Genomic DNA, 57,671 nt, shown 5'->3' on the forward strand with positions numbered 1-57,671 from the left:
GGATTTCCGCGCCGTTGTAGGCGCGGGTGCGGATGCCGGAGCAGCCGCCGTTGAGCCATACGCGCGAGGACATGACCACGCTGCCGCCGCCGGCGTAGACCTCGATGGTGGCGCCGTCGACGATGACGGTGATGTTGTCTTCGTCATCGTCGTGGAGCTCGGCGCTGGCGGGGGAGCCGTCCTTGCGGTCGAGGACGATCTGGTCGCCGGAGTGGGTGATCTCTACGCCCGGTTCACCGTCGCCGTCGAGCACCTCCACGACGACGGAGGCTCCTGGCGCGACCTCGCAGAGCCCGGCCCACATGCGGGCGCGGTCGGTGCTGTCCACCGCGTCCGGAAGCCCCGGGGCGGGCACCTGGTAGAGGCGGCCGCCCTGCAGGGTGATGCGGCGCGGCAAGGTCAGGGCGTTGGCCCAGCCTTCGGCGTCCCAGTTGGGTTCTTGGGTGGGGTCGCCGGCGCGGTCGGTGTTGGTCATGAACCCGTACAAGTAGGCGCGTTCGTACAGCTTCGCCGTTTCTGCCAGGCTGTAGGTGGTGTTGCGGGGGCGGGTGAAGTCGTGGCCGTGGTCGACGATGGTGAACGGCGTGTCCACGCGGAAGGTGTGGCCGCGCAGCTCGCCGACGGCGTAGACGGCGGTGTCTTTGCCGTCGCGTTCGAGCGTGACAAACAAAACGTCGCGGATCTGGCCGTCCACTTCGTCGCGCAGGCGCACGATGCGAGGGGCGACCAAGGATGTGTCGAGGTCGAAGCCGGTGTCGCCTTCGAATTCGAGGACGCCTTCGAGCTTCCAGTCGCGGCCGTCGTCCGAGGTGAGCACGACTGGCTTCGGCGCGGTTTCGGGGCCGGAGACGGCGAGCATGAGCCAGCCGTCGTGGTCGTCGTCGCGGTCGGTGTCGGCGTCCCAATCGGGCACGACGCAGGGGGAGCGGAAGTTGCTCACGCCTGCGACGTCTTCGACCACGGCGCCGAGGCGGGCTGCGGCGCCGGAGACGTCGAGGTCGGCGTCGTCGTCGAGGTCGGAGCACAGCTCGTTGACGTGGGGGACGTGCGCGACCTGGATGGTGCTGCCGGCGGCGGTGGCGGAGGTGAAAAACAGGTCCACGCCGTCGCCTGCGGGGGAGATGCTGCCGGCGCGAACGGCGATTTCGCCGCCGACGGGCACGATGACGTCGTTGCAGTCCACCCAGCTAAACGCGTCTTCTTCGCTTTGCTGGTGGCCCCAGCGGCTCGGTGAGTCGGGGGTGGGGCGGTACTGGTAGAACATGTTCCACATGCGCTCGGCTGCCTTGCCGGTGCGGTAGATGCCGGCGGGGCCTTCGAGGATGCCGCGCTCGGCGGTGACGTGCAGTTCCGGACGGTAAACGGTCATCTGTTCAGCCCCTTGTAAATCTCTACGGTTTCTTGCGCAATGGTCGCCCAGGAAAAGTCGGTTTTGGCCCGCGTGAGCCCGGCCGCGCCCAGGGCGGCGGCGCGGCCGGCATCGCCTGCGACGGCGTTGACGGCTTCGGCCAAGGCGGCTTCGAAGCCCGCGGTGTCGTCGGCATCGTAGTCCACCAGCACGCCGGTTTCGCCGTCGACGACGACCTCCGGGATGCCGCCGACGCGCGAGGCTACCACGGCGGTTTCGCACGCCATCGCCTCGAGGTTCACGATGCCCAGCGGCTCGTAGATGGACGGGCAGACGAACACGTCTGCCAGCGAGTACACCTCGCGCACCTTCTCGGGCGGCATCATTTCCTGGATCCAGAACACGCCGTCGCGCGACGCCTTCAGCTTTTCGACGAGCCCTTCGGTCTCCGCCGCAATCTCCTTGGTGTCCGGGGCCCCGGCGCACAGGATGAGCTGGATGTCCTCGTCGAAGGATTGGGCGGCCTTGAGCAGGTGGGCCACGCCCTTTTGGCGTGTGATGCGCCCGACAAAGGCCACAACGGGCTTGTCCGGGTTCACGCCCAGCTCATCGGCGATGGTGCCAGAGTCGGGGTACCACTTCTCCGGGTCGATGCCGTTGAGGACGGTGTGGACTTTAGTGTCGTCGATACGCGGGTATGCGCGCAGTACCGCTTCCTTCATTCCGGCGGAGACCGCGATGACCGCATCGGCGTATTCGAAGGCGTTCTTCTCCGACCAGGAGGAGACGTTGTAGCCGCCGCCGAGTTGCTCGCGTTTCCACGGGCGGTCCGGCTCCAGGGAGTGGGCGGTGACCACGTGGGGGATTTCGTGCAGCTGGCCGGCCAGGTGCCCGCCGAGCCCCGCGTACCAGGTGTGGGAGTGCACCACGTCCAGGCCGGCGGCGGCGTCGGCCATGCGCAGGCCGGTGGACAGCGTTTTCATCGCCCCGTTGGCCTCCGCCAACGCGGGGTCGACGCCGTGCACGTAGACGCCTGCTGCGTCGCGCGGTGCGCCCATGCAGTGCACGTCCACCTCGACGATGTCGCGCATGAAGCGCGTCAGCTCGGTGACGTGGACGCCGGCGCCGCCGTAGACCTCCGGTGGGTATTCGCGGGTGAACATTCCGACTTTCATGACCGCCGAGCCTACTTACCCGCGCGATTCCCTGCAGGGGCCTGAATTTCTCATTAGCCTGGTTAGTATGAAAAGCCAGCCTCGGGTTCTCGCCATCGTCCTCGCCGGCGGTGAGGGCAAGCGTCTGTTTCCGTTGACCGCCGACCGTGCCAAGCCCGCCGTGCCGTTCGGCGGCAACTACCGTCTCATCGATTTCGTCCTGTCCAACCTGGTCAACGCGGGCTACATGCGAATCGCGGTGCTGACGCAGTACAAGTCGCACTCGCTGGACCGCCACGTCGCTACTGCGTGGAACGTCTCCGGCCCGACGCAGCAGTACATCGCCTCGGTGCCGGCGCAGCAGCGCCGCGGCAAGCGCTGGTACTCGGGTTCGGCGGACGCGATCGTGCAGTCGCTGAACTTGATCTACGACGACGCGCCGGACTACGTGCTGGTCTTCGGCGCGGACCACGTTTACCGCATGGATCCTTCGCAGATGGTGGAGGACCACATCGCCTCGGGCAAGGCCGCGACTGTGGCGGGCATCCGCGTGCCGCGCTCGGAGGCGCACGCGTTCGGCTGCATCCAGGCGGCAGACGACGGCACCATCACCGAGTTTCTGGAAAAGCCCGCCGACCCGCCGGGCACCCCCGACGACCCGGAGACCACGTTCGCGTCGATGGGCAACTACTGCTTCTCCACCGAGGCGCTGATCCAGGCGCTGCTGGAGGACGAGCAGAATGAGGATTCCGCCCACGACATGGGCGGCGACATCATCCCGTACTTCGTGGCCCAGGGCGAGGCGAACGTGTACGACTTCTCCCGCAACGAGGTCCCGGGCGCGACGGAGCGCGACCGCGGCTACTGGCGCGACGTGGGCACCGTCGACTCGTTCTACGAAGCCCACATGGACCTCATTTCCTCGCACCCGGTGTTTAACCTCTACAACAAGGCGTGGCCCATTCACGCCACGGAGGAGGACAACCTGCCGCCGGCGAAGTTCGTCATGGGCGGCATCGCGCAGGAGTCCATCGTGGCGTCCGGCTCCATCATCTCGGGCGCGACAGTGCGCAACTCGGTGCTGTCTACCGACGTCCGCGTTGAGGAAGGCGGCACCGTGGAAGGCTCAGTGCTGATGCCGGGCGTGCGCGTGGGCAAGGGCGCGGTGGTGCGCCACTGCATCCTGGACAAAAACGTCTACGTCTCCGACGGGGAGATCATCGGGGTGGATCCCGAGCGCGACCGCGAGCGCTTTAACGTCTCCGACAGCGGCGTGGTGTGTGTGGGCAAAAACGAGGTGATTTAGCGCCGCTTGGTCAGAAGGGTCAGCCCGTTGTCGAGAGGCAGGCGCGCAATGGCGGCCTCTTCGAGCGCCAGCGTATCGACGAAAGCGTCCGCCTCCCTCGCCGCCTCAGTTTCGCGGTCGCGGCGGGTGGGGTCGGCCACGGTGCCGTCGAGAAGCGAGCCTGCGATGACGAGTGTGCCGCCGGGGGCGAGCAGGGGCCACGCGGCGTCGATGAGCGGGCGCAGCTCCACGGCCGAGACGTCGGCGTAGATGAGCTGGTACGCGCCCGTTGCCAGGCGGCCCATCACATCGAGCGGGCGGGAGGTGAGGAAACGCACGCGCGACGGCGCGAAGCCCGCGGCGCGGAATGCCTCCTTGGCGCCTGCCTGCAGCGCCGCCTCCGGTTCGATGCAGGTCAGGGTGGCCTTCTTGGGGAGGCCGGCGAGGATGTGCAGGCCCGCAACACCCGCGGCCGGGGTCACCGCGACCGCGCCCTGGGCGGCCTCGTTGCCCGCCGCCAGCACGGACAGCAAATCGCCCACGATCTGGCTGGGAACCGGCACGCCGTTTTCCCCGGCGTCCTCGCGGGCGCGGGCGAGTGCTTCGCCCACCGCCTCCGGCAGGTGGTCCCGGCGGGAGTCGATGTAGGTGCTCAGTTGGGTAAACGCTGTCTCACTCACACCGGCAATCATAGCGGGGCGCATGCGCCCAGGGAGCTCACAGCTGGCGTGCTGGCATCTGGGAGGTTGATCTGCCAGACTACTTGCTATGACCTCTGAGGAGAACCAGCTGTCCGGCACTGCCGCGTTCGACGCGGGCGAGGGGGCCATGCCCACCTGGTCGGAGCTGGTGCAGGAACACGCCGACAGCGTGTACCGCCTTGCCTACCGCCTGTCCGGCAACCAACACGACGCGGAAGACCTGACGCAGGAGACGTTCATGCGCGTGTTCCGGAGCTTGAAGAACTACCAGCCGGGCACCTTCGAAGGGTGGCTGCACCGCATCACTACCAACCTGTTTTTGGACATGGTGCGCCGCCGCGCGAAGATCCGCATGGAGGCGCTGCCGGAGGACTACGAGCGCGTCCCGGGCACCGACATGACGCCGGAGGAGGCATACAACGTGGCCAACCTGGACCCGGCGCTGCAGCGCGCACTGGATGATTTGGCGCCGGACTTCCGCGTCGCCGTCGTGCTTTGCGACGTCATGGGCATGACCTACGAGGAAATCGGCGACACCCTCGGCGTGAAGATGGGCACTGTGCGCTCCCGCATCCACCGCGGGCGCGCGCAGCTGCGCGAGTCGCTGGAGGCGCAGGCGCTTGACGACGCGCACGCGAAGGAGCTCATCCGCACCCGCTAACCAAGCGACGTGATGATGTCCATGGCCAAACGCGAATTCAACTCCACCGACCACCTGAACCCGGAAGCGGTTGCCGCCTTCGTCGACGGTGAGCTGTCTGATTCAGCGTTTCGCCGCGCCGCCCGCCACCTGACCGACTGCGACGAGTGCAGCGCCGAGGTCGACGCCCAGCGCCGCGCCGCGAACCGGCTGCGCGTGGTGGATAACTCGGGCGTGCATGCCCCGGCGTCGCTGGTGGAGCGCTTAGCTGGCATGAGCGCCGGGGATCTCGACAGGGTGGGCGAGGTGGGTGAGGCGCCAGGCCCTCGCGACCGGGTCAGGGATCTAGGCGCCAACCTCAGCTCGGCGCTGCAATCGGCTTTGGGCGCGCTGAAGCGCCGCGGGGAGTAGGGTGTTGTAGGTGTTTTCCAACATCGGCTGGGGCGAGATTTTCTTCATCCTGATCATCGGGCTCATCGTGATCGGGCCCGAACGCCTGCCTGCCGTCGTGGAGGATGTGCGCGCGGCCATCTACGCCGCGAAGAAAGCCATCAACAACGCCAAGGCTGAGCTCAACGGGGAGCTAGAGGGCTTTGATGAGTTTAAAAAGCCGATCAACACCGTGTCCCAGTACGCGTCGATGGGCCCGCGCCGCGCGATGGCGAAGGTGTTGTTCGAGGACGAGGCCGTCGATCCGCGCCAGGCCACGCCCGAGCCCACCCGCTCGGGCCCGCGCCCCGCGGCGCAGGAGCAGCCGCGCCCGGAGCAGCCTGCGCAGCCGGATCAGGCGGAGCGGCCGTCGAAAGGCAGGAGCTTCTCCTGGGAGGACGTTATTTAACCTGCGGGTTGAGGCTCTTGCCGGCGAGGGATTCGCGGCGCACCTTCAACTGATCCGCGACCGCCTGGATGGCCTTGGCGGCGGGGGAGTCCGGCTCGGAGATGACGACGGGGGTGCCGGTGTCGCCGTGCTCGCGAAGCTGCGGGTCCAGGGGGATGGAGCCGAGCAGCTTCACATCGGAGTCCGTCAGCTGCGTCAGGCGCTCGGCGACCTGCTCGCCGCCGCCCTCGCCGAAGATGTTCATCACGGTCCCGTCGGGCATGGTCATACCGGACATGTTCTCGATGACGCCGGCGATCTTCTGGTCCGTCTGCTGCGCGATCGTGCCGGCGCGCTCCGCCACCTCCGCGGCGGCGGCCTGCGGAGTGGTCACGATGAGCAGCTCTGCGTTCGGCACCAGCTGCGCCACCGTGATGGCCACGTCGCCGGTTCCAGGCGGCAGGTCCATGAACAACACGTCCAAATCGCCCCAGTACACGTCGGCCAGGAACTGCTGGATCGCGCGGGTGAGCATGGGTCCGCGCCACACGATCGGCGCGTTACCTTCCACGAACTGGCCCACCGAGATGTGGCGCACGCCGTGGGCGATCGGCGGCATGATCATCTCGTCGACCACAGTCGGACCCTTGTCGTTCGAGCCCATCAGCCCGGGCACGGAGTGGCCGTAGATGTCCGCGTCCACCACGCCGACGCTCAAGCCCTGCGCAGCGAGGGCGGTGGCCAGGTTCACGGTCATGGAGGACTTGCCCACGCCGCCCTTGCCGGAGGCGACGGCGAAGATACGGGTGCGCGTGTCCGGGTCCGCGAACGGGATCGCAGGCCCGGTCTGCTCGCCGCGCAGCTTCAGTGCGAGCGCTCGGCGCTGCTCGTCGCTCATGGTGTGCAGCGTGACGGAGACGTCGCCGACGCCGTCGAGTTCCTCTAGTACCGCGCGCGTGTTGGACTCAATGGTGTCGCGCATGGGGCAGCCGGCGATGGTTAGGTAGATGCCCACGGCCACGTCCGTGCCGCTAATGCGCACGGATTCCACCATGTCCAGTTCGGTGATGGGCTTGCCAATCTCGGGGTCTTCCACGCGCTCGAGTGCCGCGAGGACGTCCTGTTCTGTGATTTTTTGTTTTGTAGCCATGTTGCCCTGCAGTATAACGGTGCCCCGGAGGCGAGCGGATACACTGGTGGGCATGACAATTCCCATGAGCAACTCTTCCCGTGTGCCTGCGCGCGAGGTTCCCACGGGCTGGCCTGTCGGCAGCTTCAAAACCTACGCGGAGGCGCAGGCGGCGGTGGATTCGCTATCTGACAAGGAGTTCCCGGTGGAGAAGCTGTCCATCGTGGGCGTGGATCTGATGCAGGTGGAGAAGATCACGGGCCGTCTGACTTGGGGCAAGGTGCTGGGCACCGGCGCGCTTTCCGGCCTGTGGATGGGCCTGTTCATCGGCCTGATCCTGTCGGTGTTCACCGAGCCGGGCTCGGGTTGGGTGACGTTTACCACCACGCTGGTCATCGGCGCGATCTTCGGCGTGATTTTCGCGGCAGTGGCCTACGCGTTCACCGGCGGCAAGCGGGACTTCTCCTCGGCGACGACGATCGTGGCGGGCCGCTACGACGTGCTCTGCGAGCCGGATTCCGCACCGCAGGCGCGCGACCTCATCGCGGGCCAGCTGCCTATCGACGACACGTCGCACCCCAACCCCGATGCATAAGCGCTACCGCGCCGCGGCGGCGCTTTCCGTGTGCGCACTGACGGTCTCCGGGGCGTTGTCCGGGTGCGCTGCGCTAGGCCAGAAGAGCACGAGCAAGGAACCGATCGCGATCGGCATCGACGCCGAGGACCCGGAGCAGCGTGTCCTGGGCGAGATTTACAGCCGCGTGCTGCAGCAGCTGGGTAGGCCCACCAGCGTGACCGCTGCCGACTTCTCCGCCGGCGACACGCTGCGGGTGCTCAAGGAAACCCCGGTGGACTTTGTGGTGACATGCACCGGCCGCCTCGTCGAAGAAACCGACGTGGATGCCGCCAAGCGCTTAAAGAAGGAGGCGAAGGATGCTCCGGCCGGGTTCTCGGACGTGGTCTACGACCAAGCCATCGCCGGCCTGCCCAGCACCCTGCGAACCGTGGATCCCTCGCCGGCGCAGAGCTGCGGCCGCGCGGGCGAGTTGCCGCAGAACATCATCCCGCTGTTCGACAAGTCCGGCTTCGACCGCGGCGAGATCAACCGCCTGAACTTCATCACCCGCGTCATTTCCACCAAGTCGCTGGAGGAGATGGTCGAAGACATCGAGGGCGGCGCCGACGTCCAGGACACGCTGGCGGCGTGGATGGTGGAAAACGCCCACATCAACATCTACGACGACGAGCTGCCGGAGGCGGACGAGGACGGGGCAGCGGCGGGCGATTCCGCAGACAGCGCCGGCGTGCGCTAGGTAGGCCCCAGACACAAGGAAGGGCCCCGGGGTATCCCGGGGCCCTGACGCTTGTGGGGGAGCACCGGGGGCGCTCCCGTCGTCAAGCTACTTTGCAAATGCCTCCTCGAGCAGCTGCTTCTCCTCCTGCTGGTGCACCTTGGCCACACCGGTTGCGGTGGTGGACTGGGCGCGGCGGGACACGCGGACCATCTCCGGCATGTCCGGGATCAGGGTGCGCAGGTGCTCGTTGTAGAACGGCCATGCGCCCTGGTTTGCCGGCTCGTCCTGGACCCAGCGGATCTCCTTGGCGTTCGGGTAGTTCTTGAACGCGTCGGCGAGGCGGTTGAACGGGATCGGGTGGAGCATCTCCACGCGGATGATCGCGACGTCGTCGCGGCCTTCCTTCTCCTTCTTCTTGGCCAGCTCCCAGTAGATCTTGCCGGAGCACAGCATGATCGTGGTGACCTTGTCGGTGTCGCCGACAACCTTGTTGCCGCGCTCGACGAAGTTCGGGTCGTCGATGACGGACTGGAAGCGGTCCACCTCGATGAAGTCAGCCGGCTGCGAGACAGCCGCCTTGTTGCGCAGCATCGACTTCGGGGTGAAGACGACCAGCGGGCGCTTCATCTCGCCGAGAGCCTGGCGGCGCAGCAGGTGGAAGTGGTTTGCCGGGGTGGACGGCTGGGCAATCGTCATCGAGCCCTCTGCCACGAGCTGCAGGTAGCGCTCGATGCGGGCCGAGGAGTGGTCCGGGCCCTGGCCCTCGTAGCCGTGCGGCAGCAGCGCGATCAGCGAGGACAGCTCGCCCCACTTGGTCTCGGAGGAGGACAGGTACTCGTCGATGATGGTCTGCGCGCCGTTGGCGAAGTCGCCGAACTGCGCCTCCCAGGCCACCACGGCGTCCTTGTTGCCCAGGGTGTAGCCGTACTCGAAGCCCATGCCGGCGAACTCGGTCAGGGCGGAGTTGAACACCTGGAAGTGGCCGCCGTTGTCGGCCTCTTGCGCGTTGTGGTCCAGCGGGTTGTACGCCTCGGCGTTATCCGGGTTGTACAGCACCGCGTGGCGCTGGGTGAAGGTGCCGCGCTGGGAGTCCTCGCCGGCGAGGCGGACAAACTTGCCCTGCTCCGCCAGGGAACCGAAGGCGAGCAGCTCGCCCCAGCCCCAGTCGATGTCGCCGTCGGTGAACGAGCCGCCGCGCTTCTTCAGCACGGACTTCAGGCGCTTGTTCGGCGTGAAGTCCTCCGGCAGGTTCGCGAACGCGTCGGCGAGGCGCTTGAACTGGTCCTCGGAGATGTTCGTGTCTAGGCCGCGGGTGAGCTCCTGCGACTCGGTGATGCCGGTCTGCTCGCTCGGCTGGCCCTTCTCTGCCTTGACGTCGGAGAAGACGGAATCCAGCTGGTCGTGGAAGTCCTGTGCTGCCTTCTGTGCGTCTTCCTCGGTGATGTCGCCGCGGCCGATGAGGTCCTGGGTGTAGCGGGTGCGCACCGACGGGTGGGACTGGATGCGGTCGTACATGACCGGCTGGGTCACCGTCGGGTCGTCGGCCTCGTTGTGGCCGCGCAGGCGGTAGCAGATCAGGTCGATGAAGACGTCCTTGCCAAACTCGCGGCGGTACTCGGTGGCCAGTTGGGCAACCCAGGCGGCTGCCTCCGGATCGTCGCCGTTGACGTGGAACACCGGGCAGTCGAAGCCCTTGGCTAGGTCGGTGGCGTAGTAGGAGGAACGGCCGGAGTCCGGGGTGGTGGTGAAGCCGATTTGGTTGTTCACCACGATGTGGATGGTGCCGCCGACGGTGTAGCCCGGCAGGCGGGACAGGTTCAGCGTCTCCTGGACCACACCCAGGCCGGTGAAGGAGGCGTCGCCGTGCAGCATCAGTGGCACGACCGGGTGGTCCTCGCGGCCCTTGGCAAACTTGATCTGGTCTTCCTTGGCGCGTGCCATGCCCACCAGGACCGGATCCACGGCCTCGAGGTGGGACGGGTTGGCGGCCAGGGAGACCTTGATCTCGCCGTCGCCGAACATCTGGATGTGCTCGCCCTCGAAGCCGAGGTGGTACTTCACGTCGCCGGAGCCGCCCTGCTGGGCGGCGCGCATATTGCCCTCAAACTCGTTGAAGATGGTGGCGACCGGCTTGCCCACGATGTTGAACAGCACATTCAGGCGGCCGCGGTGCGGCATGCCGACGACGACCTCTTCCAGGCCCTGGCCAGCTGCGGTGTCGATGATGGCGTCCATCAGCGGGATCAGGGTCTCGGCGCCCTCCAGGGAGAAGCGCTTCTGGCCGAGGTACTTGGTCTGCAGGAAGTTCTCGAACGCCTCGGCGGCGTTGAGCTTCTGCAGGATGTACTTCTGCTCCGGGCCGGTCGGCTTCGGCATGCCGGCCTCGACGCGGTCGCGCAGCCACTCGCGCTCGTCGCGGTCCATGATGTGGGAGTACTCGGTGCCCACCTTCAGGGTGTACGCGGCGCGCAGGCGGGTCATGACCTCACGCAGGGTCATCTGCTCCTTGCCGCCGAAGCCGCCGACGTGGAAGACGCGGTCCAGGTCCCACAGGGTCAGGCCGTGGGTTTCCATCAGCAGGTCGCGGGAGTCCGGCTTGGGCAGGCCCGGCTGGTGCCAGTGCAGCGGGTTGGTGTCGGCGATGAGGTGGCCGCGGGAGCGGTACGCCTCGATCAGCTGCATGACACGGGTGTCCTTGTTGATGCCGGTGTTCGGCTCGTCCTGTGCCCAGCGCAGCGGCGCGAACGGGATGCGCAGGGAGCGGAAGATCTCGTCCCAGAACTTGTCGTCGATGAGCAGCTGGGAGATGTCGCGCAGGAACTCGCCGGACTCAGCGCCCTGGATGACGCGGTGGTCGTAGGTGGAGGTCAGGGTGACCAGCTTGCCCACGCCGAGCTCGGCGAGGCGGTCCTCGGAAGCGCCGGCGAACTCTGCCGGGTAGTCCATTGCGCCGACGCCGACGATGGTGCCCTGGCCCTTGGTCAGGCGCGGGATGGAGTGGCGGGTGCCGATGCCGCCCGGGTTGGTCAGCTGGATGGTCACGCCGGAGAAGTCGTCCATGGTGAGCTTGCCGTCACGGGCGCGGGCGACGATGTCCTCGTATGCCTCGACGAACTCGTTGAAGGACTTGGTCTCGCACTCCTTGATGGCGGCGACGACCAGGGAGCGGGAGCCGTTCTTGCCCGGCAGGTCGATGGCCAGGCCGAGGTTGATGTGCTCCGGCTGCACCGCGAAGGTCTTGTTGCCGTCCTCCTTGTAGTTCTTGTTCATGTCCGGGTGCAGCTTGGTGGCCAGGACAATGGCGTAGCCCAGGATGTGGGTGAAGGAGACCTTGCCACCGCGGGTGCGCTTGAGGTGGTCGTTGATCAGCGCGCGGTTTTCAAACATGAGCTTGACCGGCATGTCGCGCACGGTGGTCGCGGTCGGCACCTCGAGCGACTCGTTCATGTTCTTGGCAATGGCCTTGAAAGCGCCCTTGAGCTGGAACTCGCCGGGCTCGGCTTCGATCTGGTTGACCTTGTCCAGCGGGGAAGCCTTCGCTGCGGCGGCGGGGCGCTTCGGCTGGGTTGCCACCTTGGCGGCTGCCTCGTCCACCTTGGTCTCGCGGCCGTCCTGGCTCGGGGCACCGGTGGAGCGTGCGACCTTCGGGTCGGTCTTTGGCGCGCTCGCGCTCGCGGCGGAAGGGGTGACGTTGGGGGTGCCCTTCGCGGTCTTCGGAGCGCCCTTGTCCTCGAAGAGTTCGCGCCATTCGGCGTCCACCGAGTTCGGGTCGTCCTTGTACTGCTGGAACATCTCGTCAACCAGCCAGCTGTTCTGGCCGAACGTGTTTTCGCTGCTCACGGCAGGTTCTCGCCTTCCTTCTGGGTTGTGTTCGCGGAACGTTTCTTTGACTGTAATCGTCGGCGCTGGTAGAGCGCTAACTTGGGTTGTTCCTCTCCACGGGGGCCTTGTGTTTCACCCCCGTTATCGGTTAACAGCCCACATATGGGCATATCTTCCGCCTGCGGAGATGAGGTCCTCGTGGCAGCCGTCTTCAATGATACGTCCTTCATCAATCACGAGTATTCGGTCGGCGCGCGCGGCGGTGGCGAGCCGGTGCGCGACGACGACGGAGGTGCGGCCGGCCATCGCGCGATCGGAGGCGTCGAGGACGGCGCGTTCGGTGGCGGGGTCGAGGGTGGCGGTGGCTTCGTCTAAAAGCAGCACCGCGGGTGTGAGCATCTCGGCGCGGGCGAGCGCGATGATTTGGCGCTGCCCGGAACTTAGGCCCCGGCCGCGTTCGCCGACCCGCGCGTTGAAGCCGCCGGGGATGGTGCCGATCACGCCGAGCGCGCCGATGCGCTCTACCGCGGCCTGCACTTCAGCGTCCGTGGCGTCGGCGGTGCCGTAGGCGATGTTGTCCGCGACGGTGCCGGGGAAGAGGTAGGACTCCTGCGGCACCTGTGCGAGCGCGCGCCGCCACTCCGCGAGCGGAAACTCGGCAATGTTCGTCCCCGACGCGCGCACGGTGCCATCGGTCGGGTCGTAGAAGCGGGCCAGCAGCTTGACGACGGTTGACTTGCCCGCGCCCGTCGGCCCCACCAACGCCACCGTGGAGCCGGGCGAAAGGGCAAGCTCCATCCCGTCGATGACTGGCTCTGAGTCCGGTGAGTAGCCGAAGGTGACGTCGTCAAGCACAAGCTTCCCGGACGCCGCGGTGTGCGCACCGAGGCGCGAGCCGGTGTCTGGGACGGTGGTGCGCTCGGCGAGCAGTTCGCGGATGCGGTCGAAGCTGACGGTGGCTTGCTGCCAGGAGTCGAAGATTTGTCCCAGCTGCTGGATGGGGCCGTAGAGCTGGCTTAAGTACATGGTGAAGGCGACAAGCACGCCGACCGACAGCGTGCCGTTAGCGATGCGGGTGGCGCCGACGCCGATGATCACCGCGGTCATAATTTGGGAGACGAACTGCATGCCGGGGAAGTACAGGCCCACCAGGCGCACCGAGCGCATGCGGATGCGGCGGTAGGTGTCGCTCATTTCCGCGAAACGCGACTCGAAGTGGTCTTGGGCGAGGTGGGTCTGGGTGACTCGGATGCCGCCGATCAGCTCGGCGAACTCGCCGTTGACCGCGGAGATCTGCGCGCGCGAGGCGGCGTAGAAGCGCTTGGAGAAGTGCCTGAACCCCCAGGTGGCCAGCGCGATGACGGGCATTGCGGCAAACGCGACCAGGGCGAGCTGGCCGTCGGTGGCCACCAGCATCACCGTCACACCGGCAAGCGAGCCGACCGCGACGATGGCTTGGGCCAGCCCGGTTTGCAGGAAGCTGGACAGGGTGTCGATGTCCGTGGTCATGCGCGTCATGATCTTGCCGGACAGGCGCGACTCGAAAAAGCTTAAGCCCAGCTGCTGCAGGTGCGCATACGAGCGCAGGCGCAGGCCGTAGAGGAGACGCTCGCCGGAGCGCGACGACAGCACCGTCATCACGGTCATGGACGCCCACGCCACCGTCACTACGGCCAGCGCGATCAGTCCGGTGCGGATCAGGCTGGCCTGGTCGGCACCCGCGATGCCGCGGTCCACAGCCGCGCGCACGAGGGTGGGAAACGCCAGGTCTGCCAGCACGCCGACCACCAGCAGGGCGACGGTGCCGGCGATGAGCCAGCGCACCGCGCGGAACAGCTCGCGCACGTGGAAGTCGCTGGACGGGGTGCGCAGCTGCTCCAGGCGCTTCTCGCTTAAGTCCGGCTGCTCGGTGGCCTCTGGGAGTTTCTCCACCCGCGCGAGCAGCTCCGGGGTGGCGTTGACCGTGGACGCGCGCCCAGTGGTGGGCACGATCACACGCTCGCGCTCCGGCTCGGCCGCCTCGGGCCACAGCTCGTCGTGCGTCGGGGCGGCGGGCAGCTGCGTCGGCGTGTCGGCGGACATGGTGGCCAGGTACTCCGGGCTCTGCACAACCTCGTCGCGGCGGCCTTGCTTGACGACGACTCCGCGGTCGACCACCGCCACCATATCCGCATGATCCACCGTGGACTGCCGGTGCGCGACGGTGAGCACCGCGACGTTTCTGAGCTCGTCGCGCAGGTTGGCCAAAATCTGCGCCTCGGTGACCGCGTCGATGGCGCTGGTGGCGTCATCGAGCACGAGCACCTCGGGTTTCGCCATAAGCGCACGCGCCAGGGCGATGCGTTGGCGCTGCCCGCCGGATAAGGTCAGGCCGCGCTCGCCGACTTCGGTGTCGTAGCCGTCGGGTAGACGCTCGATGAATTCGTCGGCGCAGGCCAGCCGCGCCGCTTCGCGCACGGCGGCGTCGAGCTGATCGGGCGGAAGATCTGTACCCATGGCGATGTTCTCGCGCACGGACGAGGAGAACAAAAACGCCTCGTCGAACACGCACAGGACTTTGCGGCGTAAGGCGGCGGGGGAGGCGGAGCCGTCGAGAAGCTCGACGCTTCCGGAATCCGGCTGGTAGAAGCCGCCGGCGAGCTGGACGGCCATGGTTTTGCCCGCGCCGGGCGGGCCGACGAGCGCGACCGTCTCACCCGGGCGCACGGTGAGCGAAAAGCCGTTGAGCACCGGGTTGCCGCCGGTGGTAGAGCGCACGTTGTCGAAGCGCAGGCCCGCGCCCTCCGCGGGGCCGCCGGTGGCTTCGCGGGCGGGGGCGAGCTTGAGCACGTCGTCGAGGCGGTCGAATGAGCTCATGCCCATCTGCAGCCGCACGTACTGGTTGGTCAGCATGGACAGCATCGACGTCATGGAGGTCAGATATGCCGTGAACGCGACGAACTGGCCGATGGTGATCTGCCCGCGGATAGCCAGCATGCCGCCGGCGATGATGGTGACCACCAACGCGACCTTGGGCAGCTGGGACAGGATCGGCTGGAACCGCGCCGTGAGCTTCGCCGCACGCATCTTCACCGCGTACAGGTGGCGGCCCAGCTGATCCAGCTGGTCGATCTCGCGCTGCTCCTGGCCGAACGCTTTGACCACGCGCACGCCGGAGACGGTCTGCTCGACGTGCTCCGCCAGCTCCGCGGTGGCGTGCTGGTTGACCCACGTGGCGGCGTAGAGCGTTTTGCGTGAGCGGTTGGCCTCCCACAGGATCAGCGGCAACAACGCCAGGGACATCAGCGTCAGCGGGACGTCCATGTACAGCATCACCGCAAGCGTGAGCACAAGTTGCACGGTGCGGGTGAGCATCATGGCCAGGGTGTCTAACACCATCTGGTACATGTTCAGATCCGAGATGGAGCGCGAGACGATCTGCCCGGTGACAATCTTGTCGTGGCCAGGTCCGTCGAGGCGGTGCAGGGTGCGCAGGATCTCGGTGCGCAGCCAGTGCTGTGAGCTGGATGCCAGCCGGCCCGCCGTCACGCGGCGGGTGAAACTTAAGCCGTAGGTGGCTGCGGCGACGGCGACCATCAACCACGCCGTGCGCGTCACCGATCCCTCCGCGTTACCGGTGGCGATGTCCACCGCGCGGCCTGTCAGCGCCGGCACCGCCGTTTGGAACACTGCGGCGAGCGCGGCCGCGATGAACGCGGCTGTCGCAGGCGCGCGGTTGGCGCGGAGGGATCTGGTGAGCAGGGGGTTAATTGTCGCCGCCGTCCTTCGTGTCTTCCTTGTCGTCCTTCTTATCGTCCTTGAACTGGCGCAGGATCCAGGCCGCGAACTCCTTCGGGTTCAGGCTCAGGCCCTTGCCGTCCTCGTCGGTGTCCTTCTCCGGCAGCGGGGAGGCAAACGCGGCCGGCATCGCTGACAGGCCGGACTGCACGTTGTCGATCACGCCGTCTGCAAGCTTGCGGTTGGCGGTGGTGCCGGCGATCGCGCCGATGCCCAGCGGCATGAGCTTGCCCAGCCACGCACGCCGCAGCGTCTTGCGTATGGAGCGCGTGGCGATGCGCTCCAGCACGCTGTTCGTGTTCGCCAGCGTCGGCCCGGAGAACTTTGCCAGCGTGGACTTGCCGGGGATTTTGCCGGCGTCGTCGCCGAGCATGGCGTCCACAATCGCCAGCCCCTTCGTGCCCATCAGCAGCGACAGCACGAGCGTGCGGCGCCGCTCCGGGTCGGCGATGTCTTCACCGCGCAGGTAGGCGGACGCGACGGCGTAGAACGCCGCGAGGTCTAAAAACAGCACGGATTCACCCGCGACCGCGGCCGCGCCAGCGAACAGGCCGATGCCGGGCACGGCAGCTGCGGCGCCCACACCCGCGCCGGTGCCGGTGACGGTGTTTTTCAGATGCTTGTCCATCAGCTTTTGAATCTCGGCCGGCGTGGCGTCCGGGTTCTGGCGGCGCAGCCAGTCCACGTAGGTGCGGATGGTGGAGGTCTGCAGCTGCACCGCCTTATCCACCGCGCCGATAAACGCCCGCCCCAGCGGGCCAGCGTCCTTTTCCAGCTGCGTCGGGTCCTCGCGCAGCGCCTCATCGATCTCCTGGCGCACGGCCAGATCCTTGGACTTCTTCTTGGTGCCAAACATCGTGTGCTCTTTCGCTAATGGTCTGATTTACGTCGATCCAGCATAGTTGGACTTCGCGCACATCCGTCTACGCTTGAGACCATGACTGCCGCCGAGCACCCTGTCGCAGACACCACCGCGGGCAAGGTCCGCGGAGTGGTGGACGAGCGCTCCGGCATGCGCACCTGGCGCGGCGTGCCGTTCGGCGCATCCACCGCGAGCACCGGCCGCTTCCGCGCGCCCCAACCCGCCGAGAAGTGGCAGGGGCTTTACGACGCCTCCCGGTTCGCCCCGCCGGCCATGCAAGGCACGTTCGGCTGGCGCGACATGGTCATCGGCAGCGAGGACTGCCTCACCCTCGACATCGTGCGCCCGGACACGGACGAAGAATTGCCGGTGGTGGTCTACTTCCACGGCGGCACCTTCGTCACCGGCGCAAGCAACGAGAAGGTGCTGCAGGGGCATTTGCTCGCAGACGCTACCAAGGTGGTGTACGTTTCCGTGAATTTCCGCCTCGGTGTGCTTGGCTACCTGGACTTCCGCTCGCTCGGCCACGACTGCGTGGCCACGCCCGCGCTTTTGGACCAGATCCTGGCGCTGGAGTGGGTGCGCGCGAACATCGCCAACTTCGGCGGGGATGCGAACCGGGTGACCATCATGGGCGAATCCGCCGGAGGAGCGGCCGTGGTGCACCTCATGTGCGCCCCAGCCGCCCGCGGGTTGTTCCACGGGGCGGTGGCGCAGTCGCCGCCGCCGGCCAGCGTGCACTCGCGCCTCCAAGCCGCCATGTGGGTGCGCGAACTGGCTACCCGGATGGGCCTGCCGCGCACCACCACACTGGAGGATATGCGCGCCACCAGCGCAGAAGAGCTCGTGCGCGCCGGGCAGTCGATGCTGCTGAACTCCAAGGAACTGGTGCAGCTCAACACCAGCTTCATGCCCACCGTGGACGGCGACACGCTTACCGCCCACCCCATCGACACCTTCGAGGCCGGCGAGCAGGCCACCGTGCCGCTGATCGTGGGCACGAACTCGGATGAAGCCAGCTTTGCCAAGGCCATCTACCAGACCACGAAGGCCCGCCAGCGCGCTGCGCGCCGGGCGCTGGAGGCGTTCGACCCAGACAATTCTCAGGCGGTGCTGCGCGCCTACGGCTACGCGGGCGGGCGGGGCGACTACGCCGATCTCATCGCGGATGCGGTGTTCTGGGCGCCGACGGTGATCCTGGCGACGGCGCACCGTCGAAAGGCAAAGACTTGGATGTACCGCTTCGATTACGCCTCCGCGGCGATGCGCATGCTGGGGTTGGGTGCGATGCACACCTCGGACTTGGGTGCGGTGTTCGGCGAGCCGAACGCAACGAAGGCCTCGCGGTGGGACGTTTTCGGCGGATCCGAGGGGTTTGCGGAGGTCAGCCGCGTCATGCAGCACCACTGGGGCAAGTTTTTCCACACTGGCGCGCCGGGGGAGGAGTGGCCCGTGTACGGCTTCCGCTCCGACGATAAGCCGGGCCGCGCCACCGCCGTGTTCGACGCGGGGATGCACGTGGAGTGGGACCCGAAGGCGGTGCAGCGCAGGGCCTGGGAGAGCTTTGACATGCGCGAGTGGGGCACCCACCGCCAGGATCTGATGAATTCCGCGGCGTCCCTGTTGGGGGCTGCGCATCCGGCGTGGGGCGACGACTAGCGGCGCGTCGGCGAAGTCCCACGCATTTGCGGGCATTCGTGGCTAGGCTTGTCCGCGTTGCGGCAAGCCAGCCCGACGGCGCGACGTGGAAGGAACCACAGACATGAGCTTTTTCGAGGACATTGCAGCGGCGCTCGACCGCGAAGGCATCGAGTCCCGCGTGGGCGGGGACACCATGTTCGTGCCCATGACCGCAGCACTGGAGATCCAGTTCGTAGAAATTGACCCGCACTTGCCGGCCGCCAACGTCTACATCGCGGCCGCGGACGTGGACGAGGACGACGAGGATTTCGAGGCCGTGTTGGTGGCCGTGGTCTTCTCCGTGGAGGACGCCGTGGCCGCGGTTGCGGAGCATATAGCGACCGACCAGGTGATCACCGTGCTGCGCGACCTGCTGGAGGGCACCGACGAGCGCATCGGCGACCTAGAGTTTTTCCAGGACCACGTGAACCCGCAGCAGGTGCGCGCCGAGGTGGGTGACAACGCTGAGCTGCTGGTCACCATCGACACCGTCGACGGCACCCCGCACGCCAAGGTCACCTTCATCGCGCTGCCCGAGGATTACGACGACGTGCTCGACGACGCCGAAGGTGAGCTCTGGGAGTCCGACGGCGACGCGGAGCTGACCGAGGAGGACCGCGCCCGTCTCTTCGACGCTATCCACGACGAGGCGCTCGTCGACGCCGAGCGCCTCGAGCTGGGCAGCTTCACGGACTTTGACCGGCTTTTCGACGTGCTTTCGCTCGCCGCCGACCAGGCCGAGGACTGGGAGTCGCAGCTTTTGCCCGTGGACGACGAGTACGACGAGCCCGAGGTCTACGACCTGTTCGGCCAGGACGACGAAGACGACGATGACGATGACGTTGACGATGTCGACTACGACGAAGACGACACGGACGACGCAGACGCCGACGACGAGGACCCCAGCCCTCGCCGTTAGGCCGCGCGAAGCCCCTCGAACATCGACGACGGTGACGCGATCGGCGTGAAGGTCCCGTCGACGAGCCAGACGTAGTTCGCCGTGCGTGTCCCAGCCAGCTCATGGACCGCGTGGGCGCTGTCGTCGGGGAGCAGTGCGCGCACCCACGCTTCGGTGAGCACGGTGTCAACCACGCTGCCGGTCGTGTCCGCAATACGGACCTCAATCAGGTACGCCGGCACCTGGCTGCCTCCGTAGCCCTGTATCCGGGCCCGCGCCCGTGGGCCGACCCTGCGCCGGGTCACGGCCAATGTCAGCTGTGGCCCGTTGGCCACCCGCGGCAGTGTGAGCACCGGTGGGCGCCACGCGGCGGTGGGCCGGGACAGCGACCGCGGGTGGTGCATGACGGCCTGTGCGGACTCGATGATTTCCGGGTGGCGCTCGCGGATGACCTCGGCGAGGGATTCCGGGGTGGAGACGGGGGAGTGGGACATGTCGTTTCGGCTGACGCTTCGCAGCGGATTCTTCGTGGTGAACTTCATGGCGCACACACTATGAAGCCCGTCGACATCACCGACCCGGCAATCGAACACACGGTCGAATTCTGGTTGGCTGCCAGGGGTGATATGCCATTGCGGAAAATATTTGCCACATTGCCAAATCAGACCACCCCACCTGGCGATGTACCCTAGCCAGCAATGAACGCCGACAATCCAACTCAACAGCAGACGCCGCGCACCCAGCCGAAGATCCCGCGCACGATCTGGGTGCTTGTCGGCGCCGCGTTCATCATCGCCCTCGGCTACGGGCTCATCGCCCCAGTGCTCCCGCAGTTCGCCGGCAGCTTCGGCGTGTCCATGGCGGCCGCCGGAGCGGTCACCTCCATTTTCGCACTGGCGCGCCTTCTGGGGGCTCCGGGGGCCGGCCGGCTCGTCGATAGGCTTGGCTCCCGCCCGATCTACCTCACCGGCTTGCTTATCGTTGCCGCCTCCACGTTCTTCGTGGCCTTCGCGCAGGCATATTGGCAGATCCTCGCCCTGCGGTTTATCGCCGGGTTCGGCTCCACCATGTTCACTCTGTCGGCGCAGGCGTTGATCGTGCGCGTGACGCACCCGTCCATCCGCGGGCGTGCCAACGCGCTGTACGCCTCCGCGTTTCTGGTCGGCAACGTCGTCGGCCCGGTCATCGGCGCCGCGTTGTCTTTCCTGGGTTTCCGCGCACCGTTTGTCATTTACGGCATCGCGGTGGCGGGCGCGGCGGTTGCCGTCGGCGCGCTGACCCAGCCAAAGCCGGGCTCCGAGCCGCTGCCCGCAGCGAAGCCGAAGATGCGCGTGCGCCAGGCGTGGCAGAGCTCCACCTACAAGGCGCTGCTGGCCGCCGGTTTTACCAACGGCTTTGTCAACATGGGCTCGCGAGTGGCCATCTTGCCGCTGTTCGCTGCGGCCGTGTTTGAGCGCGGGGGAGCGGCCGCCGGGTTTGCGCTGACCGCCTTCGCGTTCGGCATGGCCGTGACTCTGCAGTTCTCCGGCCGCCTCGCCGACAGCCTCGGCCGCCGTCCGCTGGTCGCCGCGGGTCTTGCCACCTCGGGCGTGTTCACGGCACTCCTTGGCGGTGCCACCAGTTTCTGGCCGCTCGTGCTACTCTCCGCCGCCGCAGGCATCGGCGCGGGCCTGATGAGCCCCGCCACCCAGGCCACGCTCGCGGACATCATCGGCAACGAGCGCTCCGGCGGTACAGTGCTGTCCACGTATCAAATGACGCAGGATGCCGGCTCGATCCTCGCGCCGGTGCTGCTCGGCACGGTCGCGGAGGCGGCGGGCTTCCAGGCCGCGTTCGGCATGTGCGGGGCGGTGTGCGCCGCCACGTTAATCATTTGGCTTGTCGCCGGAAAGGAAACAAAACCGTGAGAGTCATCCTGGATTGCGACCCCGGCATCGACGACACCTACGCAATCATCTTCCTCACCGCCGCGGCCCACGCGGGGCTCATAGAGCTCGATTGCCTCACGACGACCTCCGGCAACGTCCCCGCCGAACAATGCGCCCAGAACGGCGCCTGGATCCTGGGACTGAGCGGTCTGCCCATCATCTCGCTGGCCGCGGGCCTGCCCGGGCCGCTCGAGGTGGAGCTGACCACCACGCCGGAAACCCACGGGGAGACCGGCTTGGGCTACGCCACCGCGCCCGAGCGCCACGTGGAGCACGACTGGGACGCGCTGTGGATCGACTCCATCGAGCGCGGCACCGAGGATTTGCACCTCATCGTCACGGGGCCTTTGACCAACCTGGCCGCCTTTGCCCACGCCCACCCGGAGCATTTTCAAAAGCTCAAGCACATCACCGTGATGGGCGGAGCAGTGCATTACCCGGGCAACACCACGCCCAGCGCGGAGTGGAACTTCTGGGTGGACCCGCACGCCGCCGCCGACGTGTTCGCCATGACACCGGTGCCGATCACACTGTGCTCGCTCGGCGTGACAGAGCGGATGTTGCTCGGTCCGGAGGCGTTGGCGGAGTTCGTCGATAAGCTTGGCGGCTCCCCGCTCGCCGAGCATCTCGAGGCGATCACTCGGTTCTACTTCGAGTTCCACGAAGACGTCGGCGAGGGCTATCAGGCTCAGATCCACGACTTGCTCACCGTGCTCATCGCTCTTGACCTGGTGGATTACCAGGCGACCGAGACCACCGTCGACGTGGAGGCCGACTCCGAGCTCATGCGCGGCACCTCGGTGGCGGATCTGCGTGGTATTTGGGAGCGCGACCCGAACGCGCGCCTGGTCACCGACGTCACCGACGAGGCCATCACCGCCGCCTGGGAACGCTTCGACTGGGCCTGCGAGGTGCACGCCAAGGCCGCCGCCGGCGACGCCGAGATTGTGGAGCTGCGCCACCTGCGCGCCGACGACTAGGCCGGGAAAACTCCCCCTGCTACACTTTCCGAACCGATAGCCCAGCCGAGGTGACATAGGCGAGAAGGGCTGCACCTTCCCGTTTTCCGCGCACCACTCGGAGCACCCATGTCACACGCAACCACCCCGGCCGCGCAGGCCGCGCAGAAGGCCGAATGGACCCCCGCCCGCCGCGCCCTCGCCGTCGCAGGCACCCTGTTTATCGCCGCCACCTGGCTCTACTTCGTCCTCGTCCACCCGGCGGATTGGGACCAGGTCACCGGCTCCGGCCAGGGCATCGCGCTGCTTGCCGGCTACGGCATCGGCACCATCTTGCTGCTGGCCGCGGTGATCCCCGTGCTGCCGGCGCGCACGCTGGGTCTGATCCCGATCGCGATCATCATCAACTCTGTCGTTGGCGAGATCGTCGGTTCCATCGGCCTGCCGCTGTACCTGGACTCCGTGGGCACCGTGCTCGTCGCGGCCTTGGCAGGCCCGGTCGCGGGCATGGCCACCGGCGCGCTGAACAACGTCGTGTGGGGCCTGCTCAACCCGGCGGCGCTGCCGTTCGCCGCGGGTGCGGCGCTCGTCGGTTGGCTGGCCGGCGTGTTCATCCACCGTTTCAACGCGCTGCGCAACATCGCCACCGTGATCGGTTTCGGCCTGGTGCTCGGCGTTGTCGGCGGCGTGGTCGCAGCCCCTGTGGCCGCATACGTCTACGGCGGCACCGCTGGTGTGGGCACCGGCGCGCTGGTCAGCCTGTTCCGCGAGATGGGCGGCTCGCTCATCGCATCCGTGACCACCCAGGCGTTCATCTCCGACCCGGTGGACAAGGTCATTGTCATGCTGGTGGCGTACTTCACGGTCAAGGCGCTGCCCAAGCGCACTGTCGCCACCTTCGCCCCGCAGAGCAACCCGCAGAGCAAGTAACCCCAAGCAACCCCAGTGTCCCAGCCACACACCCGCCTGAACCCGCTGACCGCTTTGGCCGTCGGCGCGTCCGGCTGGATCCTGGCGCTGGGGCTGAATACTCCGCGGGCCTCGCTCGCCATCATCGCTGTGGCCCTCGCCGCCGGCACCTGTCGCACCCGCAACCCGTCCGTCGTGGCGGCCACAGTAATCATCGCCGCGCCCGTCGCCGCGTCGATGGTGCTCATCCACGCGCCCTACGGCGAGCACAAAATCGCCCCGCTGCTCACCTCCGACGGGCTCGCGGATGCCGCGCACCTCACCGCTCGTTTCACCGCGTTGGTGGCGTGCCTGCTCGCCGCCGTGGCGTGGACTCGCACGCCGGATCTGGCCAAGGCCCTGCAGAGCACAAAGGGCGGCAACCGCATCGGCTACATCGCCGGCACCACGCTGCAGCTCGGCCCCCAGGGCGCGCACCGCGCACGCATCACGCGCGACGCCAACCGCCTCAAGCAGCGACCGATCAAAGCCAAAACCGTCGTCCCGCACCTGATCATGCCCGTACTCACGGAGCTGCTCACCCAGGCCGGCGCCCGCGGCCAGGCCCTGGAGACTGCAGGCTACGACCTCACCGGCCCCCGCACCGTCCTGCGCCCGGTCCACGACAGCCCCGCCCAGCGCGCCGCCCGCATCCTTGTCCCGCTTACCTGCGTGGCGGTGGTCCTATGGATCTAACGCCGCTGACCCAAACACTCGACCAGCACCACACCGTCGAGGTCATCGGCAATTCCGGTGCGGGTCTGACCACACTCGCCGCCCAGGCGCACAACGAGTGGCCGGGCGCGGCCGTGGTCCAGCAGGACGCCACCGCGCACGTGTCCTACCTGCGCGACACGGTCATCGAAGAGGTCGCGCTCGGCCTCGAGCAGCGCGGCACACCCATCCCGGAGATGCGGCGCCGCTGCGAGCGCGTCCTCAGCGCCGCGGGTCTGACCGAGCTTGCCGAGCGGCACCCCTCACAACTCTCCGGCGGCCAAACACGCCGCCTGGCCATCGCTGCGGTCGCGGTTCTCGAGCCGGAGCTATTGCTTCTCGACGTCCCCTTCGCCGGCCTCGACCCCACCTCCGCCACCCACATCATCCGCCTACTCGAAGCCCTGCCGTCACGCATCGTGGTGCTAGGCAACCGCCCCCGCCTCAACGCAGCCAAGCTCTCGCTTTCCGCCGGCATCCTTTCTCCCACATCTCCTCCCACCCACGAGCCCAGCCTGCCCCCACGCGTGGAGCCCACCGGTAATCCGATCGACCTCGGCGAGATCACCGCAACCCGCGGCGGAAAACCCCGCAAGTGGTGGCAGTTCCGCGCCACCGAGCAGCCCACCTTCACCGCCGGGCCTATCCACCTGAGAGTGCGCCCGGGCCAGGCGCTGTGGCTGCGCGGCGACAACGGCGCCGGCAAGACCACGCTGCTGCGCGCGATGGCCGGCCTCGACGGCAACCCGGGGCTTGCTCTCGGCGTCTCCCTCGCGCTGCAGCGCGCCGCCGACCAGCTCGCCGAATCCACGGTGGGGGAGTTCGTCGGCGACCCGGACGTCGTTGTCGCGCTCGGCCTCGACCCGGAGACCCACCCGCTCGACCTTCCGGCCGCCCACCTGCGCCTGGCCCAGCTCGCCCAGGTCTTCGCCCAACATCGCCCGCTCGTGCTCCTCGACGAGCCCGACGTCGGCCTCGACGCCCCCTCCCGCGACCGCGCCCACGCCCTCATCGCCCAAGGTCTGCGCCGCGGACAGGCCGTGATCTTCACCTGCCACGACGAGAGCTTCGCCGCGGAGGCGGGGGAGTACGCGGCGGTGGAAAACATTTTTCTTCCGAGGGCAGAGCAGTAACCGCAGTACCCTGCGTTTCGAGGTCGTTAGTGCCCGGCCAATGGGACCCAAAAACGGAGGCTGCTGACGGCGGAGATGCTGTGACATGGACCAGCACGCCGTCTCCTCAACCTTCCGGGCGACCCGCAATAACCCGAGGAACCTCAGCAGAAGAAAAGCCGCGAACCGGCCTGATTCTTCAAGGAGAAGCTGGCTTTGAAGGGGAGACTTACTGCTCCAAATGACGTTTGCCTTCCGAATCTTCTCTGACCATGTGGCCAGGGTTTCGGTGGCGTTCCGCCTTCATGCCGTCATCAAACGGATCCTGGATGCTCGAGCGCTTGTTTGTGGTGAGTGCCTTGTACAGCGGGGCACGGACAGGTTCGTCTAATCCCAACCTCATGACCACCACGTCGAGCAATTCATCTTTGTTTCCAGTCATGTGCCGCTCTTCGGCGTGCCTGACTTCAGCTTGCCCGAGGTAGTAAAACTCCAAGCCGTCTGCGTCTTCTCGCTTCACAAAGAGGTGGAGGTCGGCGGAGCCATCCAAGATTGGCTGGAGTTCGTTGCTCTTCAGCGTCCGATTGCTCTTGGAGAACCATTGCATTGTGGATTGGTCAATGAATGTGTCGTCGTATCGGTGGCTCGCCAGGACATCGGCGTCCTTGTGGTAGGTGACGAAGATCGGGCAAGTGTTGGTGTTTGAATCCACCGCGTACCCGTAGATCGTGGACTCCCTATTGTGATGCCAGTTGAGGAGTCTTGCTGCGTCTTTTCGGGTGTACGTTTTCCCTCGGACGAACATGTCGCTCTGGCGGTACTGGCGCCGGTTGACGAGGAGGCCAGTTTCGATGAGGTCATCAATGTGGGAGCGGAAACTGACTTCCGGGTTCGGGTGTTGCTCGTCGTAGGAGAAGTACAACTCTGAGAACCGCTCACCGAGCTGAAAACCGCTGCTTGTGCGGACAGCGAGTGGACTACCCCCATAGCGTTGGGCAGCAGCCTTCGTGAACCAGTCCAGGTTCAAAACGAGCTCTACCGACTGCATGAGGTTAGCCGAGGAATCAAGCTCCGGTGAGTACTCCTCAATTGCGGTCTTGAAGTCGTGTGCGGAAAGCGTCCCTTTAGGTCCGCGGCGCACAAGTTCGGAGAGAAGAAGAAGTTCCTGCGGTCGTTTTCCGTTGAGCAGCTCCGCGGCGATGAGGGAGAGGAAGCCGTCTTCTTCGCGGGAGGGCGCAGAGTTAACTTCCTTCAATTTGTACAAAAGCGACCAGTAGTTTCGGGTGTGTTGATCGGTTGCGCACAGCACAGACGGATCCATGGACTCGTGGTAAAGGAAATCGACGAGCCTCGGAATCCGGCCGAGCCGGTACTTTAACTCGGCGATGGCTTCGCGCTTCGCTTTAACTCCGGTGATACGGGCCTTTTGCAGAGACTCGATTACTCGAGCGGCGGAGACCTTGTCGAAGCTCACCGTGGAAGACCCGGCTTTTGGGCGAGGGTCGTTGACGTCGTCGAGAATCTTTGGCTTGCGGCCAGTCTTGTTTCCGGTGAGAGCAATAGCAATGAGGTAGTTGTTCGCGTAGTTACCAATAAAATCGATGACGCGCAGCGAGTGCTTGTCGGCGGACTTTCGCAACCCGCGTCCTAGTTGTTGCGTGAAAATAATTGAGGATTCAGTGCTTCGGAGCAGGACGATCACATTCACCGAGGGGATGTCGATTCCCTCGTTGAAAATGTCCACCGTGAAGATGTAATCGAGCTCGCCATTTTCCAGCTTCGAAACGACCGACTCTCGCTGTTCAATCGTGTCCGCTCCCGAGAGACTCCTCGTTCTCAACGGACGGCCGTGAGCGGTGCGCGAGGAGAGTGCTTCCGCGAGGATGCGGGATTCTTCGTTACTACTGCAGAACACTAGGCCTTTCGTACCTTCTGCGAACGAGTATTTCTGCAGTGCATCAACGATGTGCTCGACGCGACTTTCCGCAACCAGATCTTTGAGCTTTGACTTGTCTCCGATTGATCCCTGCGCCGATTCGTAGTCGGCAATGCCGTAGTAGTCGAAGGGGACGAGCATCCGGTTTTCAAGGGCGCCTTCAAGACGAATCTCGTACGGAACGTTGTATCCAAAGAGTTCGAAGACGTTAAACCCATCCGTACGCTCCGGGGTGGCGGTCAAACCTAGCGTGAAGTTGGGGCGGAAGTGGTTCAGGATCGACTGGTACGACTTGGCCCCGGAACGGTGAACTTCGTCGATGATGACCAGATCGAACTGGAGCGGCGAGATTGACGCCAGATTCTCTTTCCGTGAAAGAGACTGAACCGTTGCAAACACCAAATCTTTGTCTAACTCTCGCCGCGCTCCCACGAAGAAACCGATTTGTGAGTCGTCGACTTCCAACACCTTGGCAAACTCTTGAGCTGCCTTTTTCAAGATCTGCTCACGGTGCACGATGAAAAGCGTTTTTGAAGGCTTCATCTGGCGCGTAGCCAACGCTGCCAAAATAGTCTTTCCCGTGCCGGTTGCTGAGATGATCAATGCGCGTTTTTCGCCGGAGTCGACCACACTCTGCAGCTGCTCAAGCGCCTCCACCTGCATCAGGTTTGGAAGAATCTTCTCGCCTTCCGGAGAAACCTCCATCGGTTGAGTTTCCGTGAAAACGATTGTGCGGTTGGCCCTCTTCTGCTCGTACTCGCTGATCCATTCCTCGGTCAGTGGTACTGCCTTTTCGAGGTGCTTGTCGACCCCACTTTGAAGCTGTGACGCAATGTTGCCGTTTCGGTGCGAGGAAACTCGGATGTTCCACTCGTGGTTTTCCATCAGGGCGTAGCGCGTGAGGTTTGAGCTGCCGACGAGCGCGGTGACATGATCGCCGTGATTGAAGATGTAGCCCTTGGCATGGTGGGCGTATTCAGACATAACGTAGACATCGACGTTTTCCAGAGTTAGTAGCTCGCGCAATGCAGCTGGCTCGTTGAAGTCCTGGTACGAGGACGTGATGATCGTGCCCTTGCCTTGAAACTCAACGAGTTGCTGTTTGAGCGCGCCGATACCGCCGACCGTCACGAATGCAACGGAGAAGACGTAACTATCAGCGAACTCAAGTTCGTTCTTGAGCGCCTCGTACATGGTGTTTGAGTCACCGTTGGTGATGAGCTCCGGGTTTTCTTGCTTGTTGGCAAGAACGGCTTCGTCGATGAAGCCGTACTCAAGGTCGCGTTGCAGCGAGGAAAGCAAAGGATCCATTATTGCTGCTGTACTCGTTCAACAGTCTCGATGTCGGCTGGTGCCCATTCAAGTTGGTGCAGCTCAGCTTTAGGCACCCAGCGGATTTCCTGGTGCTCGGAAAGCTTCGGGGTGCCGGAGCGAAGCGTGCAGTAGTACGTGGTGAGGTTGATGACTACAGAGTTGGTTTCGTGCCGGCTCGTCACGATCCGATCCAATACATCAACCTCAACACTGAGTTCCTCGAAAAGCTCACGCTGCAGGGCCTGTTCCGGAGTCTCGCCGGGTTCAATCTTTCCGCCGGGAAACTCCCACAATCCGCTCATCGATCGGCCCAATCCTCGCTGTGCAGCAAACACAAGTTCGCCGTCGAGGATCACTGCTCCAACCACATCGATGTTTTTGGCCATGGTGACATCCTAGACGTCAGCCGGGCGAAGCTGACGTCGACAAGCAAAGGCCCCTAGAACTCGGCGTGGTCGATGACCTCGCGCAGGGCCTTGGCGGAGTAGCGGAACTTCTCCAGCTCGTCGGAGTCGAGGCGCAGTTCGACAACGTTGCGTACGCCGCTGCGGTTGAGGACGGTGGGGGTGCCGATGTAGAGGTCCTCGAGCCCGTACTCGCCTTCGAGTAGCGCGGAGACGGGCAGGACCACGTCCTCGTTGCGCAGGACCGCGCGCGTGATGCGGGCGAGCGCGTTGCCGATGCCGAAGGCGGTGTTGCCCTTGCGCTTGATGATGTCGTAGGCGGCGTCGCGGGTGCGGATGAACATCTCGTCCATCTGGGTGTAGATGTCCGGGTTGGTCTCCGCCTCGGTCTCCAGCATGGCGCGCAGCGGCACACCGCCGACGGAGCCGGAGGAGAACACGGGCAGTTCGGTGTCGCCGTGCTCGCCGATGATGTGGGTGTGCACGGCGGATGGGGCGATGTCGAAGTGCAGGCCGAGGTTGTGGCGCCAGCGGGCAGTGTCCAGCACGGTGCCGGAGCCGATGACCTGGTTGGACGGCAGGCCGGTCTGCTTCCAGGTGATGTAGGACAGCACATCCACGGGGTTGGTGGCCACGACGTAGATGCCGTTGAAGCCGTTGGCCATGACCTCGGAGTTGATGGACTGGAAAATCTTGGCGTTGCGGGCGATCAGGTCGATGCGGGTCTCGCCGTCGCGCTGCGCCACGCCCGCGCAGTTGACCACCATGGCGGCGTCGCGGCAGTCCTCGTAGGTGCCCACCGTGACGTCCATGTGGTGGCCCGAGAACGGGATGGCGTGGTTGAGGTCCTCAACCTGGGCCCAGACGAGGTCCTCGTTGAGGTCGATGATGGCCAGGTGGTCCGCCAGGCCCTGGTTGACAATTGCGTATGCGTAGGCGGTGCCGACAGCGCCGGCGCCGATAAGGACGATCTTGTTGCCATGAGTCACGGTCATACGACCAAGTGTGGCAGAGCCGCCGGGATCGCGCGCGGTGGGGGTTGGGCGCAAAAACACAGCCGCCGCAGCGAGCGGGCTGCGGCGGCTGTGCGGGGGAGGGGAGGTTGCGCGGGATTATGCCTTCGCGTACTCCTCCTGGGACTGTGCAACCACCTGTGGGCGTCCAGTGGCGAAGTACAGCACCGTCATGATCACCGTGAACGCCACGCCGATGCCGAGCGCGAGGCGGAAGTCCGGCAACCAGGCCATGATGCCGAAAGTGAACAGAATGAACGCGATGGCGAAGTACTGCCCGTACGGCCAAAACGGCACGGCGAACTTCAGGGCGCGCTGCTCCTCGACGGTCATCTGCTTGCGCATGGCCACCTGCGCGAACAGGATCATCAGCCAGACAAACACGGTGGCGAAGGTGGCCAGTGCCGCGATGGTCTCGAAGACGTTGGGGTAACGCGCATTGAGGAACACACCGATGACCAGCACGGCGAGCAGGGAGACAATCGTCATCACAGGCACACCGCGGTAGGTCTTTGCCATGCGGCGCGGCGCCAAGTTCTCCTTGGCCAGGCCGGTGAGCACCCGGCCAGTGCCGAACAGGTCGGCGTTGATGGCGGACAGCGCCGCGGTGATGACCACGAAGTTCAGCAGGCCGGCAGCCCAGTTCACACCGAGGGTGTTGAAGATCTGCACGAACGGCGACTCCTCGCCGGTGATTGTGCGCCACGGGTTGAGCACCAGGATGATCGAGATTGCCAGCACGTAGAAGAGCAGGATGCGCGCCGGGACGGTGTTCACGGCCTTCGGGATGGAGCGCTCCGGGTCATCTGCCTCCGCACCTGCCACACCGATGATCTCGGTGCCGCCGAACGCGAACAGCACGAGGATGAAGGAGGCGACCATGCCCGAGACACCGTTGGGGAAGAAGCCGCCATCGTTCCACAGGTTGCTAATCTGAGACACCTCCGGCTGCTGGCCCAGGTTGAACACAAGAATCGCCGCACCGCCGACAATCATGGCCACCACGGCCGTGACCTTGACGATGGTGAAGACGAACTCCAGCTCACCAAACCAGCGCACGGTGGCCAGGTTGGCCGCGCCGATGATCAGCAGCGTCACGGCGATCCACACCCACGCAGCTGTGTCCGGGAACCACAGTTTCATGTAAATGCCAATGGCGGTTAAGTCCGCGAGGCAGACGATCATCATCTCGAAGGCGAACATCCAGCCGGTGATGTAGCCACCCCAGCCACCCAGGTACTTGCGACAGTAAACCGCGAAGGAACCGGTGATCGGGTTGCGCACGCTCATCTCGCCGAGAGCGCGGAGCATGAAGTACACCACCGCGCCGCCGAGCAGGTACACCAGCAACACGGACGGGCCCGCCGCCTGGATGGCGCCGGCGGAGCCGTAGAACAGGCCGGTGCCGATGGCGGAGCCGAGCGCGATGAAGTGGATGTGGCGTGCGTTCAGGCCGGGGCGTTTCGGTTTGGGCTTCGAGGCGGATTCTGATTGGGCAGTCATAACAGACATAACTGTGCTCTTTCGGGAAGCAATGCGCGAATCGGGGCGCGGGGAATGGGATTCAGGTGTGCCCGATGCTGGGCGGCGTCTTCCCGGTTTGGCCGTCGATAGGAGAGTGCAGCCGTGTGCCTCGCGGACGGGTCCGGGGGCGCGGCGCGAACGACATAAGCCTTTGAGTGTTGCCCGTGCTAACAAGAAACCCCTGCGCTTTGAGCAGCAGAGGCTGTTAGCGCAGGGGGCTGGAGTCGGCCGACACCGCGCTACAGATGATGATGCAGGCGGGTCGGCTGGGTATTCAGCATCGCAGAACGCTCGGCCGGTGCGGCCGAGGTTGCTAATGCGGTGCTGTTGATCATGCGGACGAATCTAACACGTTGTTTCATCGTTTGGGACGAAATGGCGATAAAGATTCGCTTTTTGGGGGTTAGGCGAAGATCCCGAACGTCAAGGATCCAAGAACCAGCAGGACCGAGAACGCCCAACACACCGGAAACGCGAGGCGGATGTATTTGCCCATTTCTCCTCGGGCAAGGCCAAGTGCCAGCCAGAGAGCTGGGGAGAATGGGCTGACAAACGTGCCGATGACGTTTCCGACGATCATCGCGGATGCTGCGCCCATGCCAGTGACACCGAAAGCCTCAGCGGTCTGTTGCACGATCGGCAGTACAGAGAAGTAGTAGGCATCGGTGGACGTCGCCAGGTCCAGCGGCACACCTAAAAGGCCGACGATGATGTGGATGTACGGGCCGACAGCCTCCGGCAGAACAGCGATGAGCGACAGCGCGATCTGCTCCAGCATGCCCGTGCCGTCAAGGATGCCTAGGAACATCGCAGCGGCGAGGATGACACCGGCCATGGACAACGCAGTGGGAGCATGACGGCGCAACACATCGCTCTGGTCCTCAAGCTCGGCAAAGTTGATGACAAGGAGTAGTGCAGTGCCCACAAGAAACGCCGGAGCCGGGGATGCAAGGCCTGATACGAGAACGCCGATAAGAGCGACGGTGATGAGCGCGTTCGCCCACGTCACCCATGAATTCTTTCGTTGGGTGAAATCCAACTTGGCGCGTTCCTCCTGCTGACGTCGAGCGAAGTCTTCGGCGACTGCATCGACGTCAACTGTCCCCTCAGTCTGGCCCGAAGTGGAAGCCCGGCGTCCCTCAACCAGGCCGAAGATCGCGGCGACTATGAAAACGAGCACGATGGCGACGCCCTGCACCGGGAGCAGGTGAGCCCAAATCTCGTTCGGCGAGGGACCGACGACAGAGCTGGCGCGGCCGACAGGTCCACCCCACGGCAGCATGTTCATCACGGAGGCGGAAAGCGCCACGATGGTCAGCAGTACGTACCGCGACATGCGCATTGCCTCATACAACGGGAGCAATGCAGGGATGGTGAGCAGAAAGGTCGTGGAGCCAGAACCGTCCAGGTGGGCGACAATCGCGATGGCCGCCGTGCCCAGCGTTACTAATAGCGGCGTGCCGCGCGTTGCCTTGATCAGTGCCTTGATCACAGGTTCAAACAGCCCCACGTCGGAGAGAATGCCGAAGTAGATGATGGCGAAGATAAACATCACCACAACGTTCATCACTCGATCCAGGCCGTCCGTATAGAAGTCCGAGATCTCGGCGACGCCGGCGCCAGTGAATACAGCACCAACAATGGGGATGAGCGTCATTGCGACGATCGGGTGGGTCTTGCCTTTAAGCAAAAGCCCGACCGTGACCGCGATGATGGCCAGGCCGAGCAGTGTCAACGCGAAGGGAGAAGCCATGAAAGAACTCTAAATCACATGCTTCTCACTGCTGTGGTTTGGGTCATGTCAATGGCTTCAGCGTCAATCCTTTCGCAACGAATGTGGAGCACGTGTCGGGCGCCTTGGGGGTGGGGGTACTTAACTCGGCATCGGGCCCTGACCAGGGTTGGCACCGCGGGGCGGCAGGTCAACCACAACGGCACCGCCCGAGCACTGGCGGTAGCAGTTCGGGTACGAGTCCGCTCCGAATTCCTGGTGGGGCATGGGGAAAACGAGATGTCGCAGCGCCGGCCGTCGGGGGAGTTCCGGGCCACGGGAGAGTGCTCGTCGCCAAGCGTTGCGCGGTCTTGCTGGAAGTACTGCGAGATGGCCGTAAGCGCAGCGTCGCAGTCGGTGTTGTTGGCCAGCGCCACTGGGACGGACACGCCGCCGTCGGCAAGCGGCTTGAACCCACATAGGAACCCTTCCGGCGCCGCGTCGTAGTCGTACCGGTCCGGGGTACGCCCGCCGATAATGGTGTTGGGGCGCTGTTCGCCGTAGCGCTGGAAGCTGACTATCGGACTGAAGTTGAACACGGCTCCGGCGACGATCGCTGCGGCGTGCGCTCCGCGCTCGATCACCGCGACATCGTGGTCCGGCCGGCCGACAGTGAAACCGCCGGCGGGGACTTTCTGCCCCGGTAGAAGCTCCGCGTAATTGTCGCCGAACCGCAGCATTCGTGTCGCGTTGGCCTTAAATCCGACAATCGGGTCGTACTCCAGGGTGAAGTGTTCACCATCGGAGTAGGCGGCGTCGATGCCGAATGGGAACGGTGCGTCAGCGGCTGCGGGGATTGCGCACCCGTTGCTTCCCGTGCCGGGTAGCGCGATCGCGAGTGTCTTCCCCTGGAGGAACGTCTCTGCGGGGACTGCTTGTAAGGAATCGATGTCGATGTCGATGTCGATGTCGTGGGCCTTGCGTGCTGCGGAGTTGGGGTCCATCGACGGGGCTCCTTCGAGGGGTGGGGCAGGGGTGACGTGGATAGGCAATGTGACGTGCATTACACATCATGGATTGATGTAAAACAGATCGCAGAGTGGAAACGGTAAATCACTGCAACGGCGCACAATGGCGTACGCTGAGCCAACGATGAGCATTTCCGAAAACGCCACCGGCGGCGAGAATGGGCCGGACATGAATGAGTCGGAAAATCAGAACAACCCGCAGGATGTCGCGGCCGAAATCGTTGAGGCCGTAGTAGAGGACACCAGGGATGCGGGGGTTTCTGAGGAGACCGGCGCCACGGATGCCGTGGCCATTGAAAACGAAGACAATGTGCTGAAGCTTAACGACGAGCCTTCGGCCGAACCCGCCACAGAGTCGGCTGAGAACGCTGAGGCCGCTGAGGCCGCGGAGGCAGAAAAACCGGCCGAACCCGCCGCCGAGCCCAAAAAGCCCGAGAATGGCTTCAAAACCCTCGGCCTGCCCGAGAAGGTCATCGAGGCAGTCAAGCGCGTCGGCTTTGAGCAGCCGTCGCCGATCCAGGCGCAGACCATCCCGTTGCTTATGAAAGGCCGCGACGTGGTCGGCCTCGCGCAGACGGGCACGGGCAAGACCGCGGCGTTCGCGCTGCCGGTGCTGTCCCAGATCGATCCGGACAAGCGCTACCCGCAGGCGCTCGTGCTCGCGCCGACGCGTGAGCTGGCGCTGCAGGTGTCCGACTCCTTCCAGTCGTTCGCAGACCACATCGGCGGCGTGAGCATCCTGCCGATCTACGGCGGCCAGGCGTACGGCATCCAGCTGTCCGGGCTGCGCCGCGGTGCCCAGGTCATCGTGGGCACCCCGGGACGAGTGATCGACCACTTGGAGAAGGGCTCCCTGGACATTTCCAACCTGAGTTTCCTGGTGTTGGACGAGGCCGACGAGATGCTCAACATGGGCTTCCAGGAAGACGTTGAGCGCATCCTGGAAGACACCCCGGACTCCAAGCAGGTGGCGCTGTTCTCGGCGACGATGCCGAACGCGATCCGCCGCATCTCCCGCGACTACTTGAACGACCCGGAAGAGGTCACCGTCAAGTCGGAGACGCGCACCAACACCAACATCACGCAGCGCTACCTGTTCACGGCGCACCGCAACAAGCTCGACGCGATCACCCGCATCCTCGAGGTGACCGAGTTCGAGGCGATGATCGTGTTCGTGCGCACCAAGAATGAGACCGAGGAACTGGCTGAAAAGCTGCGCGCCCGCGGGTTCTCCGCCGCCGCCATCAACGGCGACATCGCCCAGCAGCAGCGCGAGCGCACCGTGGACCAGCTTCGCGACGGCCGCCTGGACATCCTCGTGGCCACCGACGTCGCCGCCCGCGGCCTGGACGTCGAGCGCATCTCGCACGTGCTCAACTACGACATCCCGAACGACACGGAGTCCTACGTCCACCGCATCGGCCGCACGGGTCGTGCGGGCCGTTCCGGCGAGGCCATCCTGTTTGTCACCCCGCGAGAGCGCCGGATGCTGCGCTCCATCGAGCGCGTGACCAACGCGACCATCGAAGAGATGGACCTGCCCACCGTCGACGAGGTCAACGAGTCGCGCAAGGCCAAGTTCATGGACTCCATCACCGAGTCGCTCGAGGCCACCGACCTGCAGATCTTCAAGACCATGGTGCGCGAGTACTCCGCCGCGAACAACGTGCCTATGGACGACATCGCCGCCGCCCTGGCCACCCAGGCCCTGGCCGGCGACGAGTTCCTGATGAAGGAGCCGCCGCGCGACAAACGCGACAAACGCGACCGTCGCGACCGCGACCGTTTCGACCGCGACGACCGGCGCGGACGCGGACGCGACCGCTTTGACCGCGATGATCGCGGGGACCGGGGCCGTGGCCGCCGCTTCGACGACAGCGGCAACTTCGACACCTACCGCCTGGACGTGGGCAAGCGCCAGCACGTCCGCCCGGGCGCGATCGTCGGCGCCCTGGCCAATGAGGGCGGCCTGAACTCCAAGGACTTCGGCCGCATCACCATCGGCGGCGACTTCACCCTGGTGGAACTGCCGAAGAACCTGGACCAGGCCGTGCTGGACCGCCTGGTAGACACCCGCATCTCCGGCCAGCTGATCAACATCCAACGCGACCACGGCGCACCACCGCGTGATCGCGGCGGGCGTGGCCGTGGACGCGGCGGCCGAGGAGGCTACCGCGGCGGACGCGACGACCGTGGTGGCCGTGGCGGTTACCGCGGCGGACGCGGCCGGGGCCGCGACGACAGAGGCGGCCGCTGGGATTAACCCCCAGGGGGCGCCGCTAGGCGGGAGTGCTAGGTTATTGCGCATGTCCTCCCAGCGCACGCACCGTATCTCCCGAGCACTTCTGACAGCGGCCGTCGCGCTGGGGATGCAGGCCGCACCCGCCGACGCCCAGCAGCGTGTGGAACAAGGCTCGCCCGTGCGCGTCGACGGCACCGGCACCTGCACCATCGGCTTCAACGACCCCGCCCGCCACCGCAGCCTCGTCGCCGCGCATTGCGGAGCCGAAGGCGCCCGAGTCACAGCCGGCGGAGCCACCGGCACACTGTTTCGCTCCAAGGCATACGACGGCCACCTGAGCAACGACTGGGCCGCCATCCAATGGGACCCGGGCGTTATCGTCGGCGGCAACCGGTTTACCGGCGACGCGTGGGTCCACCCAGGTGACGTGCGCCTCGGCGAGACCGTCTGCTACTTCTCCCGCACCCGCGGTGCACAGACCTGCGGGCGCTTCTCCGGCTCCGCCGACGGCACGTTCTTCGCCGCAGCGCCACTGAGCCATCCCGGTGACTCTGGCGGGCCAATGTGGGTTTCCGGCCGCGGCTTCATTGGCGTGGTCTCTAGCATGTGGACCTCCAACCCGCTGCCGTTTCTGCGCGGCGGGGATTACGTCATCGGCATCGTGCCCCACGACGGGCCCGCCGTCCCCGAAGCCCGCCTCGTCGGCGTGTGGGGGCAAAACGCGCTGTTTACCGGTCTGACTGGGCCGGTGGCGGAGGTGCTGCGCAAGGCGGTGGACGGCATCTTCCGCGTCCTTGCCGGGCTGGGCCTCGGCGGCACCCCCGCGCTGCGGTACACGTAGGGCGCAGCTGGGGCCGGCGCCAGCAAAGACCTAGATCCAGCTAGTAAGGCCCAGCTATTCGCCGAAAAATCGGGAATAGCTGGGCCTTGGTAGCTGGATCCAGCCGAAAGAGCGCCGGAGCGCCCCTTACACCGGGGTAGGCAGGAACATCAGGATCAGGGTGAGCATCCACAGCAGGTTGAAGATGCCGGCGCCGGCGGTTGCCTTCGCCTTGGACTTTTCAAAGTTGTTGGTCACATCGGACGGGTCGGCGTCGGCGGCCGGCAGTGCGCCGATGGTGCCCATCATCTTGCGCTGCTGCGGGATGACCATGGCCAGCAGGATGGCCCAGGCGATCACGGAGAGCACGATGGCGGTGTGGAACCAGTAGTTGGACTTGTATGCCTCCCAGTCGAAGGCGAGCACGGCGCCGCCGAGCAGCGGGACGAGCAGGGAGAGCATGCCGTAGGTCTTGGTGATGCGGTAGAGCACCGACGCGCGGCCGGTGGCCTCTTCGCCACCGGCGCGGGATTCCACGGCCTGGCGCGGGAACATGGAGGTCGACACAACAACGGGGCCGAGCAGCAGGATGGCTGCGGCAACGTGCAGGAAGATGAGGAATGTAGTCATGTGGGAACACCTTACGGCATGGTTGGAAAATCCTCACAGCTCCCCGCGCGAGAGCAGCCCGGCGACGCCGGAGCATGCGCGCCGCACCGCCCGCAGGTCAGCTCGGGGTAGAGGCAGGGCATAGTGCTTTGCGACGTCCACCATCCGGCGCCCATACGCACAGCGCGAGCGTCTATCCGTGGGCATCCATTCGGACGGGAGTTTGTCGCCTTTGGCCTGGTTGGCCTTAGAAGACACGGCGACGAGGTTGCGCGGGTCGTTGTAGTAACGCTCCCGTGTAGCACTGTCCCAGCGGTGGGCGCCTAGGTCCCACGCGGCGGAGACAGGCAGGATGTGGTCGACTTCCACGTCGTGTGGCAGAAGAAAATCCCCGGTGTAGGGGTCTACAACTCGGGGATCATCCCACTGCGGCCAGGGCTGGGCGCAATCGGCATCAAAGGCGGCGGCCATCACCGCGGCGCGGGTGTCGCAGCCGCGGGTGCCGGCGGCCCAGCCAGGGCCGAACTCGGCTCTGTCGTAGCCGAGGATGGTGGTGCGGTGGGGCACCGTTGGGACGTCGATAGGCAATTGCCCCGTGGGAAACGGCACCACCAGAACAGTGAGAGCAGACAGGATAAGAAGGTATTGGCGCATACCTTCTTAGACGGCAGTGGAGCCCTCCCGGTTCCGCAAGGCTGCGGAGAAGTCCTCGTCCGGGTGGGCGAGGGCGTAGTCGGTGGCCGCTGCGGCGGACTCGAACTCTTCTGCCACACCCTCCTTCGGGCGGGTGGCCAGGGAGACGATGACCATGGCCAGGGTGGCCAGGATGACGCCCGGGACGATCTCGTAGATGATGCCGGACAGCGAGTCCACGGAACCCCAGACAAACGAGGTCACGGCGCCGACGATCATGCCGGCGATCGCGCCCTGCGAGGTGAGGCGCTTCCAGTACAGCGACGCCACCACCACGGGGCCGAACGCGGAGCCGAAGCCGGCCCACGCGAAGCCGACGAGGCCGAGGATGGTGTCGGACGGGTTCAGCGCCAGCAGCATGCCAATCAGGGCCACGCCGATGACCATGGCGCGGGAGAGCACGAGCAGGGTGGTGTTGTTCGGGTTCTTCTTGAAGATGCGGTAGATGTCCTCGATGAGCGCCGACGAGGTGACCAGCAGCTGGGAGGACATGGTGGACATGATCGCGGCGAGCACGGCGGTGAGCACGATGCCGGCGATCAGCGGGTGGAACATGATGCGCGCCAGATCCAGGAAGACGGTCTCGTAACCCGACTGGTCGGTCACGGACGCGGACTTCTGGGCGAAGTAGACCGTTGCCACTAGCGCGGTGAAGATGCCGCCGAGGTAGCAGATGGCCACCCAGATGGTGCCGGTGCGGCGGGCTGCCTTCGCCTCAGACGGGGAGCGCAGCGCCATAAAGCGGGTGATGATGTGGGGCTGGCCGAAATAGCCCAGGCCCCAGGCGATGTTGCCGATGATGGTGCCCGCGGACACGCCGGCGACGATGTTGAAGTAGTCCGGGTTGCCGTCTTCCCAAGGGCCGTAGGGGTTGGAGGTGGCCCAGGAGAAGATGTCGGACGGGTTGTCCAAGGACATCAGCGCCATGATGGGGATGACGATCAGGGCGAGGAACATCAGGCCGCCCTGCACCACGTCGGTGTAGCTCACGGCGAGGAAGCCGCCGATGAAGGTGTAGAGCACCGTGATGGAGCCGACGATGAGCACGCCGTGAATGTATTCGCCGCCGAAGGTGGATTCGTAGTAGCGGCCGCCGGAGACCATGCCGGAGGAGACGTAGAAGGTGAAGAAGAAGATGATGATCAAGGCGGCGGTGAAGCGCAGCACTCGCGAAGTGTCGTGCGTGCGGTTTTCGAAGAAGCTGGGCAGCGTGATCGAGTTCTTGGCCACTTCGGTGTAGCCGCGCAGCCTCGGCGCGATCCACTTCCAGTTGGCCCAGGTGCCGAGGAACAAGCCGATGATGATCCACAGCTCACTCATGCCGGCGACGAACAGTGCACCGGGCAGGCCCATGAGCAGCCAGCCGGACATGTCCGATGCGCCTGCGGAGATGCCGGCGACGAGTGGGCCGAGGCCGCGGTCGCCGAGGACGTAGTCGTCGTATTTTGTTGTTTTGCGCCACGAGTAGAACCCGATGGCGACCATCACCCCGAAATACAGGACGATGGCAAGCACTAGCCAGAAACTATCGGACATGTGCACTCCCTTGCATCTATGTAGGTATCGGTCACAGTTCCGCAACACTGTAACGCATCCTCTCGCGTTTCTGACTTAATCTGAAAAATTTCCTAAATCGGCGCTGAAGAAATGCGTTCGAATGCTCGGCGCGGGCGATGTCGGTGTCGGTGGTATAAGGGTGGGTATGCCTGAATACCTTCTCCATGGCCTGTGGCTCCCCGAGTCCGGGCTTTCGGTGTGGGTTGAGCGCGTACAGGGCCACCGGATTGTGACCATGGAAGACGTGCCGCCCGGCACGTTTCCGCCGATCGTGCATTCGCTTTTGGACGGCCAAAGGTTCCACCACTTCCATACCCTCATCCTTCAAACCCCGAAGGGCCGCCACGTCCGGTTGAAAGCGCCCTTGGCTCAGTTTGCACCCGAGGACGCGGTGCGCTTTTTGGACAGCCTTGCGCACCTGGACGAGGAGTCGCCGGCGGCCACACCTGCCCAGCGCGAGGCGGTGGCGCCGGACATGTACTGGCTCCTGCGCATGTATCGGGGCCTGACACAGTTCGTGCGCGCGGGGCGTGTGAGCATCAACGTGCCGTACCACGACGGGCTGTGGTACGCGCAGTGGCAGCTGGGCACCGGTTTAGAGGAGCGCAGCTGGCTGGCGGAGATGATCGCCGCCTCGCCGGGCGTGCTCACGGTGAACAATGCGAACTTGAGCGAGGATTGCGCGCAGACGTTCACGCACTGGATCGCGTCGGCGCGCCTGCAGGGCGCGGCGGCGAAGGCGCCGACCAGGCCGTACCCGTGGCACGATTTTGTGAAGTCGCTGCTCTACAGCATGCCGTTGCGCCGCGGCGGGGCGGTGCTGGCCCGGCAGATAGGGGATTGGAACGGCACGATCACGGCGGTGAACCTGCAGCTGGTGTTCATCGTGGAGTCGCCGAGCGAGGCGGAGGAGTCGGGCCCGGACACGCTGTGGCCGGTGCGCGTGCAGGTGCGCTCGAGCTCGGATTCGCCGCGGCCGGTGCGGCTGGGGGATTACGACTCAACAACGGCGGACGTCCTGCGCGGTCAGCTCGACCACGCAATCGAGTTGACCTCGCTTGTGGACCCAGCGAAGCACGGCCGGTTCCGTTCCGCGGTGGACCACGGATTCGACCCGAACGCGGGCGACTGGGACCTGTATTTAAACGGCGACGAAATTGTGAAGTTCGTCCGCGAGAGCGCCTCGTACCTTCGGGCCCACGGCTTTGTGGTGCTCCTGCCTCGCGCGTGGACGACTGCGGAGACGGCCTCGAAGCTGAAGGTCAGCGAACACCAGGACCCGCACGATTCCTCCACCGTGACCATGATGGGCTTCGACACCCTGGTCAAGTACGACTGGCGGCTGTCCGTCGGCGGCGTGGAGCTTTCGGACGAAGAGATGGCGCAGCTGGTCAAATCCAAGTCCGGCCTGATTAAGCTCCGCGGCGAGTGGGTCCTGGCGGATAGTCGAGAGGTGGCCAAGACCGCGAAGTACCTGGAGAAGCTGCACGATACCTCCCTGGAAACCGCCATGCGTGAGGCGGAGGCTGCCATGAAGCGCGCCCGAATCGCCCAGGCCGCCGGTTCCGATGACGCCGAGGAGCTGCAGCGCATCGCCGATGAGGCGCAGGCGGAGTACGAGCGGCTCAAGGCCGCCGAGGGCGAGGGCGTGGTCTCCGCCGCGGAGCTGCGCCAGCTCGCGCTGGAGGCGGGCGCGGACAACCCGATCGAGTTCACCGGCTCGCGCTGGTTTACCTCGCTGGTCGGCGGCACGGACCGCCCGGCGCCGGAGCGGGTGGACATCCCCGACACCGTCAACGCCGAGCTGCGCGAGTACCAGCGCCGAGGCGTGGACTGGCTGTACTTTATGTCCCGCAACAACCTGGGGGCGGTACTTGCGGACGACATGGGGCTGGGCAAGACCCTGCAAATGCTCACCCTGCTCGCGGTGGAACAGGCGGAGGGCACTCGGCGCGGCCCGTCGCTGATCGTCGCCCCGACGTCGGTGGTGAACAACTGGGCGCGCGAGGCTGCCCGCTTCGTGCCGGGCATGCGCGTGCGCGTCCACCACGGCGCGGGCAGGCTCAAGGGCGACGATCTGTTTGAGGCAGCCGACAACTCCGACATTGTCATCACCTCCTACGGCACCGCCGCGCGCGACGCCAAGGATCTGGCGGCGGTGCAGTGGGATCACGTGGTGTTGGATGAGGCGCAGGCGATCAAGAACGCGGGCACGCAGTCGTCGAAAAGTGTGCGCGCAATTCCCGCACGCCACCGCATCGCCTTAACCGGCACGCCGATTGAAAATAGGCTCTCTGAGCTGCGCAGCATCCTGGATTTTGTCAACCCCGGCATGCTGGGCTCGCAGAGTTTCTTCCGCAACCACTTCGCCAAAACCATCGAGTCGCGCAGGGACCCGGAACTCGCGGACGAGATGGGGGAGCGGCTGCAGCGTCTCACCGCCCCGTTTATCTTGCGCCGTCTGAAAACGGACACGGCGATCATTTCGGACCTGCCGGACAAGGCCGAGCACGTCATCGCCGTGGACATGACCCCGGAGCAGGCCGCGCTGTACAAGGCGCTGGTGGATAGCACGCAGGCAGAGCTTCAAGAGCGCAAGGGCATGGCGCGCAAGGGGCTCGTGCTGGCCACGATCACCCGCATCAAGCAGGTGTGCAACCACCCGGCGCACTTTCTTGGCGACGGCTCCGCGGTCACCGACAAAGGCCACCACCGCTCCGGCAAGGTGGAAAAACTCATGCAGCTTTTAGAGGAAGCCGCCGCGTCCGAGCAGCGTGTGCTGATTTTCACGCAGTACAAGGCGTTCGGCGACATCTTGCAGCCCTATCTTTCGGAGCGCCTGGGCGAGGACGTGCCGTTCCTCCACGGCGGCGTGGGTAAATCCGCGCGCGACGCGATGGTGGAGCGCTTCCAGCAGCCGGACGGGCCCCGCGCGATGATCCTCAGCTTGAAAGCTGGCGGCACCGGTTTGAATCTGACCGCGGCATCCATGGTCATCCACCTGGATCGCTGGTGGAACCCGGCCGTGGAAAACCAGGCCACGGACCGCGCGTTCCGCATCGGGCAGGAGAAGAACGTCACAGTGTACAAGATCATCACCCGCGGCACGATGGAGGAGTCCATCCAGGACATTCTGGATGGCAAGACCGAGCTCGCGGGCGCCGTTGTGGGGCAGGGCGAGGGTTGGATCACCGAGCTGGGCACCGAGGAGCTTGCCCAATTGATCAGCTACAGGGGGCAAAATGACTGAGAAGAAGCGTCCGCGGGAAGACAACGTCATCTACGCCAACTTCGGCGCCCGCAAACGAGTCTCCAGCGCGGCCGAGACCGGGCGCGCGGACATCACCGCGTTCCGTCCACAGTCGCTCTCGCCTGCGGCAATGCTCATCTTCAACGCCGCGGTGCGCCAGACCGACGTGGGCCGGGCGAAGCGCGGCGCGGAGTATGCCGCCCGGGGCCACGTGGTGGAGCTGCACCCGGTGCCCTACGGCGTGCGCGCGGAGGTGGTGGGTAGCCAGAACGACCCGTTTCGCGTGGCCATGTACTTGCCGCAGCGCCAAACCGACGAGATCCGCCGCGCCACCGGCGCGATCGTGCGCGCGCCGGGCTCTATCGCCGCGGCGAAAGCCGGCACGTTGGACGAGGAAGTGCTTGAGATCCTGCTGTGCAAAACGCCGCAGGAAGTCACCTTTTACTGCGACTGCCCGGATAGCGCGGCCGTGTGCAAGCACGCCGTCGCCGTGGCGCAGCGCACCGCGGAGCTCATAAACAAAGACCCGAGCGTCATCTTCACCATGCGCGGGCTGCGTCTGGAGGAGCTGGAGAACCGCAAGCGCAATCAGGCGGAGGACTTGGCCCGGGAAAACGCCGAGCCCGGTTCCGAGTACTTCTGGTCCGGCCGTCAGCTGCCTGAGCTGCCGCGTCCGAAGGTGGCGCCGATGATCGAGGATTCGGACGTCGACCTGCTCCACCGCGCGATGCAGACTGTGTCGTTTACCAACATCGACCAGTTGCGCGCGGTGGCGGACATTGAAGATCTCTACGACGAGCTCACCCGTTAGATCATGTGTGCGAATGTTTGTGTTGGGGCGTCGGACGCAGTGGTAGGTGTATAAGGCATGACGCACACCACCTTCATCCACACCTCCGACCTGCAGTTAGGCATGCGCCGAAAATTCTTGTCGCCCGAGGCGCAGTCGCGTTTCGACGACGCACGGCTCCGCGCCGTCACCCGCCTGGGGGAAATAGCAACGGAGCACGACGCCGAGTTCATCGTGGTCGCCGGCGACGTCTTCGAGCACAACTCGCTCGAGCCCACCACACTCGGCCGCGCACTCGAGGCGCTGCGCAAACTGCCCGTGCCGGTCTACCTTTTGCCCGGCAACCACGACCCCCTGGTGGCGGACAGCATCTTCCAGCGCACAGAGGGCATCGATGGTGTCACGGTGCTCGTCGATTCTGAGCCGGTGGTTGTGCGCGATGGCGTCGAGGTGGTGGGTGCCCCGCTGCTGACCAAGCATGCCTCGGAGGACCTGTGCGCCAAGGCCGTGCGCGGCCTGGCACCGACGCAGGCGGTCCGCATCCTCGTCGGCCACGGCGCCGTGGAGGGCTTCGGAGAGGAAGATGAGCATTCGCTTATCGACGTTGCTTCGCTCGACAACGCCATCGACCAGGGCACTATCGATTACGTCGCCCTGGGGGACACTCACTCCACCGCGGCGCTGACCGCCTCGGAGCGGATCTGGTACTCCGGCGCGCCGGAAACCACGGATTACTTCGACCGCACCCCTGGCGTAGCCGGCGGCGAGGTGGATTCCGGCAATGCGCTGGTGGTCACCGTGAACAAGGACGCCGGGCGCGCTGACGTCTCGGTGGAAAAGGTCGCCGTGGGCACGTGGACGTTCGAGGCCCGCTTCTGGGAGGTGGCCAGCAGTGAGGATGTGGCCGAGGTGATCGAGGAGCTGAAGGCATACCCGGAGAAGGACCGCACCGTGATCAAGTACGCGTTATCCGGCACTCTCGGCTTGGAGGACACGCGCACCCTCGAGCGCGAACTTGCCGAGTTAGAGCCGGTCTTCGCGGCGTTGTACCCGCGCGAGCGGCTGATGAGCCTGCACCTCGAGCCCAACGACGAAGAGATGGAAAACCTGCCATTGACCGGTTTCGCCGAAGGCGCCATGCGTGAGCTGATCGGCCAAGCGGCCGGGGACAACGCCACCGCCCGCGACGCTGTGAACCTACTTTTCCGCCTGTCCAAGGAGGTGGGCTAGACCATGCGCATCCACGACCTAGTCATAGACAACTTCCGCGCCGTCGAGCACCTGGAGTTGCGCGACCTGCCGGATACCGGCGTGATTGTCATCCACGGCCCAAACGAGGCCGGCAAGTCCACCATCCTGGACGCCATCGGAACCGTGCTGCAGGAGCGCCATTCCGCCGGCGGCAAGAAGATCAGAATCTTCGCCCCAGTCGGCCGCGACGCCTCACCCGAGGTCACCATGACCGCGACGGTGGGGCAGACGACCTTTACAATCCACAAGCGCTGGTTGAAGGGCAAGCTCTCAGAGCTGGAGATCCTCTCGCCGGTGCACAAGAACTTCACCGGGCGCCAGGCGGACGACGAGCTCGCGCGCATCATCGCCGAGCAGATGGACACCAGCCTGGCCAAGACTTTGTTCCTCCGCCAGGGAGAGCTGGATCCAGGCATCGCCGCGGCCGGCATCCCGTCTATCTCGCAGGCGCTCGACACAGAAGACGGCTCGGAGTGCTCGGGCGAGGAAGACACCGAGCTCATGGCCGCCATCGAGGCGGAGTACGCCCGCTACTGGACGGCCGCGACCCCGCCGAAGCCCAAAGCCTCCTTCACTGCGAAAGCTGACGCGGTGGACGCCGCCCGCGAAACCCTGCGCGCCGCCGAGGCCGAGGTGCAGCAGCTCGCCACATTTGTCGACGAGGTGGCCCGCCGCGAGGACGAAATCCGCGCGGTGGACACGGAGCTGCCGCAGGCCCACGACGAGCTCGCCGAGCGTGAGGCCGAGTTCGCCCAGGCCAGTCAGCTTGCTTTACAGACCAAGACCGCGGCTGAGCAGTTCGAGCGCGCCACCGTCGCTAGGAAGCGCGCCGAGCAAGACCTCGCCGAGCGCACCGCGCTCATCAAGCGCGTCGCCGCGCTGCGCGAGGAGGAGAAGGAATTGCAGTCCGCGCTCGCCCCGGCCCAGGAGGCGCGCGACGCCGAGCGCGAGAAGGTCACGGAGCTAACCCAGCAGGTCGAGGATACGAAAACCAGCCTCGCCGCCGCCCGCGCCACTCTGCGCGGCGCCGAAAACGTCCGCGATCACGTGCGCGCTTGTCGACGCCTCACGGTCGTCACCGACCAACTCTCCCTCATTAGAGAAGCCGAGCATGCATACGCAACCTTGCTCAAGAACGCCCCCGCCCTGCAGGTCACGGATGCGGACGTGCGCAAGCTGGAAAAAGCCGAGAGCGAACTGACTCTGCAGCGCCGCCTGCGCGAGGCTGCCTCCGCGAAACTGGAGATCACCGCCGAGGGCAAAACTATCCAGGTCGACGGCGAGAGCGTGGACGTGGACGGCACCGAGTCCGTCGCCGTCTACGAGGGCACGCGCCTCACCCTCGACGACTTCGACGTTGTCTTCCGAGCTGCGCAAGGCGCAGAAGACCCCCGCCGTGCTGTGGAGAAGGCCGAGGACGGCCTTGCCAGCTTGCTGTCCAAGCTCGGCTGCGCAGATGTCGACGAGGCTCGGGCCGCCCGCGACGCGTGTAAGGCGCACGACGCGGAGGTGAAGTCTGCACGCCAGCGCCGCGACGACGCGCTCGCCGGCACCGACGCCGACGAGCTCGCTGCGGAGCGCGACCGCCTGTCCACCCAGATCGAGGAGCTCACCGAGGCGGTCGACACCGCCGAGCTGCCCGACTCCGAGCAGGCCACAGAGCTGGCGGTGAAGGACGCCCAAAAGGCGCTGGACAAGGCAGAAAAAGAAGTCGACGCCGCCGACGCCGCGCTCAAGCCTTACGCGGACCGCACCGCCGCCAGCGAGCTGACCATCGTGCAAACCAAGCTCGAGGCGAAGCAGGCCGAGGCCAGCCACGCCGCCGACGAGCTGGAGCGGGCGGAGACCGCCGCACCGAAAACCGAGCTCGATGACGCGCTTGAATCCGCCCGCGAGCAGGAAAGCGAGGCCAAGGAGGCGCACGACGTGCTCTCCGCTGAACTCGCGGCCGCCGACCCGGAGATCGCCCAGCAGATGCTCGAGGGTGCGAAGGCGCGCCTGCAGAACCTGGAAAAACGACAGGCGGAGGCCAACAACCGCATCACTGAGCTGACCGGCCGCATCGAGATCGCCGCCGGCGCCGCAGAGAAGGCCGACCGCGCGGCCGCGGAGCTCGACGCCGCAGAGACCGAACTGGCCCGCACCACGCGCCGCGCCGACGCCGTGCGCCTGCTACGCGAGACGATGCACACCCACCGCGACGCCGCCCGCGCCCGCTACACCGCGCCGTTCAATGACGCGATCCGCAACCGCGCCCGCGTGCTGTTCGGCCCGACCGTTGACTTCAACTTCGGCGAGGACCTCACCGTCACCGAGCGCACCGTCGACGGGGTGAGCGTGCCGCTTGACCAACTCTCCGGCGGCACGAAGGAGCAGCTGGCCATCCTCACCCGGTTCGCCATCGCGGACCTGGTCACCGCCTCCGGCGAGACAACCCCGGTGCCCGTGGTGGTCGACGACGCCCTCGGCGCCACCGACCCGGAGCGTCTCGCCCGCATGAACTCGCTGTTTTCCCAGGTGGGCAAGACCTCGCAGGTGCTAGTACTGACCTGTTTCCCGCAGCGCTTCGACCGTGTCGCCGCGACGCGCACGTACTCCATGGACGAGCTGAAGACCGCGCCCATCGGCTAGGATCTGCCCGTATGAATGCACAACCGCGGTGGCTCGACGACGAAGAACAGCAACTGTGGCGGCTGATGCTCGCGGGGTTTACCAAGATCTCGCGCACGATTGACGATCGCCTCCAAGCAGGCGGGGACATCTCCTCGCCGGAGTTTTCCGTGCTCGTCGCGTTGTCGGAGGCGCAAGACCGCACACTGCGCCTGCGCGAGCTGTGCGAAGAACTCGGCTGGGACCGCTCGCGCGCCTCCCACCAGGTCACGCGCATGGAAAAGCGCGGCCTGCTCACCAAAAAGAAGTGCCCCGGCGACGCCCGCGGCGTGCTGGTTATCCTGACCGACCAAGGCATGTCCCACCTCGAGGAGGCGGTGCCGGACCACGTGGAGACCGTGCGGCGCCTCATCTTCGACCACTTGGACGCGGACCGCGCCGACAGAATCAGCGAGTTCTTCACCGACGTGCTCGCTGCCGAGGATCTGCCAACCAACCAGCTCTAACAGCCACTTTCGTGGGTAAATGTCCTTGCGGGTTTGCGCTGGCAGGGGTTTGATGGGGGACACCAAGCCCATGGATGAAAGGATCTCACCATGTCTAGCCCCTACAATCCGCAGAACTTCAACCCGGGCAACTCCCCGAAGCGCCTCGAGCGTTCCATGACCGACAAGTACATCGCCGGCGTCTGCGGCGGCATCGCCCAGTACCTTGGCGTCGACGCCACCGCGGTGCGCGTGGTCTTTATCCTGCTCGTCCTCATGGGCGTGTTCCCGGGCCTGCTCGCCTACGGCGTGGCCTGGCTAATCATGCCGGCCGAGTTCTAAGGCCGGCTCCCGTCAAGGAACGTAAACCGCACAGCGTCGTCGCGCAGACGCTCCAGCGCGCGTCGCACCCCCGGCCCGGTGCCGGAGGTGGGGTGGTTCATGTGCGCCAGCACGATCGCCCCGTCGGGGGCATGCATGATTGCCGACGCCACATGGTCCGCCGCGGCAGTTGCCCCAACGTCAGCGTTGACGCTGAAGCCCGCGATTGTCACCCCGCGCTCGCGAGCGATGTCGACGGCGACGTCGTCGTAGTGGGCCGTGCCTGAGCGGAACCACCTCGACTCCACCCTGTACTCCGCCAGCAGCGTGCGGTTGCCGTCGATTTCCGCGATGGCCTCCGCGGGTGTCGCGGTGCCCGCGATGTCGTAGGCGGCCTGGCCATTGACGCTTAGCGGCAGGTGCCGAGTGCCGTGGTTTTCCAGGCGGAACAGGGGATCGGCCGCAAGCTTCCGCGTCGCCTCCGGGTTCGCCTCGATCCAGGTGGCGCTCAAAAACAACGTCGCGGGCACGGCGAACTCGCGCAGCGCGTCTATCAGCCCCTGGTCCACGGCTGACCCACTTGGCCCGCCGCAGGCGTCGAAAGTCAGCGCAATCGTGCGCCTGCCCGGGGTGACCGGCACCGTCTCCACGATGCCGCGCATCGACGTCCCGAACGCCTCCGGCACCCGACCCGCGTAGCGCTCCGGGCCGGGATACGCCGTCACCGTCTCGCGGACGGTGGTGGTGGCCGTCTCCGTCTCCGTGACTGTCGTGCCACGCGGGCCGGCGCACCCCACTAACGCAGAAAAGCCCGCCACTGACGTGACGGACATGAACGTTCTTCTGCTCAGCACAGGCTGAGAGTGTAGTTGCAGGGGGAGCGGAGTGCTCGTCGAGAAGCTACTGCTTGATTGCGACGTGTCAACAGTGCTACTCCCGGCACCTACTATGTCGAACATATGTTCTTGACAATTCCTGCGAACCTGCTTACCGTACTGATCGGTCTAGAAAAACGACGGATTCAAAGGAGAACCATTTGGGAGAAATACTCTCTGACGCAGTGATGCAGGTGATGACCCCATCACTGGAGTACCAAGACAAAACGGCCCTCGCACATGTGAGCAAATACGCCGATGATTGCACCGGCGAGATCATTGATCGCGACGGGAACTTCCACCGCGGCTGCATCGGGATGATCCACTACATCCCGAAAGAAGCCTACGAGCGACCCTGGTGGCGCGAACCCAACTATCCACTCAAGGGATGTATCGAGCGTTTGGTTGATGCCGGTTGGATCAAGCGCGTGGACGGCGAAGAGTTCGACGGAGCACTGATACTGAACACGTCGCGCCTGATCCGCCTGATGGACATTGCGGAGACGGAACTGGCGCAGAACCAGCACGTCATCGACTACGAGTACCTCCCGGACGGGATTGTCATCGACCCGCCGTGCGAAGACTTCGCGGACCCGCTGTTCTTGCCGTTCATTCGCTGGGCTGACCAGCTGTTCGACGGCGACTTCGCACACACCCTGGCCGACGACGTCACCGACGCGACCACCCGCCTCCTGGACGCGCACCTTTCCATCGAATGCGACCACGGCTGGAAAGAAACCGATCCGGGCCGCTGGACACGCGCAATTGCGAACTGGAAGGACCACCACCTGGGCGATGGTAATTTCCGCATCCCGCCGCAGTGGAAGGTGGCTGCCGATGATCGCTAACTCGAACCCCAACATGACCGCCGGCATGCTCCGCGCCGAAGTCAACCATTGGCGCGGCAGCGACGCTCCGGCCGAATTCCTCGTGCTCATCGATCCACGCGACAACCCTCTGCTCACCCTGCTCCAAGTAGCCAAGCTGCACGCCGCCGACGCCCTCGAGCCGGGCTGCGACTACACCTTCGGCACCGTCGAAGACGCCTCCACCCGCTACATAGCGTTCACCTACAGCGGCAGCCGCGACGACTTCTGGCGCGGCCTCACCATCGTCACAGAGCAGGTGATTATGGAAGCGGAGGAGCTTATCGACGATCGCAGTCCCAGCCACCGCGCATTCGCTCGCATGCTCATGTCGTACGGCCTGCCGCCCGTGGAAGTGCTGCCGCCTGTGGCGATAGACAGCGACGGTCATGTGCTCGTCGATGCCGAATGGGACGAGTTAGCTTAGGGGTAAAACCCCTGCTTGGAGCTTTCAGTAAACTCCCCGACCAGTTGTAGCGGGTTCGTGGCTACACCCCGGTTACACCGGGTTCCGACTCCGGTTACACGACAGAAGTCAATTATATGACGTGAGCAGGAGCGCTCCTTAGAACGGGAAGTCAGGAAATTCCGCTTCCGCCTCTTCCTGCCTCTCGGCAAGCTCCACGCTCCACCGAACTTCGAGCCAATTCGGTTGCCTTGGGCGCGGCACAAATCGCACATGGGCCGATCATCAGAAACGAGCGTGGTTCAACCAAGTATGCACCGTCGCCAGTGTTGTCTCCCTCGTTGTCCCTCTCGGCAATCCATCCGGCAAGGCTCTCCTTGGCGGCGCGAACCGTCGTCGAACCCCGAGGTGTCCCCGCTGCAAACGGGAATCGAGTCGAGGCTGCGGATGAGGTAGATAAGTTTGTTCGAGCCTTCCCGGTTCAAGATGATGAGGCCATCGAGTTTTGTCCCGTTCGGATCATTGCTTGGGGCCTGAAAACCGATCTCCTGAACTACGCCAGGCTCGTGCGCAACTTGAATCTCGAGCCGGCGACGCTGTTTTCGCAACTTTGCCGGAATCTCTGCCATCTCTGCTCCTTCCACTGTCTCTTGAGCAGCACACACAGCTGCACCGCTACCCGGAACTTGACTAGTTCAGTGATCGCTGTATAGTTCAGTGCATGCTGACTATTGCTTCGCGTCTCGACGTGATGAACCGCCTGGGTCGTGCACTGGCCGACCCCACTCGATCCCGGATCATCTTGACCCTGCTCGACCATCCCGCCTACCCGGCGGAACTATCCCTAGATCTGGACCTGACACGCCCGAACGTGTCCAACCACCTGGCATGTTTGCGCGATTGTGGGATCGTCGTCTCCGAGCCCGAGGGGCGTCGGACACGATACGAGATCGCCGATCCGCACCTGGCGCAGGCACTGACGACACTGGTCGATGCCACCTTGGCAGTAGACGAAGACGCCCCGTGCATGGATCCCGCCTGCACGCTTCCCGGATGCGACGTAGCTGGGGAGGGCGCGTAATGCTCACCACGGTCTTGCAGGCGATAGGCCTGTTCGCAGCTACCAACATCGACGACATCATCGTGCTCTCCCTCTTCTTCGCTCGAGGGGCAGGCCAGAGCGGCACCACCGCCCGTATTCTGGCCGGCCAGTACCTCGGATTTGCCGGCATCCTCGTCGCCGCGATCCTTGTGACCATCGGCGCCGGAGCATTTCTGCCCCCGGCAGCCATTCCATACTTTGGTCTCATCCCGTTGGGCATCGGCCTCTGGGCCGCATGGGAGGCCTGGCGCGGAGACGATGACGACGATGACGACGAGGCCAAGGTTGCCGGCAAGAAGGTCGGCGTGGGGACCGTCGCAGGCGTCACTTTTGCCAATGGCGGCGACAACATCGGTGTCTACACCCCTGTATTCCTTAGCGTGGAACCTCTCGCAGTGGTCGCCTACTGTGTTATCTTCCTCGCGCTCGTCGCGGTCCTGGTGGCCCTGGCAAAGTTCGTCGCCACCCGCCCCCCGATCGCGGAAGTCCTCGAACGCTGGGAGGACATCCTCTTTCCCATCGTTCTCATCGGCCTCGGCATCGTGATCCTCGTCAGCGGCGGAGCCTTCGGGCTCTGACGTAGCGTCAGTGTTCCAAACGGCCCCGACCGGGCGCACCCCTCTCGGTTCAGACCCCAACAACTACCCGCAGCCAGTCCTGCGTGATCGCAGCAACAAGACCGCCATGGAGCGCTGCAAAAACCGCGCCATCAGTTGAACGAAGCCACAGCCTTTGAGTGCAAGCGCCTCTACTGTTCATCTACTACAGCTGAGACGAAGAAAAATGACCCCTCCGAACGAGCGGAGTGGGTCATTTTTGTGTTCGCGGCCGTTTTCCTTCGGCTGGCAGGAGGTTTCGTAAAAAGATTGGTACCGTTTCGTGAAACCCCTGGTCGGGGCTTTTATGAAACCGCCTGACCAGTTATAACAGGTCCGCGGCTACACCCCGGTTACACCGGGTTTCGCCTCCGGTTACACGACACCCGACTACTAACGCTGCTACCCAGCGGCTTCCTCAGCGGGCACGAGCACCACAAGCGGCAGCGCCCAGTCCTTGTCCCGGTCCCAGTTGAGCGTGAACTCCTCCTCAATGTCTCGCACCGTGCCCCACGGCAAGTCCTCGCGCTTCAACGCCGCGAGAATGTTGAGGTCAAGAAACCAAGTTCCGGGGTGCTCGTCTTCCCACTGCTGAACTTCTTCTTTCGTCGTGAGCCACCGCGGTTCGGCTCCGTTTTCAATGGCTTCGGCAATTCCTTTAGCCCCGCCAAAACCCTTATGCGAGGTGAGCCATTCGTCCCCGTCTCGGGGCTCGTCACGGTACGCGTAACGGAACCCGTCGTCGTTCAACGCGACGGACACCTTGAACTTGTAGCATTCTGTGTATCTAGCGACAGTATTCTCAGTGGGACGGTGCGACCAATCATCTGAAGGGGCCGATTTGCACGGGGCGGAGAGGTCGGCCCCACCCTACGATTTTCCGATACGTGGCGCGTATCGACAGGCGAGATGGGCTATCGAGGCGTTACGCGCCGCGATACCCCATTTTCATCTGTTTCGGACAGTATCACCTTAGAGTCGGCCACGCTTAGGTCCTCTGTTACCGCATAAATGCACGAATAGCCGTATCGAAGCGGTGTCCCGAATGCATTGGGAAAATCAACGTTCCCGGTCTGTCGGTACACGTAGGTCTCTTCTGGGCGTTTTCGGCCGAGGTAGAACTCGTCGTCCTCTTCCTCCAACATGTACGCCGAGGAAATTGGGTCTTGAAATACTACCCCCCAGGGTATTTGGCGTAGGCGGTAACCTCTTCACGGCAGCGCTCGTCTACGAATTGCTTCTCGGCCGCTATCTGCTGACGCACCTGGTACTCCGAAAAGCGCTCGTACCCGAGAGCCAGCAGAAGGAGTACAAGGGGAACCGCCACCCATAATTGCCACCTCTTCCACAGCGGATTTCGGGAATCATTTTGATGCTCCAGGATTGGTCGCATGTGTTCGCTGTAGCGAGGCTTCTCTTGCAACCTCTTCTGTCTTTGGACCATCGAAGCGTCTCCTCTCAAACGTGACCAACCTCTGAATCGGATACGTGGAACGTACCCCTGAATCTCGAAAATCAAGGAGAAGTAGGAACGTAGGGCACACATTTACTTGGCGCGGCCGGTGGCGCAACTACAGAGTGGGGACTGGCATTAGCATCACTTCACACTGGCCGCGGAACACCCACCCTGCATATTATGTCGCCATGTTCGACCCCTCCGAGCCGACCGAAGAGGAACTCCTCGCTGCGCGCGACGTGCCATTAGAAGAACTGCGTGCCAAGGCACAGAAGAGACGATTTCGTAGATCTCGTACCAGTACACATTCGCCTGCTTAGAAAAGCTCTGGCTCATGGCGACGAACGGGGACGCGATCGCAGCCCCCGTGGTTGGGTGCTTGCCGAGCAGGCCGAACTTGGTAATCGCCTCCTCGCACTGGATGTAGCGGGCGAATGCCTGGGCGTAGGCCTCAATCAATCTTGGGGATACGAAGGAGGCAACACCGCGTGCGTCGAGCCAGGCCCAGGTTTCCCGGTAGAGCTCCCCAGCCAGCACCGGCTGACCATCACGCTGTGTCGCGGACAGGTAGGCGGAAGGTTCGGGCATAGTATTCCCCGTCGAGTACAGCGCCTTCACCCATGTCCACGCCGTCCAGGCCGAAGGGGTCCAGGTCGGCGGGTTCGAGCAGCCTGGAGGCGGGTTTGCCGACTTCGAGCTTGTCCTTGAGGGGATCGGGTTTCGCGCCGGCGCGGACGCGTCTGCCGCCGCAGTTGGTACCGTCCTTGGCCGCGAGCCCACCTCCTTCCTGGGTTTGATAGGTCAGTCAGGGGTTTGATTCGGGACTTTTGTGCGCGGAGGGCCTAGCCCGCCAGCCTATAGCTTAGGCACTAGAGATTTCATGCCCCCTGCGGGGCCTGTAGGCCCCGCAGAGCGTCGAACGGAAGAAAAACGACTCAAACCGCCACCGAGAACCTAAGGCGCTCAGAATCGCTTGCAACGCGTTTTATGCTGCGAAAATGATTAGAGGCATCAACTCTAAGCAGTGCTAAAACACTCACTGAACAGCTACTTGAGTTTTGTAAGCGAGGTGATCGGAGTAACCAATCTGCTGCACTTGACAGGAGTGGGCTGTTATTCCTTGTGTTACGAAGATATGGTCGATGGGTGATCTTAAAAGGTTGGGCGCACCAGCTGGCCAAGTACCAGTGGGGGTGGTTGAACAGAGCTCTTGCGAATCAATAAGCCTGCCTCTAGTGGCAAGAGGACCGTGGCGAAGAGTGGCGTTAAAGTCGCCCGCGATTATAAGCGGTTTTTGTATCGAGTTACCAAACTCAACGACACGATTGATGTCATCCCGCCACTGATTCATAAGTCTAGGCAACGGTGGTGCTGTATGTAGCCCTAGAATCACAGGAAGCCGAGCATCGTCAAACTCGATGGCAACTGTTCCGAATGATGTTACCGGGCCTCGTGTAAAGTGCGCTGCTCCAAGCCTTTTATTTACTACAACTGACGTGGGGGCGATTTGCCCTGTATAAGTGTTCGGAAGACCATCATTACGAGTTTCAAAGAGCTGCCCGTCATATTTTGACGTTTCTATCGCTTCACGAAGCTCATAGCCGGACGTTTCGGGCAAAACAATAATGTCGGGATCCCATGTACTGACAAGTTGTTGGAAATCGCTGGCGGTCAGCGTTGATCCCGTATTAAACGTAACGACCGTCAGGTTCCCCTCTGTAACGGTGGAATGTTGTTGGCCGCTGACCTGATGTGGGATGCCATTCGGAGCGAACAAAAATCCTGCTCCCGCGACAATCCACACTAAACAAGAAGTTAGGGCAAGTCTTGACCATCGCCTCCGCCAACCGACACCGGTAGCACACCCGCCAAGGAGTAGTATCACCAGCCCCAGTGCTTGCGGGAAAGCTAGCACCTGAGCGAAGGGAAGGTAGACGCTCAACGATCTGGCAACCCCAAACTGTGGGAATAGCCCCACAATACAGGAAAAGCAGCCCAACACAATCCCGCAAACAAACATAGCCTTACGCCAGAGTAATCCTTTGGAACCACTCTGGTGCAAGGCTTCCCAATTGTCACGGCTCATTGGACTCTGGTCAGCTACCGTAACGTCACCAACCGGTTGTTGCGTGCAAGCCATTCACAACGGTTGGAGGCGCTATCATAGGTGCGATAGCTTTGACCAACTGATCGACCAGTTGCGTTGTTAGCGAGATCCATCTCCTTATCAGGGCCAGAAGATTCAGCTTCATGGCGATCACCGAACCCCTGAGCTTCTCCCACGCCCATGTCGATGGTCATTCTGGCACTCCAATAGCAATGGCGGTAAGCGTCACCCTTACCCAGAGAAAGAGAATACTCGTCGAACTTGGCCCGGGATCTTGCAAGGGCATCATCTGATGCCGATTTAGCGGATGCGCATTTACCAAAGTTCCAGGGTTGCGCACAGAACCTAGCTTCTGCACCGTTCATCCCACCAGGATAGTATCCGTAAGTGGTGAACTCATCCGGTCGGACAGGTTGCGACTCGCCGACGTCAAGAGCGTCAAGGCTGAACCTCTGAAGCTGGTCTGTGGTCAAGTAGTAACTTGCTGAAGTGGGTTGCGTGTTAGCATCTTGTGTTTCTTCAGCCCATGCTGGTGTTGTGCCGAGGCCGAACGTGAGAGCCAAGGCGGTGATGACAATCGGAGTTCGGAGCGTGCGTTTTAACGTAGGATCTTTTGCTTGAGATTGCACCATGACAAAACCGTAACACAGTATCTGCCAGATCGCACCCCTATTGACAATGTGTGGTGAGCCACACTTCGCTAATACGTGTAGACGCGTGGGGCTTGCCGCCACCGGTCACCATCCACCGCGGACTGCCTAGAGTAGCAGGGCTTACACAACGCTCTAAGGTTGCTCTCATCATGCGTACCACCCTTCGAGAGTGGTTGGATGTGATGCACCTCGGCCGCTGGCGTGACCCGCCCTGCTTTCTGGCAGTCCTCACACAACGGGTGGGCCGCGAGATACCGCTTGCGTACCTGCTTCCACGCCTTGTCGTAGCGGCGGTTAATCTTTGGGTCGCGCTGGTACTTGCGATAGCGTGCAGTCTCAACTTTCGCGTGCACCGAGCAGTAGCGCTCGTGGGTGAGCTGCGGGCAGCCGGGATACCGGCACGGCTTTGCTGGACACTTCTACATTGTTCACCACCCTTCGCATGCATGGCAAAGCCCTCAACAGAATCCTACTGGGGGCTTGACCTGATTACCGACTGCTTACCACAGTAGAGGGTGCAAGCGTCGAAATTATCCGCTCTTTGCGATACCCGCAAACGCGTGGGTTCATCCGTAGAGTGCGGAGGCGAGTCTGCGTACCGCGCGAGACTTCTTGGCGTGAGCGGTGGTGCGCTCCACAAAGAACCGGTCAGCCACCGCCCGCAACCGATCCTCTTGGGAGACATCGTCGGCAGCGAAAAAGAACGTGTCCAACACGAACCTGTCATCCTCGCCCAATGTGCCCCATGAGGACAGGAACCAGTCCCTGTACTCCCGTGCCTGGGCGTAGCGCTGCTGGTAAGCATCCACCCGGTCCGTGCCAGCGGCGATGCTGTCTTCACTAGCCTTGGGGTTTCGCACCGGCGGCATCCCTTCCGGGGCGGGGATGTTGAACCAGTAGAGTTTCTCGGCTTTGTCCTTGATGGCCTGGTCGGTGGTCTGAAGGATGTGCTGCATGGCCACGTAGTCCTCCAATGCGGCCAC

The 57,671-nt window shown here is 64.5% G+C and carries 49 protein-coding genes and 1 pseudogene (2 of these 50 running past the window's edge); 25 read left to right on the forward strand and 25 right to left on the reverse strand.

The window, feature by feature from the left end; genetic code table 11:
• Positions 1-1,369, reverse strand: partial view of a GH32 C-terminal domain-containing protein gene (locus CAFEA_RS04330; protein ID WP_063937444.1) — the 5' portion only. 32 nt of this gene lie to the left of the window's left edge; only the first 1,369 of its 1,401 coding nucleotides appear in the window; the start codon lies at positions 1,367-1,369; the stop codon falls past the left edge of the window.
• A complete protein-coding gene (gene glgA / locus CAFEA_RS04335) occupies positions 1,366-2,523 on the reverse strand; it encodes a glycogen synthase (protein WP_063937443.1) in 1,158 nt (385 codons plus the stop codon). The genes CAFEA_RS04330 and glgA overlap by 4 nt, the downstream gene beginning before the upstream one ends.
• A 67-nt stretch (positions 2,524-2,590) precedes the next feature.
• Here glgA and glgC point away from each other — a divergent pair, with 67 nt between their 5' ends.
• Positions 2,591-3,808 carry a glucose-1-phosphate adenylyltransferase gene (gene glgC, locus CAFEA_RS04340; RefSeq protein WP_063937442.1) on the forward strand — a complete coding sequence of 406 codons (1,218 nt, stop codon included), beginning with the start codon at positions 2,591-2,593 and terminating at the stop codon, positions 3,806-3,808.
• Here the strand turns inward: glgC and CAFEA_RS04345 are convergent.
• Positions 3,805-4,479, reverse strand: a complete 675-nt coding sequence (locus CAFEA_RS04345) for an O-methyltransferase (RefSeq protein WP_063937441.1) — start codon at positions 4,477-4,479, stop codon at positions 3,805-3,807. The two genes, glgC and CAFEA_RS04345, sit on opposite strands and share 4 nt — an antisense overlap.
• A 76-nt stretch (positions 4,480-4,555) precedes the next feature.
• Here CAFEA_RS04345 and sigE point away from each other — a divergent pair, with 76 nt between their 5' ends.
• From sigE to tatB, 3 genes are read left to right on the forward strand one after another with little or no spacing between them, the layout of a single operon-like run.
• Complete coding sequence (sigE, locus tag CAFEA_RS04350) at positions 4,556-5,149, forward strand: RNA polymerase sigma factor SigE (protein WP_034999735.1); 594 nt, start codon at positions 4,556-4,558, stop codon at positions 5,147-5,149.
• Between the two features lie 21 nt (positions 5,150-5,170).
• Positions 5,171-5,539, forward strand: coding sequence for an anti-sigma factor family protein (locus CAFEA_RS04355; RefSeq protein WP_143313214.1), 369 nt, complete (start codon positions 5,171-5,173; stop codon positions 5,537-5,539).
• A 10-nt stretch (positions 5,540-5,549) separates the two neighbouring features.
• The gene (gene tatB, locus CAFEA_RS04360; protein WP_063937439.1) at positions 5,550-5,966 is read left to right on the forward strand and encodes a Sec-independent protein translocase protein TatB; all 417 of its coding nucleotides are present in this window, start codon (positions 5,550-5,552) and stop codon (positions 5,964-5,966) included.
• Here tatB and CAFEA_RS04365 read toward each other — a convergent pair.
• Positions 5,959-7,095, reverse strand: a complete 1,137-nt coding sequence (locus CAFEA_RS04365; protein WP_063937438.1) for an Mrp/NBP35 family ATP-binding protein — start codon at positions 7,093-7,095, stop codon at positions 5,959-5,961. The two genes, tatB and CAFEA_RS04365, sit on opposite strands and share 8 nt — an antisense overlap.
• 52 nt (positions 7,096-7,147) lie before the next feature.
• Between CAFEA_RS04365 and CAFEA_RS04370 the strand changes: the two genes are divergently transcribed.
• Positions 7,148-7,669, forward strand: a complete 522-nt coding sequence (locus tag CAFEA_RS04370) for a YflT domain-containing protein (RefSeq protein ID WP_063937437.1) — start codon at positions 7,148-7,150, stop codon at positions 7,667-7,669.
• Positions 7,662-8,387: a hypothetical protein gene (locus CAFEA_RS04375; protein WP_063937436.1), complete on the forward strand. Its 726-nt coding sequence runs from the start codon at positions 7,662-7,664 to the stop codon at positions 8,385-8,387. Before CAFEA_RS04370 ends, CAFEA_RS04375 begins: the two co-directional genes overlap by 8 nt.
• A gap of 87 nt (positions 8,388-8,474) precedes the next feature.
• On the opposite strand, the gene CAFEA_RS04380 is transcribed toward CAFEA_RS04375, so the two are convergent.
• The 3 genes from CAFEA_RS04380 to CAFEA_RS04390 all read right to left on the reverse strand — a co-directional run bounded on the left by CAFEA_RS04380 (position 8,475) and on the right by CAFEA_RS04390 (position 16,824).
• Positions 8,475-12,209 carry a multifunctional oxoglutarate decarboxylase/oxoglutarate dehydrogenase thiamine pyrophosphate-binding subunit/dihydrolipoyllysine-residue succinyltransferase subunit gene (locus tag CAFEA_RS04380; protein ID WP_063937435.1) on the reverse strand — a complete coding sequence of 1,245 codons (3,735 nt, stop codon included), beginning with the start codon at positions 12,207-12,209 and terminating at the stop codon, positions 8,475-8,477.
• Between the two features lie 123 nt (positions 12,210-12,332).
• Positions 12,333-15,941 carry an ABC transporter ATP-binding protein gene (locus CAFEA_RS04385; RefSeq protein WP_063937434.1) on the reverse strand — a complete coding sequence of 1,203 codons (3,609 nt, stop codon included), beginning with the start codon at positions 15,939-15,941 and terminating at the stop codon, positions 12,333-12,335.
• On the reverse strand, positions 15,937-16,824 hold the full coding sequence (locus CAFEA_RS04390) for a hypothetical protein (protein ID WP_063937433.1): 888 nt from the start codon (positions 16,822-16,824) through the stop codon (positions 15,937-15,939). The genes CAFEA_RS04385 and CAFEA_RS04390 overlap by 5 nt, the downstream gene beginning before the upstream one ends.
• Positions 16,825-16,905: 81 nt before the next feature.
• Here CAFEA_RS04390 and CAFEA_RS04395 point away from each other — a divergent pair, with 81 nt between their 5' ends.
• On the forward strand, positions 16,906-18,489 hold the full coding sequence (locus CAFEA_RS04395; RefSeq protein ID WP_063937432.1) for a carboxylesterase/lipase family protein: 1,584 nt from the start codon (positions 16,906-16,908) through the stop codon (positions 18,487-18,489).
• Positions 18,490-18,592: 103 nt separating this feature from the next.
• Positions 18,593-19,429, forward strand: coding sequence for a hypothetical protein (locus CAFEA_RS04400; RefSeq protein WP_063937431.1), 837 nt, complete (start codon positions 18,593-18,595; stop codon positions 19,427-19,429).
• Here CAFEA_RS04400 and CAFEA_RS04405 read toward each other — a convergent pair.
• Positions 19,426-19,950, reverse strand: a complete 525-nt coding sequence (locus tag CAFEA_RS04405; RefSeq protein ID WP_243427170.1) for a hypothetical protein — start codon at positions 19,948-19,950, stop codon at positions 19,426-19,428. The genes CAFEA_RS04400 and CAFEA_RS04405 overlap by 4 nt on opposite strands.
• 156 nt (positions 19,951-20,106) lie before the next feature.
• Between CAFEA_RS04405 and CAFEA_RS04410 the strand changes: the two genes are divergently transcribed.
• The 5 genes from CAFEA_RS04410 to CAFEA_RS04430 all read left to right on the forward strand — a co-directional run bounded on the left by CAFEA_RS04410 (position 20,107) and on the right by CAFEA_RS04430 (position 25,090).
• The gene (locus CAFEA_RS04410) at positions 20,107-21,315 is read left to right on the forward strand and encodes an MFS transporter (protein ID WP_063937430.1); all 1,209 of its coding nucleotides are present in this window, start codon (positions 20,107-20,109) and stop codon (positions 21,313-21,315) included.
• Positions 21,312-22,316, forward strand: coding sequence for a nucleoside hydrolase (locus tag CAFEA_RS04415; RefSeq protein WP_063937429.1), 1,005 nt, complete (start codon positions 21,312-21,314; stop codon positions 22,314-22,316). Before CAFEA_RS04410 ends, CAFEA_RS04415 begins: the two co-directional genes overlap by 4 nt.
• Positions 22,317-22,424: 108 nt before the next feature.
• Positions 22,425-23,225 carry an ECF transporter S component gene (locus tag CAFEA_RS04420; RefSeq protein WP_253704949.1) on the forward strand — a complete coding sequence of 267 codons (801 nt, stop codon included), beginning with the start codon at positions 22,425-22,427 and terminating at the stop codon, positions 23,223-23,225.
• Between the two features lie 15 nt (positions 23,226-23,240).
• Positions 23,241-23,939 carry an energy-coupling factor transporter transmembrane component T family protein gene (locus CAFEA_RS04425; RefSeq protein ID WP_253704947.1) on the forward strand — a complete coding sequence of 233 codons (699 nt, stop codon included), beginning with the start codon at positions 23,241-23,243 and terminating at the stop codon, positions 23,937-23,939.
• Positions 23,930-25,090 carry an ATP-binding cassette domain-containing protein gene (locus CAFEA_RS04430; RefSeq protein ID WP_063937428.1) on the forward strand — a complete coding sequence of 387 codons (1,161 nt, stop codon included), beginning with the start codon at positions 23,930-23,932 and terminating at the stop codon, positions 25,088-25,090. The genes CAFEA_RS04425 and CAFEA_RS04430 overlap by 10 nt, the downstream gene beginning before the upstream one ends.
• A gap of 208 nt (positions 25,091-25,298) precedes the next feature.
• On the opposite strand, the gene CAFEA_RS04435 is transcribed toward CAFEA_RS04430, so the two are convergent.
• The 6 genes from CAFEA_RS04435 to CAFEA_RS04460 form a co-directional block, all read right to left on the reverse strand.
• On the reverse strand, positions 25,299-28,316 hold the full coding sequence (locus tag CAFEA_RS04435; protein WP_063937427.1) for a DEAD/DEAH box helicase: 3,018 nt from the start codon (positions 28,314-28,316) through the stop codon (positions 25,299-25,301).
• On the reverse strand, positions 28,316-28,705 hold the full coding sequence (locus CAFEA_RS04440) for a (deoxy)nucleoside triphosphate pyrophosphohydrolase (RefSeq protein ID WP_074432044.1): 390 nt from the start codon (positions 28,703-28,705) through the stop codon (positions 28,316-28,318). Before CAFEA_RS04440 ends, CAFEA_RS04435 begins: the two co-directional genes overlap by 1 nt.
• Positions 28,706-28,758: 53 nt before the next feature.
• Entirely contained in the window at positions 28,759-29,718 is a 960-nt protein-coding gene (locus CAFEA_RS04445; RefSeq protein WP_063937425.1) for an L-lactate dehydrogenase, read from the reverse strand.
• A gap of 117 nt (positions 29,719-29,835) precedes the next feature.
• Positions 29,836-31,248 (reverse strand): amino acid permease, encoded by a 1,413-nt coding sequence (locus tag CAFEA_RS04450; RefSeq protein WP_034999761.1) that lies wholly within the window; start codon positions 31,246-31,248, stop codon positions 29,836-29,838.
• Between the two features lie 415 nt (positions 31,249-31,663).
• Positions 31,664-33,013 (reverse strand): CitMHS family transporter, encoded by a 1,350-nt coding sequence (locus CAFEA_RS04455; RefSeq protein WP_063937424.1) that lies wholly within the window; start codon positions 33,011-33,013, stop codon positions 31,664-31,666.
• A gap of 14 nt (positions 33,014-33,027) precedes the next feature.
• Positions 33,028-33,975 (reverse strand): hypothetical protein, encoded by a 948-nt coding sequence (locus CAFEA_RS04460; RefSeq protein ID WP_063937423.1) that lies wholly within the window; start codon positions 33,973-33,975, stop codon positions 33,028-33,030.
• Positions 33,976-34,123: 148 nt separating this feature from the next.
• On the opposite strand from CAFEA_RS04460, the gene CAFEA_RS04465 reads away from it, so the two are divergent.
• The gene (locus CAFEA_RS04465; RefSeq protein ID WP_063937525.1) at positions 34,124-36,262 is read left to right on the forward strand and encodes a DEAD/DEAH box helicase; all 2,139 of its coding nucleotides are present in this window, start codon (positions 34,124-34,126) and stop codon (positions 36,260-36,262) included.
• Between the two features lie 43 nt (positions 36,263-36,305).
• The gene (locus CAFEA_RS04470) at positions 36,306-37,082 is read left to right on the forward strand and encodes a chymotrypsin family serine protease (protein WP_063937422.1); all 777 of its coding nucleotides are present in this window, start codon (positions 36,306-36,308) and stop codon (positions 37,080-37,082) included.
• Positions 37,083-37,208: 126 nt separating this feature from the next.
• Here CAFEA_RS04470 and CAFEA_RS04475 read toward each other — a convergent pair whose 3' ends face one another.
• The 3 genes from CAFEA_RS04475 to putP are packed head-to-tail and all read right to left on the reverse strand — an operon-like array spanning position 37,209 to position 39,899.
• Complete coding sequence (locus CAFEA_RS04475; protein WP_034999767.1) at positions 37,209-37,691, reverse strand: hypothetical protein; 483 nt, start codon at positions 37,689-37,691, stop codon at positions 37,209-37,211.
• Positions 37,692-37,724: 33 nt separating this feature from the next.
• The gene (locus tag CAFEA_RS04480; protein ID WP_063937421.1) at positions 37,725-38,324 is read right to left on the reverse strand and encodes an HNH endonuclease family protein; all 600 of its coding nucleotides are present in this window, start codon (positions 38,322-38,324) and stop codon (positions 37,725-37,727) included.
• Between the two features lie 6 nt (positions 38,325-38,330).
• On the reverse strand, positions 38,331-39,899 hold the full coding sequence (gene putP / locus CAFEA_RS04485) for a sodium/proline symporter PutP (protein ID WP_063937420.1): 1,569 nt from the start codon (positions 39,897-39,899) through the stop codon (positions 38,331-38,333).
• A gap of 166 nt (positions 39,900-40,065) precedes the next feature.
• On the opposite strand from putP, the gene CAFEA_RS04490 reads away from it, so the two are divergent.
• From CAFEA_RS04490 to CAFEA_RS04515, 6 genes are all read left to right on the forward strand, one after another.
• Entirely contained in the window at positions 40,066-43,170 is a 3,105-nt protein-coding gene (locus CAFEA_RS04490; RefSeq protein ID WP_063937419.1) for a DEAD/DEAH box helicase, read from the forward strand.
• Complete coding sequence (locus tag CAFEA_RS04495) at positions 43,163-43,981, forward strand: SWIM zinc finger family protein (protein WP_063937418.1); 819 nt, start codon at positions 43,163-43,165, stop codon at positions 43,979-43,981. The genes CAFEA_RS04490 and CAFEA_RS04495 overlap by 8 nt, the downstream gene beginning before the upstream one ends.
• A 57-nt stretch (positions 43,982-44,038) precedes the next feature.
• Positions 44,039-45,190, forward strand: a complete 1,152-nt coding sequence (locus CAFEA_RS04500) for a metallophosphoesterase family protein (protein ID WP_063937417.1) — start codon at positions 44,039-44,041, stop codon at positions 45,188-45,190.
• A 3-nt stretch (positions 45,191-45,193) separates the two neighbouring features.
• Complete coding sequence (locus CAFEA_RS04505) at positions 45,194-47,842, forward strand: AAA family ATPase (protein WP_063937416.1); 2,649 nt, start codon at positions 45,194-45,196, stop codon at positions 47,840-47,842.
• Positions 47,843-47,853: 11 nt separating this feature from the next.
• Positions 47,854-48,327 (forward strand): MarR family winged helix-turn-helix transcriptional regulator, encoded by a 474-nt coding sequence (locus CAFEA_RS04510; protein WP_063937415.1) that lies wholly within the window; start codon positions 47,854-47,856, stop codon positions 48,325-48,327.
• A gap of 90 nt (positions 48,328-48,417) precedes the next feature.
• The gene (locus CAFEA_RS04515) at positions 48,418-48,648 is read left to right on the forward strand and encodes a PspC domain-containing protein (protein WP_063937414.1); all 231 of its coding nucleotides are present in this window, start codon (positions 48,418-48,420) and stop codon (positions 48,646-48,648) included.
• Here CAFEA_RS04515 and CAFEA_RS04520 read toward each other — a convergent pair.
• A complete protein-coding gene (locus CAFEA_RS04520) occupies positions 48,645-49,481 on the reverse strand; it encodes a polysaccharide deacetylase family protein (protein WP_253704945.1) in 837 nt (278 codons plus the stop codon). The two genes, CAFEA_RS04515 and CAFEA_RS04520, sit on opposite strands and share 4 nt — an antisense overlap.
• A 182-nt stretch (positions 49,482-49,663) precedes the next feature.
• Here CAFEA_RS04520 and CAFEA_RS04525 point away from each other — a divergent pair, with 182 nt between their 5' ends.
• From CAFEA_RS04525 to CAFEA_RS04540, 4 genes are all read left to right on the forward strand, one after another.
• The gene (locus CAFEA_RS04525) at positions 49,664-50,350 is read left to right on the forward strand and encodes a hypothetical protein (protein WP_143313216.1); all 687 of its coding nucleotides are present in this window, start codon (positions 49,664-49,666) and stop codon (positions 50,348-50,350) included.
• Positions 50,340-50,795, forward strand: coding sequence for a hypothetical protein (locus CAFEA_RS04530; RefSeq protein ID WP_063937412.1), 456 nt, complete (start codon positions 50,340-50,342; stop codon positions 50,793-50,795). The genes CAFEA_RS04525 and CAFEA_RS04530 overlap by 11 nt, the downstream gene beginning before the upstream one ends.
• A gap of 700 nt (positions 50,796-51,495) precedes the next feature.
• A complete protein-coding gene (gene cmtR / locus CAFEA_RS04535; RefSeq protein ID WP_063937411.1) occupies positions 51,496-51,855 on the forward strand; it encodes a Cd(II)/Pb(II)-sensing metalloregulatory transcriptional regulator CmtR in 360 nt (119 codons plus the stop codon).
• Positions 51,855-52,454 carry a cadmium resistance transporter gene (locus CAFEA_RS04540; RefSeq protein ID WP_200803038.1) on the forward strand — a complete coding sequence of 200 codons (600 nt, stop codon included), beginning with the start codon at positions 51,855-51,857 and terminating at the stop codon, positions 52,452-52,454. Before cmtR ends, CAFEA_RS04540 begins: the two co-directional genes overlap by 1 nt.
• Positions 52,455-52,874: 420 nt before the next feature.
• Here CAFEA_RS04540 and CAFEA_RS04545 read toward each other — a convergent pair whose 3' ends face one another.
• From CAFEA_RS04545 to CAFEA_RS04570, 7 genes and pseudogenes are all read right to left on the reverse strand, one after another.
• Positions 52,875-53,234, reverse strand: coding sequence for a hypothetical protein (locus CAFEA_RS04545; protein ID WP_076589919.1), 360 nt, complete (start codon positions 53,232-53,234; stop codon positions 52,875-52,877).
• A gap of 835 nt (positions 53,235-54,069) precedes the next feature.
• Positions 54,070-54,516 (reverse strand): P27 family phage terminase small subunit, encoded by a 447-nt coding sequence (locus tag CAFEA_RS04550; RefSeq protein ID WP_238635310.1) that lies wholly within the window; start codon positions 54,514-54,516, stop codon positions 54,070-54,072.
• A gap of 448 nt (positions 54,517-54,964) precedes the next feature.
• Positions 54,965-55,732: an endonuclease/exonuclease/phosphatase family protein gene (locus CAFEA_RS04555; protein ID WP_159437624.1), complete on the reverse strand. Its 768-nt coding sequence runs from the start codon at positions 55,730-55,732 to the stop codon at positions 54,965-54,967.
• Positions 55,733-56,028: 296 nt separating this feature from the next.
• Positions 56,029-56,667, reverse strand: a complete 639-nt coding sequence (locus CAFEA_RS04560; RefSeq protein WP_143313219.1) for a DUF6973 domain-containing protein — start codon at positions 56,665-56,667, stop codon at positions 56,029-56,031.
• Between the two features lie 68 nt (positions 56,668-56,735).
• Positions 56,736-56,924: an HNH endonuclease signature motif containing protein gene (locus CAFEA_RS11390; protein ID WP_491044399.1), complete on the reverse strand. Its 189-nt coding sequence runs from the start codon at positions 56,922-56,924 to the stop codon at positions 56,736-56,738.
• An 81-nt stretch (positions 56,925-57,005) separates the two neighbouring features.
• A pseudogene (locus CAFEA_RS11395) lies at positions 57,006-57,089 on the reverse strand (DUF8602 domain-containing protein); the annotation flags it as partial.
• A gap of 165 nt (positions 57,090-57,254) precedes the next feature.
• Positions 57,255-57,671 carry the 3' portion of a hypothetical protein gene (locus tag CAFEA_RS04570; protein ID WP_063937407.1) on the reverse strand. Its footprint extends 42 nt past the window's final position, so the window shows 417 of its 459 coding nt (coding positions 43-459); the start codon falls outside the window, past its right edge; it ends in the stop codon at positions 57,255-57,257.

Source organism: Corynebacterium afermentans subsp. afermentans (genome assembly GCF_030408355.1).
GTDB classification, from domain to species: domain Bacteria; phylum Actinomycetota; class Actinomycetes; order Mycobacteriales; family Mycobacteriaceae; genus Corynebacterium; species Corynebacterium afermentans.

Excerpts from the sequence above, each read along its gene's own strand:
- CAFEA_RS04505 (WP_063937416.1), top strand. The coding sequence starts at position 45,194 with ATGCGCATCCACGACCTAGTCATAGACAACTTCCGCGCCGTCGAGCAC.
- CAFEA_RS04390 (WP_063937433.1), bottom strand. The coding sequence starts at position 16,824 with ATGTTTGGCACCAAGAAGAAGTCCAAGGATCTGGCCGTGCGCCAGGAG.
- CAFEA_RS04345 (WP_063937441.1), bottom strand. The coding sequence starts at position 4,479 with ATGATTGCCGGTGTGAGTGAGACAGCGTTTACCCAACTGAGCACCTAC.
- CAFEA_RS04450 (WP_034999761.1), bottom strand. The coding sequence starts at position 31,248 with ATGTCTGTTATGACTGCCCAATCAGAATCCGCCTCGAAGCCCAAACCG.
- CAFEA_RS04430 (WP_063937428.1), top strand. The coding sequence starts at position 23,930 with ATGGATCTAACGCCGCTGACCCAAACACTCGACCAGCACCACACCGTC.
- glgC (WP_063937442.1), top strand. The coding sequence starts at position 2,591 with ATGAAAAGCCAGCCTCGGGTTCTCGCCATCGTCCTCGCCGGCGGTGAG.
- CAFEA_RS04355 (WP_143313214.1), top strand. The coding sequence starts at position 5,171 with ATGGCCAAACGCGAATTCAACTCCACCGACCACCTGAACCCGGAAGCG.
- CAFEA_RS04445 (WP_063937425.1), bottom strand. The coding sequence starts at position 29,718 with ATGACCGTGACTCATGGCAACAAGATCGTCCTTATCGGCGCCGGCGCT.
- CAFEA_RS04560 (WP_143313219.1), bottom strand. The coding sequence starts at position 56,667 with ATGGTGCAATCTCAAGCAAAAGATCCTACGTTAAAACGCACGCTCCGA.
- CAFEA_RS04470 (WP_063937422.1), top strand. The coding sequence starts at position 36,306 with ATGTCCTCCCAGCGCACGCACCGTATCTCCCGAGCACTTCTGACAGCG.
- putP (WP_063937420.1), bottom strand. The coding sequence starts at position 39,899 with ATGTCCGATAGTTTCTGGCTAGTGCTTGCCATCGTCCTGTATTTCGGG.
- CAFEA_RS04440 (WP_074432044.1), bottom strand. The coding sequence starts at position 28,705 with ATGGCCAAAAACATCGATGTGGTTGGAGCAGTGATCCTCGACGGCGAA.
- CAFEA_RS04550 (WP_238635310.1), bottom strand. The coding sequence starts at position 54,516 with ATGCCCGAACCTTCCGCCTACCTGTCCGCGACACAGCGTGATGGTCAG.
- CAFEA_RS04475 (WP_034999767.1), bottom strand. The coding sequence starts at position 37,691 with ATGACTACATTCCTCATCTTCCTGCACGTTGCCGCAGCCATCCTGCTG.
- CAFEA_RS04455 (WP_063937424.1), bottom strand. The coding sequence starts at position 33,013 with ATGGCTTCTCCCTTCGCGTTGACACTGCTCGGCCTGGCCATCATCGCG.
- CAFEA_RS04410 (WP_063937430.1), top strand. The coding sequence starts at position 20,107 with ATGAACGCCGACAATCCAACTCAACAGCAGACGCCGCGCACCCAGCCG.
- CAFEA_RS04500 (WP_063937417.1), top strand. The coding sequence starts at position 44,039 with ATGACGCACACCACCTTCATCCACACCTCCGACCTGCAGTTAGGCATG.
- CAFEA_RS04395 (WP_063937432.1), top strand. The coding sequence starts at position 16,906 with ATGACTGCCGCCGAGCACCCTGTCGCAGACACCACCGCGGGCAAGGTC.
- CAFEA_RS04480 (WP_063937421.1), bottom strand. The coding sequence starts at position 38,324 with ATGCGCCAATACCTTCTTATCCTGTCTGCTCTCACTGTTCTGGTGGTG.
- CAFEA_RS04420 (WP_253704949.1), top strand. The coding sequence starts at position 22,425 with ATGTCACACGCAACCACCCCGGCCGCGCAGGCCGCGCAGAAGGCCGAA.
- CAFEA_RS04405 (WP_243427170.1), bottom strand. The coding sequence starts at position 19,950 with ATGAAGTTCACCACGAAGAATCCGCTGCGAAGCGTCAGCCGAAACGAC.
- CAFEA_RS04495 (WP_063937418.1), top strand. The coding sequence starts at position 43,163 with ATGACTGAGAAGAAGCGTCCGCGGGAAGACAACGTCATCTACGCCAAC.
- glgA (WP_063937443.1), bottom strand. The coding sequence starts at position 2,523 with ATGAAAGTCGGAATGTTCACCCGCGAATACCCACCGGAGGTCTACGGC.
- CAFEA_RS04490 (WP_063937419.1), top strand. The coding sequence starts at position 40,066 with ATGCCTGAATACCTTCTCCATGGCCTGTGGCTCCCCGAGTCCGGGCTT.
- CAFEA_RS04435 (WP_063937427.1), bottom strand. The coding sequence starts at position 28,316 with ATGGATCCTTTGCTTTCCTCGCTGCAACGCGACCTTGAGTACGGCTTC.
- CAFEA_RS04540 (WP_200803038.1), top strand. The coding sequence starts at position 51,855 with ATGCTCACCACGGTCTTGCAGGCGATAGGCCTGTTCGCAGCTACCAAC.
- CAFEA_RS04530 (WP_063937412.1), top strand. The coding sequence starts at position 50,340 with ATGATCGCTAACTCGAACCCCAACATGACCGCCGGCATGCTCCGCGCC.
- CAFEA_RS04465 (WP_063937525.1), top strand. The coding sequence starts at position 34,124 with ATGAGCATTTCCGAAAACGCCACCGGCGGCGAGAATGGGCCGGACATG.
- CAFEA_RS04400 (WP_063937431.1), top strand. The coding sequence starts at position 18,593 with ATGAGCTTTTTCGAGGACATTGCAGCGGCGCTCGACCGCGAAGGCATC.
- CAFEA_RS04515 (WP_063937414.1), top strand. The coding sequence starts at position 48,418 with ATGTCTAGCCCCTACAATCCGCAGAACTTCAACCCGGGCAACTCCCCG.
- CAFEA_RS04375 (WP_063937436.1), top strand. The coding sequence starts at position 7,662 with ATGCATAAGCGCTACCGCGCCGCGGCGGCGCTTTCCGTGTGCGCACTG.
- CAFEA_RS04370 (WP_063937437.1), top strand. The coding sequence starts at position 7,148 with ATGACAATTCCCATGAGCAACTCTTCCCGTGTGCCTGCGCGCGAGGTT.
- CAFEA_RS04365 (WP_063937438.1), bottom strand. The coding sequence starts at position 7,095 with ATGGCTACAAAACAAAAAATCACAGAACAGGACGTCCTCGCGGCACTC.
- sigE (WP_034999735.1), top strand. The coding sequence starts at position 4,556 with ATGACCTCTGAGGAGAACCAGCTGTCCGGCACTGCCGCGTTCGACGCG.
- cmtR (WP_063937411.1), top strand. The coding sequence starts at position 51,496 with ATGCTGACTATTGCTTCGCGTCTCGACGTGATGAACCGCCTGGGTCGT.
- CAFEA_RS04510 (WP_063937415.1), top strand. The coding sequence starts at position 47,854 with ATGAATGCACAACCGCGGTGGCTCGACGACGAAGAACAGCAACTGTGG.
- CAFEA_RS04460 (WP_063937423.1), bottom strand. The coding sequence starts at position 33,975 with ATGGACCCCAACTCCGCAGCACGCAAGGCCCACGACATCGACATCGAC.